Consider the following 56065-nt stretch of genomic DNA (forward strand, 5'->3'; position numbering starts at 1 on the left):
GCGGCAGAACGGCTGCGCATCTTCGTACGCGGATGGAAAGCTTACTTCCGGCTGGCGCAAACACCTCGGGTCTGGCAAAGGCTGGACGAATGGATGCGTCACCGTTTGAGGGCTATCCAGCTCAAGCAATGGAAGCACAGCAGGACTATCTTCCGGGAACTGACGGTTCGGGGGGCAAAACCCGATGTGGCCCTACAGGTGGCGGCAAACGCCCGCCGCTGGTGGCGCAACAGCGGCAAGCTCATCAACGCCGTTCTCACGATCAAATGGGCCGACCAACTCGGAATGCCCAGGCTCGCATAACCTCAATCCCTCGAACCGCCCGGTGCGGACCCGCACGCCGGGTGGTGTGGCAGGGGAGCGATCAAATAAGATCGCCCCCTATGCCGATTGCGGATTGGTCAAAGTCCGCAGGATTTGTCAAATCGCAGTATGGTTTTCTGCAGCCGATCGATTTGCATGAGGTTCAGACATGAATGGCGAAACGGCATGGGCCCTCTACGAGGACCGTCTGCGACGGGTATCGGCCTATATCCATGATCATCTCGACGAAGAGCTCGACATGGACAGGCTTGCCGAGATTGCCTGCATGTCGAGCTACCACTGGCACAGGATCTATCGCGCGGTTTACGGCGAAACACTCGCGGCGACCGTCAAGCGGCTGCGCTTGCATCGCGCCGCCGGCGACATCGTGCGCACGGGTCTTTCTGTCGGTGAAATCGCAAAGCGATCAGGCTATCCCAACCTCCAGTCCTTCAACCGTATCTTCAAATCGGTCTACGGCATGCCGCCAGCTCAATACCGGAAAGAGGGAAGCCATAAAGCCTTCGAACCCTCACCTAACGGAAAGACCGCAGCCATGTTTGGCGTCACCTTACGGAAGATTGAGCCAATTCAATTGCTTGGCGTGCCGCACATCGGCTCGTACATGCAGATCGGCAAGGCGTTCGAGACCTTGTTTGGCACGCTGTATGCGCGCCGGCTTGCCAAGCCTACGATGCGCATGGTCGGTGTCTATCTCGATGATCCCGATCTCGTGCCGGCCGAAAGGCTGCGGTCGATCGCATGCGTGACGATGGAAGACGAGATCGCCGCTGCACCGCCATTCGAACATCGTACCCTCGACGGTGGGGAATATGCCGTGCTGCGTCACAGGGGGCCTTATGCCGACATGCACAAGGCCTATCAGTGGCTCTATGCGGAATGGCTGCCCGCTTCAGGCCGGCAGCTTCGCGACAGCGTGATGTTCGAGGAGTATCTCAACAACCCACGCGATGTACCGCCTACCGAACTCTTGACCGACATCCACATGCCGCTTGCCTGAGCCTCCGGTCGCTACTTTGCGGCCTTCATGGCCTCGTCATCGATGGAGACGGCCCGCTTGTAGGCCGGGCGATCGGTGACGCGGCCGAGATAGTCGACAAAGGCCTGGCGCTTCTCGATGGTGCCGAATCCCAGGCCCCAGCCAATATGTGAACCGACGTAGACGTCGGCTGCCGTGAAGCGATCTCCGGCAACGTAAGGTGTGGCACTGACGGCGCTCTCCAGCGTGTTCATCACATCGGCGAAGCTGCCATATCCCGCCATCCGGGCCTTGTCGGGCGGGGTTTCAAAGCCCAATGCCTTGTTGGTCGCTGCGGCTTCGAGCGGTCCGGCGGTAAAGAACATCCAGCGATAGTAGCTGCCGCGTTCATCCGACTTTGGAGCGAGGCCTGTTTCGGGGAAGGTGTCAGCGAGATAGGCGCAGATCGCTGCGCATTCCGTCACGACCGTCTTGCCGTGCCGGACCGCGGGAACCTTGCCCATCGGGTTGACGGCAAGGTACTGCGGCGACTTCATGGTTTCGCCAAAGGTCAGGATCTCTGTTTTGTAGGGTACGCCCGTCTCCTCCAGCATCCAGCGGGCGATGCGACCACGCGACATAGGGTTCGTATAAAATACCAGTTCGTCTGCCATGCACTCCTCCTCATTTTCTTTTTACGCTCCGGGATCTGAACGCAGTGTATTAAGGCCGGCCATCAGGAAGATAGGACAGAGAGGTCCAGCGCAAAGTCCGTAACTATTTAAAGTACCTTGCGATATTGGATGAAGCCGGATCGCTCGGCGATCCTGTCGTAGAGTTTTCGCGCCGTGGTGTTGGTTTCGTGCGTCATCCAGTAGAGCCGGCCGGCTCCGTTCTCACGGGCGAGATTGGCGACGGCATCGATGAGAGCCGCGCCCGTGCCGAGACCGCGCTGTGTGTCGTCCACATAGAGGTCCTGCAGGTAGCAGGTCCACTTCGGCAGCCAGGTCGAGCGATGGAAGATGGCGTGGACGATGCCGACGAGGCGGTCGCCTTCGTCGAAGGCGCCGAGCGCGTGCATGTCTTCGGCCGGATCCTGGAAACGACCCCAGGTCAGATCCGTCGTCTCCGGCGGAATGACGACCTCGTAGAAGCGCTGATAGCTGGCCCACAGCGGTTCCCAGGCGGCCCGGTCGGAAGGCTGCAGCGGACGGATTGTCGTGGTCATGCTTGTTGTTCCCCTACTTGTCGCTGAAACGAAAACGGCGGGGAAATCCCCGCCGCCCATTCCGCTATTGTTTCTGGCTTATGCCATCGCCTTCTGCAGGTTCTGATCGATCTTGTCGAGGAAGGCGGTGGTGGAGAGCCAGGGCTGATCGGGACCGATGAGCAGTGCCAGATCCTTGGTCATGAATCCGGCTTCGACCGTATCGACGCAAACTTTCTCCAGCGTTGCGGCGAACTTTGCGAGTTCGGCATTGTCATCGAGCTTGGCGCGGTGCGCGAGGCCGCGTGTCCAGGCGAAGATCGAGGCGATCGAGTTCGTCGAGGTTTCCTGGCCCTTCTGGTGCTGGCGGTAGTGGCGGGTAACCGTGCCGTGCGCGGCTTCGGCTTCGACCGTCTTGCCATCCGGCGTCAGCAGAACCGAGGTCATGAGGCCGAGCGAACCGAAGCCCTGGGCAACCGTGTCGGACTGGACGTCGCCATCGTAGTTCTTGCACGCCCAGACGTAACCGCCCGACCACTTCAGCGCCGAAGCGACCATGTCGTCGATCAGGCGGTGTTCGTAGGTGATGCCCAACTCCTTGAACTGATCCTTGAATTCGGTCTGATAGACTTCTTCGAAGATGTCCTTGAAGCGGCCGTCGTATGCTTTGAGGATGGTGTTCTTGGTCGACAGGTAGACCGGCCATTTGCGCATCAGGCCGTACATCATCGAGGCGCGGGCGAACTCGCGGATCGACTCGTCGAGGTTGTACATAGCCATGGCAACGCCAGCGCCGGGGGCGTCGAACACGTCCTTTTCGATGACCTGGCCGTCTTCGCCGACGAACTTGATCGTCAGCTTGCCCTTGCCGGGGAATTTGAAATCGGTGGCGCGGTATTGGTCGCCGAAGGCATGACGGCCGACGACGATCGGCTTCGTCCAGCCCGGAACCAGGCGCGGAACGTTCTGGCAGATGATCGGTTCGCGGAAGATAACGCCGCCGAGGATGTTGCGGATCGTGCCGTTCGGGCTCTTCCACATCTGCTTCAGGTTGAATTCCTTGACGCGATCTTCATCAGGCGTGATCGTCGCGCACTTGATGCCGACGCCGTGCTTCTTGATGGCGTTGGCTGCATCGATCGTCACCTGGTCATTGGTGGCGTCGCGGTTTTCAACGGAAAGGTCGAAATAATCGATCTCAAGGTCGAGATACGGATGGATCAGCTTATCCTTGATGAGCTGCCAAATGATGCGAGTCATTTCATCGCCGTCGAGATCGGCGACGGGATTGGCGACCTTGATCTTCTTCATGTATCTGCCTCGTTAAGCTAAGAAGGGACCGGTGTCCCGGGTGGGTGATGTGAAATCCCTGGCGCTATAGCATTGTGCGCCGGGAGTGCAAAGCCGGAAGCAGGAGAGGGCGGTGTTTTTGCGGCCATTGCCAAGCGTCGGAAAATGGCTAGTCTCCGCCGCGAAACCATTGCCCGGATATTCGTCATGAAGAAGATTTCCCTTGTCCTAGCGGTCCTTCTCGGTTCGACCTCGCCAATGCTTGCTGGCGACGTTACGGCGCCGGTCAAGGAGATCATGGACGCGACGATCAAAAACTGGTCGGGCGCGGATAGCGACTGGATCGACATCTTCGATCCGAGCAAGCTTTCGCGGCTATACAGCAAGGACTTCGTGACCAAATACCAGGCAGCCATCCAGAACCCGGCTGCCGACGAGGACGGCATTTCGCCTTTCGACTACGACGTGATCGTCAACGGCGAGGATGCATGTCCTCTCGCGGATCTGACTTACACGCCAAAGCAGGCCACCGACGGAGCGACGGAAGTGATTGTCACTTTCAAGAAGGCGACATGCATGGACGACGGGTCGGACAAGCAAGCCGTGACCACCGTGCGGTTCGAGATGCTCGACGAGGCCGGCAAGGCTGTGATCGACGACATCGTCACTGAGGGTGATCCTGGGCAGCCACCGAACTCGCTCAAGAACACCATGGTGCAGATCGCCAAGGGTCAGTGATGGCGGTGACGCTCGGCCGGGCACCCTTCCCGGAAACGGCCTTCGCGCCAGCTTTGGACATTGTGCGCCGACGAGCCCGAGGGATGTCCTAACGTCGCCGGGACGCTTGACCCTTGCCGTTTCAGCCTGGCTTGGCTATTGCGCCCGTAGCAAAAGGATCCAGCGTCATGGCAGGCACGAACAGCGAGCGGCGACTTCTCACAGAAGGCCCGGTTATTATTCTCGTCGAACCGCAGATGGGAGAAAACATCGGAATGGTGGCGCGCGCCATGGCGAATTTCGGCCTGGCGGATCTCAGGCTTGTCAATCCGCGCGATGGCTGGCCGAATGACAAAGCTCAGGCTGCCGCGTCGAAGGCGGATCATGTGATCGAAGGCACCAAAGTATTCGAGACGCTGGAGCAGGCGATTGCTGACTTGAACTTCGTCTACGCGACGACGGCGCGCGAGCGGGACGGCTTCAAACCAGTTCGCTCGCCTGTTGTCGCAGCGGAGACGCTACGAGCAAAATTTCGCGCGGGCGAGGGCACCGGCATCCTGTTCGGACGTGAACGTTGGGGGCTCAATAACGAGGAGGTGGCGCTTGCCGACGAGATCGTGACTTTTCCGGTCAACCCCGCTTTCGCGTCGCTCAACATCGCTCAAGCCGTGCTGTTGATGTCCTACGAGTGGATGAAGTCGGGCATGGAGGATGTCGCGGCCGTTCCCTTCCAGGCAATGTCGCAGACGCAATCCACGAAGGAACAACTATTCGGGCTCTACGACCAGTTGGAAGAGGCACTGGAGGCGCGCAATTATTTCCATCCGCCCGCGAAAAAGCCGAAAATGGTGGACAACCTGCGCGCAGTCCTGTCCCGCCGCGCCTTCACAGAGCAGGAAATCAGCGTGTTGCGCGGTGTAATCTCCTCCCTCGACCGCTTCTCGCGGAAATATCCGCGCGGGAGCCGGCCACCCGTAGACGTCAAGGAACAATCGGAAGATGACAGCAGCGCCGAATGAGCTGAAACCGGTTCTGGTCTTCGATTCCGGCATCGGAGGGCTGACCGTGCTGCGCGAAGCGCGCGTGCTCATGCCGGAGCGCGGTTTTATCTACATCGCCGATGATGCTGGCTTTCCCTATGGCGGCTGGGAAGAGCAGGCGCTGAAGGAGCGGATCATCGGCCTGTTCGCGAGGCTGCTTGCGGATTATGCCCCTGAGGTCTGCATCATCGCCTGCAACACGGCCTTTACGCTGGTTGGCGCCGATCTTCGCGCGGCTTTTCCGCAGATGACCTTCATCGGCACGGTACCGGCGATCAAGCCGGCGGCAGAGCGGACACGCTCGGGGCTCGTCTCCGTCCTGGCGACCCCTGGTACGGTGAGGCGTGCCTATACGCGCGACCTTATCCAATCCTTCGCGCAGCAGTGTCACGTGCGCCTGGTCGGGTCCGAAAATCTGGCGCGAATGGCGGAGGCCTATATCCGCGGCGATGCGGTATCCGACGAGGCCGTGCTGTCCGAGATCGACCAATGCTTCGTGGAGAAGGACGGTCGCAAGACCGACATCGTGGTGCTTGCCTGCACGCACTATCCCTTCATGGCCAACGTCTACCGGCGGCTCGCACCCTGGCCTGTCGATTGGCTCGATCCAGCGGAGGCAATTGCGCGGCGCGCCCGCAACCTCGTGCCGCAGGTCGCCGATGGCGTGCACCCCGACAGTTTCGACTTCGCGGTCTTCACGTCAGGCAATCCCGATTTCGCGACGCGCCGGCTGATGCAGGGATTTGGCCTCAAAGCTTGACATCAGGCACACGCGCGACGCCGGTCTTGTCTTGATGCAATAGGGGCTATCGCAAAGCCAAGCGACTGCGCAGACTGTGAGATGTGATTCGTCCCGCCAGGCTCCGCATGTCCTTCCAAAAGCTCGTTATGGCTATCTTTTTCCTGCAGCCGATCGCATTCGGCAGCTGGTTGCCGCGCATCCCCGAAATCCAGGCTCGTCTGGAGCTCGGTCCGGCCGATCTTGCGCTGGCTCTGCTCGGCATGCCGGTAGGCATTCTGTCGACGTTGCCTTTTGCGGGAAGAGTGGTCTCTCGCATTGGGGGAAAGACCGCGGTCATTGCGGGTTTTTTCGTCTTCTCGGTAATTGTCTGCCTTCCGGCCTTCTCGCGCGCGCCGGTTGAATTGTTCATCGCTCTGGCCTTGCTTGGCGTTGCGATGTCGATGCTGGAGCTCGGGTTGAATGTCGAGGCAGATCGTGCCGAAAAGGATACCGGCTCGATCATCATGAACCGCTGCCATGGCTTCTGGAGCCTTGGCATCATGGCGGGCAGCCTGCTTGGTTCCGCGATGGTAGCGGTTGCCGCGCCGGCCGGATGGGCAATCCTGGCGGCGGCTTTTATCGTGCTGCCGTTTGCTGTTGCGGCAAGTCTCCGCCTGCCGCCGGATCGCGAAGCCGGTTCGGCTCCGCCGCACGCGCCGTTCAAACCGCCGAGTGTGACACTGCTCGGGATCTGTGCCTTCGTCTTCGGCATTACCACGACCGAAGGGGCGATTGCCGACTGGTCGGCGGTCTATCTCAAGGATGTCTTCCAGACCGATGGCATGATGACCGGTATCGGCTATACGATCTTTGCCCTTATGGTGGCGGCCGGGCGCTTCAGCGGCGACCATCTGAAGCAGCGCTTTGGCGCGATTTCACTAGCCCGAGGCTGCGGCGCGGCTGCTCTTGCGGGCATGCTGATTGTCGTCTTTGCTTGGCATAGCCTGGTGACGCTGGCGGGCTTTGCGCTGGTCGGTATCGGTGTGTCGGTCGGCTTTCCGCTGGCGGTTACCGCCGCGGCGAGCCTCCGGGATCGGCCGGCGGCAGCCAATGTCGCGATGCTGTCTTTCATGGCGCTCACCGGCTTTCTGATCGGACCGCCTCTGATCGGATTCATCGCGGAGGCGTCGGGGTTGCGCGTCGGGTTGGCGGTGTTGCTGGTGCCGCTCGCGATCAGCCTGGCGTTCACGCGGATGCTGAAGGCTAGGTTCTGACGTTTTTCTCCTGTGGGTTTGTGCGGGCGTGTTGCCAAAGACACGGCCAAACCTGCTAGGACGCCGTGTTCGAATTGAAAGAGGAATGTGACATTGCAGGTTGGTATCGATATGGGAACGGCGTCGGGAGGCAATCCGGCCAAGCTCGATATCGAGGAGCTTCTGGCTACCCGTCTTCTGGTGCAGGGCAATTCCGGCTCCGGCAAGTCGCATCTGCTTCGCCGCCTTCTGGAGCAATCTGCACAGTGGGTGCAGCAGGTCATCATCGATCCTGAAGGCGATTTCATCACTCTGTCTGACAAGTTCGGCCACGTCGTGGTCGACGGCGAGCGGACGGAGGCCGAATTGGCCGGCATTGCCAATCGTATCCGCCAGCATCGCGTCTCCTGCGTTCTGACGCTTGAGGGGCTGGATATCGAGCAGCAGATGCGGGCGGCAGCCGCTTTCCTCAATGGCATGTTCGATGCCGACCGCGAATACTGGTATCCGGTTCTTGTCGTGGTCGACGAGGCGCAGATGTTTGCGCCTTCGGTCGGCGGCGATGTTTCCGAAGATGCCCGCAAGATGTCGCTCGGCGCCATGACGAACCTGATGTGTCGCGGCCGCAAGCGCGGTCTTGCCGGAGTGATCGCAACGCAGCGTCTGGCAAAGCTTGCGAAGAACGTTGCCGCGGAAGCCTCGAACTTCCTGATGGGCCGCACCTTTCTCGATATCGACATGGCGCGTGCGGCCGATCTCCTCGGCATGGACCGTCGTCAGGCGGAAATGTTCCGCGATCTGAAGCGTGGTAATTTCGTTGCGCTCGGGCCTGCCTTGTCGCGTCGCCCGTTGCCGATCGAGATCGGCAACGTCGAGACTTCGGCACGCTCGTCGAGCCCGAAGCTCATGCCGCTGCCGGATGCGCCTCAGGACGTCGAGGATCTGATCTTCACGCCGGATCCGGAAGAGTTTCAGAGGCCAATCGTTCGTCGCGCTCCGGCAGCGCCACGGCCAACTACAGATATTCTCGCCGAATTGTCGCGTTCGGCTCCTGCCGCCTCGGCTCCTCCCTCAGAGACTCGCGCAGCTCAGCCCGAGCTATCGACGGAGGAGCGCGAGGAGCGGCTGACGGCTGTGCTCCACGAGATCCTGGACGACCCGGGGTCCGGCTTTCGAACGGATTCGGTGTTGTATCAGGACTTCCTCGTGCGGCTTCGTATGCGCCGGGTTCCGGGTTCTCCGATGTCTCTTCCTGAGTTCCGGCGCCGCGTCGCGATTTCGCGCTCCGGGGTGGACGCTGCAACAGCCGAAACGGAAGCCTGGGCGACAGCGCTGTCGCTTTCGGCCAGTGTCACCGACGATCTGCAGGGCGTCTTTCTGATGATGGCAAAGGCTGCCGTCTGCGGTGAGCCATGCCCGTCGGACGCCCGGATTGCGCGAGCCTACGGCACCCATTCGGCACGGCGGGCAAGGCGCCTGCTCGGGTACTTCGAGGAGCAGGGCACCATTGTGGTGCACGCGGATTTCTCGGGCAAGCGGATTGTCGCCTTTCCCGACATGAACTGCCAAACGGCGCCTGGCGATGCAAATGCGACCGACGCCGATGACGTCCGCCCCGCGGCGGAATAGCAACGCTGCTCGAGATGAGACGTTCCGCCTGCCAGAAAGCAAGCTGCCGGGTATGGATTGTGATTGACATTCCAGCGACTTCGCCCTAAACACCGCGCCAGCACCGGGCAGAGATGTCCGGTGTTTCATTTGACATGTCCCGTGGATTTGTCCCGTTCGCGTAATGGGATGATCCTGTCGGATCCTCGAAAGAAGATCAAAGGAGGGCGTGTTTCCTTCACGCGGTTTGGTAACAGACCGTCCTAACTTTCTGAAAGGAAATACGATGAGCAAGCGCGAATCGTCTAAGTACAAGATTGACCGCCGTATGGGCGAAAACATCTGGGGCCGTCCGAAGTCCCCGGTGAACCGCCGCGAATACGGCCCGGGCCAGCATGGTCAGCGCCGCAAGGGCAAGCTTTCGGACTTCGGTGTGCAGCTGCGCGCCAAGCAGAAGCTCAAGGGCTACTACGGTGACCTGCGCGAAAAGCAGTTCCGTGCAATCTTCGCTGAAGCCGCCCGCCGCAAGGGTGACACCTCGGAAAACCTGATCGGTCTTCTGGAGTCCCGTCTGGACGCGATCGTTTATCGCGCCAAGTTCGTTCCGACCGTTTTCGCTGCCCGCCAGTTCGTGAACCACGGCCACGTGACCGTGAACGGCGTCCGCGTCAACATCGGTTCCTACCGTTGCAAGGCTGGCGACGTCATCGAAGTTCGTCAGAAGTCGAAGCAGCTCGTTTCCGTTCTGGAATCGGTTGCTCTGGCTGAACGCGACGTTCCGGACTACATCGAAGCCGACCATAACAAGATGGTTGCTACCTTCGCCCGCGTTCCCTCGCTCTCCGACGTCCCGTATCCGGTCGTCATGGAGCCGCATCTGGTGGTCGAATTCTATTCGCGTTAACGCATAACCCCGACAATCGAGTTTCGATTGTCGGAAAGGCTTATGCGTCTCTTTAAGGGCTACTGCGTTCTTTGCGCGTCTTCAACACGTGGTGCAGTAGGATGCGAGGCGTTTTCGCATACGGAAAAGCCGCCTCTTGGGGCGGCTTTTTTGTTATCTGGGGAGATACGATGACGGACTTGCAGGCAGTTCTCGACAGCATCCACATGGAGCTGGCACCCCGTATCGGCGAGGGCAAGGTTGCGGACTACATTCCGGAACTCGCCAAGGTCGACGCGAATCAGTTTGGCTTGAGCGTGGTGACCATAGACGGCAAGGTCTACAGCGTCGGCCATGCGGATGTCCCGTTCTCCATCCAGAGCATCTCAAAGGTCTTCATGCTGACGCTTGCGCTTGGCAAGGTCGGCGAGGGACTGTGGAAGCGCGTCGGCCGCGAACCTTCGGGCTCGGCGTTCAACTCGATCGTCCAGCTCGAGCACGAGCAGGGTATTCCGCGCAATCCCTTCATCAACGCGGGCGCAATCGCCGTGACCGATGTCGTCATGGCCGGCCATGCGCCGCGCGAGGCGATCGGTGAGTTGCTGCGCTTCGTTCGCTATCTCGCGGATGATGAGTCGGTGACGATTGACGACCGTGTCGCAAAGTCCGAGACGCAGACGGGATACCGCAATTTTGCGCTCGCCAACTTCATGCGGGCCTATCGCAATCTCGACCATCCAGTCGATCACGTACTCGGCGTCTATTTCCATCAATGCGCCCTGTCGATGACCTGCGAACAACTGGCGAAGGCGGGGCTGTTCCTCGCTGCACGTGGCAGCAATCCGATGACCGGCCACTCGGTCGTGTCACCGAAGCGGGCCCGGCGCATCAATGCGCTGATGCTGACGTGCGGTCATTATGACGGCTCCGGCGACTTCGCCTACCATGTCGGCCTTCCCGGCAAGAGCGGTGTTGGCGGAGGCATCTTTGCGGTGGCGCCCGGCATTGCCTCGATTGCGGTCTGGTCTCCGGGTCTCAACGAGGTCGGCAACTCGCAGCTCGGCGCTGTCGCGCTCGAAATGCTGGCTGCCCGGACTGGATGGTCGGTTTTCGGCGATTGATGCTGGGTTGTCGTGGCGCTTTCTGCTAAGGCGGAGGCAGACTCTGATTGGACGAGAGAATGAACATCGCAGCCAACATCGCCGATGAGTTGGAAACGCCGACCGCGGACGACGCCGTCGCACACGCGCTCTTTGCCGATGCGCCGAACTCGGTGTCGTTCAACAAGCTGCGCAAGCGGCTGCTGCGCAACGTCAGGCAGGCATTCGACGATTTTGCGATGCTGAAGGGCCAGAAGCGTTGGCTGATCGGCCTCTCTGGCGGCAAGGACTCTTATGGGCTGCTGGCTCTTCTGCTCGACCTGCAGTGGCGCGGCCTGCTTCCGGTGGAACTGGTCGCCTGCAATCTCGACCAGGGGCAGCCGAACTTTCCCAAGCATATCCTGCCTGACTATCTCACGAAGATCGGTGTCAAACACCGCATCGAGTATCGCGATACCTATTCGATCGTGAAGGAAAAGGTTCCGGAGGGCGCGACCTATTGTTCGCTCTGTTCGCGTCTGCGGCGGGGCAATCTCTACCGGATCGCCAAGGAGGAGGGCTGTGACGCATTGGTGCTCGGCCACCACCGCGAGGATATTCTCGAGACCTTCTTCATGAACTTCTTCCATGGCGGGCGGCTCGCGTCGATGCCGGCCAAGCTGCTAAATGACGAGGGCAACCTCATGGTTTTGCGCCCGCTCGCCTACTGCGCCGAAGACGACATGGCAAAGTTTGCGGCGGCCATGCAGTTCCCGATCATTCCTTGTGATCTCTGCGGCTCCCAGGACGGGCTGCAGCGCAATGCGATGAAGGAGATGCTCGCCGATTTCGAGCGGCGCATGCCGGGCCGCAAGGATACGATGCTGCGGGCGCTTGCGCATGTGAACCCGTCGCATCTGCTTGATCCCAAGCTTTTCGATTTCGCCGGCCTGATGGCCGGAGAGACCGCGCCGAAGAGCGAATAGTCGGCGCTCACGCCAAAGAAGGAAAGTCCATGAGTTCCACGATAGATGTAGCGACGCTTGCCGATCTTCTGAGGCGGGCGGCGAAGGCAGAGATATTGCCGCGTTTCCGTCGACTTGGGAGCGATGACGTGCGCGCCAAGAGCGAGGCGACCGATCTGGTGACGGAGGCCGACCTGCAGGCCGAGCGGATGATCAAGGCGGAAGCAGCCACGCTCTGGCCAGATGCCCTGTTCATCGGCGAGGAGTCGGTCGCCGCAGATCCGGCGCTGCTCGGCAAGCTCGAGGGTGCGGATCTTGCTATCGTCGTGGATCCCGTTGATGGGACGTTCAATTTCGCATCGGGCATTCCAGCCTTCGGCGTCATGGCGTCCGTGGTGTCCAAGGGCGAAACGGTTGCCGGCATCATCTACGACCCGATGGGCGACGATTGGGTGATCGGAGAGAAGGGCAGTGGCGCATGGCTTCGGCGTCCTGACGGGGAGGCGGAACGGCTTTCGGTCGCAGCACCTGTCGCGCTGGAGGAGATGGTCGGTATGGCATCGACCGGATTCCTGCCGAAACCGAAGCGTGGCGAGATCCTTGCCAACCTCGCCAAGGTTCGGTTTCTTGCCAACTATCGCTGCGCGGCCCACGAATACCGCGCCTTTGCGAGCGGTCATGTGCACTATCTCATGTATAACAAGCTGATGCCCTGGGATCATCTTGCAGGCACGCTTCTCAGCATCGAGGCCGGTGCTTATGCAGCGCGTTTTGACGGCTCGCCCTACCTGCCGCATCACACCAGCGGTGGTTTGCTGATTGCGCCTGACAAGGAGAGCTGGGATATCCTCCGGCGCGAGGTTTTCACGGTCTAGCGCCAAGCGAGCGAACCTCGCGACTCCCTTGGAGAAGACGTGAAATACGTCTTGTGCAGAAGTGGCAGCTAGTCTGCGCGTTTGGACCGACGGTGCGCCGCATCATATCGGCTGCCGTCGCTCCATTCGGTTTCCTTATGAGAAGCTGACCCGCTAGTGGCAAGGGCCATTCGATGGTGCTTGCACACAAACATACAAGACAAGAGTGTGCGCCAGGCCTAGAGGTTCTTTCGTCTTTCGAGAACCACGTGGAGAGGGGCGATGGATACCGCTCAGGCGCTGGCCTTCCTGCTGTTTGCATTCATCGCGGCGGTCACGCCGGGGCCAAGCAACACCATGATCCTGTCCACCGGTGCGACCGTCGGCACTTTGAGAGGCATTGGCTGTCCGCTCGGTGCGTCACTGGGCATGGGAGTGATGATCGTTCTAAGTGCCTTCGGTGTCGGAGAAATTGTCGCCGCTGTACCAGCTATCGTAACGGCGATGAAAGTGGCCGGTTCTCTGTTCCTGCTGTGGCTTGCCTGGAAGATCGTCAATGCCGGCACTTTTGAGGCGGATAGCCCGGCACAGGCGGCGGGATTTCTGCAGGCTTTTCTGTTCCAGTGGTTGAACCCAAAAGGGTGGCTGGTCGCCCTGAGCGCGGGCAGCACCTATCTTGTGTCCCCGCAGCATGCCCAAACCAGCGGCGCCCTATGGATGGGGACGCTGTTTGCTGCTGTGGCTTTTCCGGCCGGGCTGCTATGGCTTGTCTTGGGCGCACTCATGGCCCAACTTCTCCGGGCACAACGTTCGGCCAAGCTTTTCAATATCGCCATGGCATCGGCACTGGCTGTATCGGTTGTTCTAGTGTGGCGCTAACTCCCTGAGGCAGTGGCGCCCGCAACGGCATGTTGCGGGCGATACGCTATGCGTTCAAACGGGAGAGACAGACCGGTCGGCTTCTAGAAGTGGCCGGCGCCGGAATCGAGCTGCGGGCTGTCGCCAGGATGCGTGAAGAGCTTGCCGCCTTCCGCCCAGAGCGTTGCCGCGATGCTGATCGCACCGAACACTGCGAAGCCGCCGAAGAGCGGCTGGACCGTGCCGTTGAACAGCTGGCCGACGGTGCCACCGAGGATCGCGCCGATGGTCGTCGACACGAAGCCGGTGATGGCGGTTGCCGTGCCGGCCAGGTTGCCCATCGGTTCCAGGCTGATTGCCGTGAAGTTGGTGGCTATGACCGCAAACATCATCAGCAGGATCGTGAAGAGCGCATAGGCGAAGGCGAAATCGGGGCGACCGCCGAGTGCTTTGACATAGCCGATCGCTGAAACGATCGTGAACAGGATCATGGCGACGTGCGAGATGCGGCGCATGCCGAACTTGCGGACGAAGAAGCCGTTGGCGAAGTTTGCTACCGCGATACCTCCCGCCGTCGCCGCAAAGGCGATCGGCAACCAGTCGCCGAGACCATAGACCTCGCCGAAGACCTGCTGGACCGAGATCACATAGGCGCTGATGACGCCGGTGAACATGGTCAGGCCGATCATGTAGCCGCAGGTGATCTTGTTGGTCAGGACGGTCTTGAAGCCGTCGACGACGGAGCCGACCGACAGGGGGATACGTTCTTCCTTCGGGAGAGATTCCTTGAGACGCAGCAGTGCCCATAGAAACAGGATGGCGCCAACGAGGCCGAGCAGGATGAATATCCAGTGCCAGTTGGCATAGGTGATAATCAACTGACCGACCGAAGGTGCCACGATCGGAACGATCATGAAGACGATCATGACGTAGGACATCACGCGCGCCATTTCGCGGCCACCGAAGCAGTCACGGACGATCGCCATCGTGGTGATGCGGACGGCTGCGCCGCCGAGGCCCTGAACGAAACGCATGATCAACAGCATTTCGAAGCTGCCTGTGGCAGCAGCGGCGAACATGGCGAGCACGTAGACCGCCAAGCCTCCAAGCAGGATGTTCCGGCGGCCGAACGTATCCGACAAGCTGCCGAAGATGATCTGCGAAACGCCGAAGCCGAGGAAGAAGACGCCGATCACGAGCTGCGCGTCGTTGGCGTTGATAACGCCGAATGAATGGCCGATCGCGGGCAGGGACGGCAACATGCTATCGATCGCCATGGCGACGCTGGCGGTCATGATGGCGATGGTGATGACAAATTCGACGAAGCCCATGCCTATTCGGCCGGAGCCCTGATTTTCAACATGTGGTTTATGCAGTGGCGTCATAATGGAAATCCTGAAATACGAGGCGGGTGACCCGATCAGACCGCGGGATTATGCGGCTGGAAGAGACGCCCCTTTTCTGCGATCAAAACGAAGATCAGGCCGATGATCGAGACGGTGAAATAGCCCGCGACCATCGGCAGAGCGGTACCGTTGAAAGCTTGGCCGATGCCGGCGCCGATCAGCGCGCCCCCGACGGTGCTCATGAAGCCGAGGACGGACGAAGCCGTTCCCGCAACATGGCCGAGCGGTTCCATGGCAAGCGAATTGAAGTTGGAGCCAATCCAGCCGAACTGGAACATCGCCAGGCCGAAGAAGCCGATGAAGAGCGGGAAGGGCATCGGGTGCGGACCCAGCAGAAGGGCCAGAAGCCAGATGGTATTGATCGTGATAAAGCCGGCCAATGCACCATGGGAAAGCCGCCGCATGCCGAACTTCCCGACAAGCCGCGAGTTCAGGAATGACGAGAGCGACATGAAGACGGCGACGCCGGCAAAAGCGAAGGGGAAGTAGACGCCTAGCCCGTAGATGCCGACGTAAATCTGCTGCGCGGAATTGATGAAGCCGAACAGTGAGCCGAAGATGAAGGTGCTGGCGATCGTGTAGCAGAGCGCGATCCGGTTCGTCAGCACGAGCTTGAAACCACCGATCACTGAACGGGCGGTGAAGGGGCGAACGTTCAAGGGATGCAGGGTCTCGGGAAGGCGAAGATAGGCCCAGCCCGAAATCAGTGCAGCCATGACGGCGATGAATACGAAGATCAGATGCCAGCTGCCGAAGAACATGATGATCTGGCCGCTGCCCGGCGCGATGACGGGGACGATCATGAAGACCATCATGATCAGCGACATGACCTCCGCCATCTGCCGGCCGCCGTAGATATCACGAACGATGGATATCGTGATGACGCGGGTGGCCGCCGAACCAATGCCCTGAACGAAACGAAGCGCAAGCAACCCCGCAAAGGACGGTACCAGCGCGATCCCGAGCGCGGAACAGATATAGATGACGAGGCCGATCAGGAGCGGCAGGCGACGGCCGAAGCGGTCTGAGAGGGGGCCATAGAAGAGTTGCGCCGAGCCGAAACCAAGCAGATAGGCGGAAACGACGAATTGACGGTGATTTTCGCTTTCGACGCCGAGGCTTGCGCCGATCTGCTGAAGCGCCGGAAGCATGATGTCGATCGCAAGCGAATTGACCGCCATCAGGAAGGCGGCGAGCGCAATGAACTCCCCTTTGCCCATGGGCAATTGGCCCGCGTGCACGGCTTGTGATGAATCTGTCACAATGGAATTCCCATAAACGGGCCAAGGCGCTGTTCAGCACAGCGCCTCGGACTCAAAATACAAGATTTGGAAACCGGGCGGACGCCCGGTGACCGGACAGGTCAGGCGGCGCCGCGAACGGTGACGCCGTGTTCCTGCAGGTGCTGCTGCAATTCACCGGCCTGGAACATTTCCCGGACGATGTCGCAGCCGCCGATGAACTCGCCCTTTACGTAGAGCTGCGGGATCGTCGGCCAGTTTGAATAATCCTTGATGCCCTGGCGGATTTCGGAGTCAGCGAGCACGTTGATGCCCTTGTAGTCGACGCCGATGTAATCGAGAATCTGCACGACCTGGCCGGAGAATCCACACTGCGGAAACTGCGGCGTTCCCTTCATGAAGAGGACGACGTCGTTGCTCTTGATTTCGTTGTCGATGAATTCGTTGATACCGCTCATAGGGACCTAATCCTTTCCACAGGCGAGTTAAAGGCCCGCCGTTTCAATCGTTAAGCTTAGATAGCATGTGATCGCCGGAATTCCAGCAGGCGCCGGCAAAAAAAGAGCACCCTATCGGTTTGCAGACGGCGGATTGTTGCGCTTGCGTTACGCCCTCCACTGAAGCGATACGACGAGGTACGAGTGGCGCGCGTTTCGCACGGGAAATTACCCGGATTTCGCCACAATTCTCGCCGATTGCGGCGCAGCAATTATCTGCCGTGCCCGCGGCAAAGAAAGAAAATAATGACAGTGATTTCGAAAAGGGTCGTTCTCCATTTTCCGGGGTTCGAGCCACTTGACGGGCGTGCTCACATCGCTCGCTACCAACGCTCAGCAAAGCAAAGTGCGGCTGTTTGGGATTTCTCAGTGCTGACAGGTGAACCGGAATACGGACCGGATTCAACGAGCTTCAAGGTGAGGGCGAGCGCGGATGGCTGGGAAACCAACAGCCATATCCATGTCTTCGACCACGACGCTCTCGTGGAAAAGCTTAGAGCTGGCAGCCGGGCGACACAGATCCTCTCAGGTTTTCGGAGCGCTTTGCAGGTCATCGCCTTTGGTGGGATGGCGGGTTATTTCAGGCATGCCTGGCGATTCGGATTGTTCTTCATCTTTCCGTTTCTGATGATGATTCTGGGCTTTGCGCTCAGTGCGACGATCGCTGTTATACCGATCGGTACGGAGTTGCCCGCCCTTCATCTTCTGTGGAGCGTGGCACTAGCGTTATGTTTCTTCATCTTTGCGTTTCTGCCTTTTGCCGAACGTTTCTACACATTGCATCTTTTCGCGGACTGGCGCATGGCGGTGGCTCTTGCTCGGATGAGCGATCCAGAATTCAATCAATGGCTCGATCACTGCGCCACTGCCGCCCGGGCAGCCTTGTCGGAGACTGCGGACGAATACGTCATCTCATCTCACAGCATGGGCTCCAGCGTTGCTGCGCATGTGATCGGCACACTTCTCGAGCGATATCCGGATATTTTCGCCGGCAAGAGGGTGATCTTTGCGACGCTCGGGTCAGCAATCCTTCAGTGTGCTTTGTTGCGTCCCGCGCAATTGCTGCGGTCACGGGTGGGCCTGATTGCGCGATGCGACAACGTTTACTGGCTCGATGTCCAGTGCCTGACCGACGCAATCCATTTCTATAAAGTGCCGGTGGTGGCGGTTTGCGGGCATGGCTATCTACGGCCTGCCAGGATGGTGTTCATCCGCGTCAAGCAGATGCTAACCGTTGAACACTACAGGAAGATCAAGAAGGACTTTCTGCGCGTGCATCGGCAGTACGTCCTGGGGCCGGACTTGCGGGCTCCCTTCGACTTCACGCTGCTGACCGCCGGTCCACGGTCGGGCTCGGTCTTTGCAGAAGGTGGCTACAGCAAAATGCCCGGCTTGTGACCGGGCATTTTGCATTCGATATCAATCAGGTGCCGATGTCTGCAGCGCCAGGGCATGCAATATGCCGCCCATGTTACCCTTGAGAGCCTCGTAGACCATCTGGTGCTGCTGCACGCGGCTCTTGCCGCGAAAGGCTTCCGCGACCACCTCAGCCGCATAATGGTCGCCGTCGCCGGCGAGATCGCGGATGGTTACCTTGGCGCCGGGGATGCCGGCCTTGATCATGTCTTCGATATCACCGGGTTTCATAGGCATGATCGTTACTCCTTGCGCATTATTCCGTGGCAGCGAGCGTGCCATGGCCTTCCATGTAATCAGGGAACCATGATTCATGGGCGTCGCGCAATTGCTGAATTGGCAGCGATAGCAGATCGTCGACGACAAGGCTGTCACCCTCGACCGTGCCGAGACGGCGGAAGGGTATGCCCGCACCTTCGGCATTGGCGCAGACGAAGTTTGCCACATCCGCTGGCAGCGTCAGAACATAGCGGGCCTGATCTTCGCCGAACAGCAGCGCATGCGGCGCGCCCCTGCATTCACCGAGGCTGATCTTGAGGCCCTTGCTGGACGCCATCGCCATTTCGGCGAGAGCGAGTACGAGGCCGCCCGAAGAGATATCGTGGCAGGCCGTTGCCAGGCCGTTGCGGATCACCGAGCGCACGAAGTCGCCGTTGCGGCGCTCTGCCAAGAGGTCGACTTCCGGAGCGGGGCCTTCAGTGCTGCCAATAACATCACGCAGGTAGACCGAGGAACCGAGATGGCTGCCGTCCGTACCAATCATGATCACCTTGTCGCCATTCGAAGCGCTGCCGATACGAGCCATCTTCTTCCAGTCGGGCAGGAGGCCAACGCCGGCGATCGTCGGTGTCGGCAGGATCGCAACACCATTGGTTTCATTGTAGAGCGAGACATTGCCCGATACGATGGGGAAATCGAGAACCCGGCAGGCTTCTCCGATGCCCTTCACGGCCTGGACGAACTGGCCCATGATCTCGGGCTTCTCGGGATTGCCGAAGTTCAGGTTATCGGTGGCTGCCAGCGGCTCTGCGCCGGTTGCCGTGATATTGCGCCAGCATTCCGCGACCGCCTGCTTGCCGCCTTCGAACGGGTCTGCCTCGACATAGCGTGGCGTGACGTCAGAGGAAAAAGCGAGAGCCTTGGTCGCATGGTTTTCGACACGAACGACGCCAGCATCACCGCCCGGAAGCTGGAGCGAGTTGCCCTGGATCAGCGTATCGTACTGCTCGTAAACCCAGCGGCGGCTTGATTGATTGGGAGAGCCAACGAGTTGCAGCAGCGCCCGACCGTAGTCAGCCGGTGCGGCAACGAGGTTGGCAGGCAATGGCGCGCGCTTGTCGGACTCGCGCCACGGACGGTCATATTCGGGCGCTTGGTCACCGAGATCCTTGATAGGCAGGTTGGCGACTTCTTCGCCCTGGTGGACGACGCGGAAGCGCAGGTCGTCGGTGGTCTTGCCGACGATCGCGAAATCGAGGCCCCACTTAACGAAGATCGCCTTTGCGACGGCTTCCTTTTCCGGCTCCAGGACCATGAGCATGCGCTCCTGGCTCTCGGACAGCATCATCTCATAGGCCGTCATCTGCTCTTCACGCACTGGCACGGTGTCGAGATCGAGCAGGATGCCGAGATCGCCCTTGGCGCCCATCTCGACGGCCGAGCAGGTGAGGCCGGCAGCCCCCATGTCCTGAATGGCGATGACGGCCCCGGTTTGCATCAGCTCAAGGCAGGCTTCCAGCAGGCACTTTTCGGTAAAGGGGTCGCCGACCTGTACGGTCGGGCGCTTTTCCTCGATGGATTCGTCGAATTCAGCCGACGCCATGGTCGCACCGCCAACGCCATCACGGCCGGTCTTGGCGCCGAGATAGACGACCGGGAGACCGACGCCCTTGGCTTCTGACAGGAAGATCGCGTTGGACTTGGCGAGACCCGCGGCAAAGGCGTTGACCAGAATGTTGCCGTTGTAGCGGGCGTCGAATTCGACTTCGCCGCCGACGGTCGGTACGCCGAAGGAGTTGCCATAGCCGCCAACGCCGGACACAACGCCGGAGACGAGGTGGCGGGTCTTCGGATGGTCCGGCTCGCCGAAACGCAGCGCATTCATCGCTGCGATCGGGCGGGCGCCCATGGTGAAGACGTCGCGCAGAATGCCGCCGACACCCGTCGCCGCGCCCTGATACGGCTCGATGTAGGAGGGGTGGTTGTGGCTCTCCATCTTGAAGACGACGCAGTCACCGTCGTCGATGTCGACGACACCGGCGTTTTCGCCGGGTCCCTGGATGACGCGCGGGCCTTTGGTCGGCAACGTGCGCAACCACTTCTTGGAGGATTTGTACGAGCAGTGCTCGTTCCACATGGCCGAGAAGATGCCGAGCTCCGTGAAGGTCGGTTCGCGGCCGATCAGGTCCAATATCCGCTGATATTCGTCTGGCTTCAGGCCATGGGCGGCGATCAGTTCGGGGGTGATCGGGCGGGTATTGGAAATGGTCATGAGCTCTCGGAAGTCCCTGCCGTTGCGCGATTGCGGTGTCTTTAGCCTAACTGAATGAAACGCGCGACAGGAAAATGGCAGCTGCTAACAGACGGCGGGTATACAGGGAGCCAACTGCGCCGCTTAAAACTTGTAACCGACCTGATGCAGGCGCGCGTCATGCCGTTGCTCGGACCGTCGCAGAGATTGGTATGGGACGAATGGGCGTACCATCGATGATCGTTGGGTAAAGCGACTTTTGCCGACCGGCGCTGTTTTGTCGCCGGTCAGCGGCCCCGTCGCCGCAATCTCAAATCTCGCCGTCGTAGCCAGCGCCGCCGCTTTCCAGCAGGCGTCGCAGCGTCATCAATCCCGCAACCATATCTTCCCGGTTGCGCGGCGAGGAGAAGCCTATCCGTACGCGATGATAGACTTTCTCTGCTCGAGCTGCCTTGAACTCATCCTCGTCGTCGATCAGGACACCATCCCTGTAGGCGGCGTTCTTGAAGGTTCCAGAGAGCCAAGGATCGGGCAGCTTCAGCCAGAGGAATGGCACATGCGGATGCGATACGAAGTCGTATCCCTGCAACTGTTCCCGCGCGAGCCGTTCACGTAACGTCAGTTCCGCCGCACTGGCCTTGCGGATTTCGTGTGCCTGGCCGCTCATTACGAGACGGGCGCAAGCCTCGGCCAGAATGAAAGGCAGCCCGCCGGTGATCATCTTGTGCGTCACCTTGATCCGCTGCGCAAAATGCGGCGGGCAGGCGACCCAGCCGCCGCGCACTCCGGCAGCCACCGACTTCGAAAGGCCGCTGATCAGGAACGTGCGATCGGGCGCGAGCGATGCGAGCAGGGGATTTTCGTCTCCGGTCATTCCGCCGTAGAGATCGTCCTCAATCAGCCAGACGCCATGCCGACGCGCAATTTCCGCGATGCTTGCCCGGCGGTCGCGGGGCATCGTGGCCAGCGTGGGATTGTGTGCGGTGGGCATCAGGAACGCAAGTTTCGGATGCTGCTGAAGGCAGAGGCGCTCGAAGTCATCGGGGATCACACCATTCTCGTCGGACTCGACAGTAATGGTGCGGCGACCGAGAATGCGCGCGCTGCGACTGACCTGCGTGTAGCTCAGGTCTTCGAATACGATCTTGTCACCAGGCGATGACACGGCCGAGATGACCGCAACAGCCGCCGCATGCGCCCCAAGGGTAGGGACGATGTTTTCTGTTTCAGGCGTCCAATCGTTTCTGGCGAGCCAACGCCGGCCAGCCTCGTACCAATTTTGCGGGAAGACACGGGAATAGGACGAGATTTCGGAAAGCTTTTCCTCGCCAATGGCGGCGAGCACGCTGCCGATGATCTTACCCTGACCGAGATCCGGAGCCGCCGTGGTGTCAAAGCGTATCTTGCCGGCCGGCGCATCGATAGCGCGCGTGCCGCCGAGCGCGATGGTTAACGGATCCGGCTGATTGCCGGGTGCGGTCTCGGCGCGATCCAGCACGTAGGTTCCGCGGCCGACTTCACCGGCGACGAGGCCGCGCTCGTGCACCAGCGCGTATGCGCGGCCGATTGTCCCGATTGTTACGCCAATGTCGTAGGCGAGGTTTCGTTGCGGCGGCAATTTGCTGCCTGCAGGCAATGTGCCGCTGGCGATGGCTGATTCAATGCTGTCCGCAATCCGGAGGTAGACCGGGCCGGAACCACGCGAAACGTCTGGGAGCCAAGTTGTCATGATGACAATTCTCTATATTGTCACCCTTTATTCGTCAAGATTATCTGAATGACAGATACAATTCCGTTTGGAGAAAGATATGTCTGCCGTTCCAGAGAACGAGTCCCCGATTGCACCTTTGTCTTCTCAGGTGCAATCGATGCAATACCGTGTTCGGCAAGACTCAGGCGGCGTATCGCGCGCTCAAGCCTTACTGCAGTCCGTATGGCATCGGCTATCGTCGTGGCATCAGAAGCGCGAGAGCCGCAGGGTGTTGCGCGATTTGACAGACGCCGAGCTAATAGACATCGGCGTTACGCGTGCGGATGCACGCAGGGAAGCCAGTAAGTCATTCTTCTGGGATTGATCAGCTGCAAGCTTTGCCGCCGGATGCCCAACGGGTGACGTCCTTGACGATCCGCGGTCCCGTGGCGCTTTGCATCATCGGACCAAAGGCATCGAGCTTGGAGGGGGTGCCTTCAGCCTGAACGACGAGCAATGGACGGCTCTCAGGGCTTCCCTTGTGCACGACGAGAATGCGTGGACGGCCGGAGAAGGAATTCAGTTCCGGCGCCAGCCTGTAGGCTGCGAAGGCGGCATCGCCCGATTTGAACCAACAGGCATTTGCGCCAAGAGCAACGCGCTCCATGGTGGAAAGCGCGCTGCGATCAGGCGCCTTCGCCGGCGTGTTTGATTGGCAGGAGGCGATCAGCGCCGCCGTTGCGGCAATCGCGAGAACACGTGTCGTCGTAAGGCGAGGGCGCATCAATCTTGCTCCAATGGACCGGATGAATGGCCTCTTACGTGCCGAAGGTTAAGCAGCGATTACCTCGAGGGCAGAAGCGAACAGACCGCGGCCGTCGGAACCGCCGTGTGCTGCTTCGATGAGGTTTTCGGGGTGCGGCATCATGCCGAGGACGTTGCCCTTGTCGTTCAGGACGCCAGCAATATCGTTGACCGAGCCGTTCGGATTGGTGCCCTCCGCGTAACGGAAGACCACCTGACCATTGCCCTCGATCTTCGCCAGGGTTTCGGCGTCGGCGAAATAGTTGCCATCGTGATGCGCAACGGGGGAGCGGATCACCTGGCCCTTGGAGTAGGCACGGGTGAAATCGGTGTCGGCATTGACGATTTCGAGCTTGATCTCGCGGCAGACGAACTTGAGCGAGGCATTGCGCATCAGTGCGCCGGGCAGCAGACCTGCCTCGAGGAGGATCTGGAAGCCGTTGCATACGCCCAGAACCTTGACGCCCTTGTTCGCCTTTTCGATGATTGCCTGCATCACAGGCATGCGCGCGGCGATGGCACCACAACGAAGGTAGTCGCCATAGGAAAAGCCACCAGGGATGACGATGAGGTCGACGTCCGGAATGTCCGTTTCCGTTTGCCAGATCGTCACCGGTGCGCGACCGGAGATTTTCGTCAGTGCAGCGATCATGTCGCGATCGCGATTGAGGCCCGGAAGTTGAACGACGGCTGATTTCATGAGTGCGACTAAAACCTTGTTTGTGCTTCTGCAAGTTCTCTAAGTACGAGACGCTTTTCAATGCGTTCCAGCCGGCCTTCGTGCCGGCCAAGGACACCGTAAATACTATGTATTTCCTGCTGCATCGAGCTCATTGTGTCGCGCATGCAATGCATTTCGCTCCGGATGTCGTCAAGCGACGCATCCAGTGTGTCGATGTGCTCGTGCATTTTCGTCAACAACTCAAGCATGAGCTCTTGCGTCAATTCAGCCATCGAGTGCGCTCCACGACCAGATTAGTCGACGGAAATATTATAGTTCTCGATCACCGTATTTGCGAGGAGTTTCTCGCACATTGCCTTAAGGTCGCTCTCCGCTTTAGCCTTGTCGGCGCCTTCGAGTTCGACGTCGAAAACCTTGCCCTGACGGACATGGCCGACACCATCGAATCCGAGCGCGCCGAGGGCGCCCTCGATGGCCTTGCCCTGCGGATCGAGAACGCCGTTCTTCAGCGTGACGGTTACACGAGCCTTGATCACTTTATCTTCCCTGTCTTGCTGGCCTGAAAGTCTTACTTCACGAGCACCGGACCGGTGCCGCGCACGGGTTCGTTCTCGTTGATGATACCGAGGCGGCGCGCAACTTCCGAATAGGCTTCGAGAAGTCCACCCATGTCACGGCGGAAGCGGTCCTTATCCATCTTCTCGCGGGTATCGATATCCCACAGACGGCAGGAGTCCGGCGAAATCTCATCGGCGAGGATGATGCGCATCATGTCGCCTTCATACAGGCGCCCGCATTCGATCTTGAAATCGACGAGCTGGATGCCGACGCCGAGGAAAAGGCCGGTCATGAAGTCGTTGACGCGAATGGCGAGCGCCATGATGTCATCGAGCTCGGCGGGATTTGCCCAGCCGAATGCGGTGATGTGCTCTTCCGAGACCATCGGATCATCGAGCGCGTCGGACTTGTAATAGAACTCGATGATCGAGCGCGGCAGCACAACGCCTTCCTCGATGCCCAGGCGCTTGGACAGAGAGCCGGCGGCAACGTTGCGTACAACGATCTCGAGCGGGATCATTTCCACTTCGCGGATCAACTGCTCGCGCATGTTGAGGCGGCGAATAAAATGTGTCGGAATGCCGATCTTGTTCAGATGGCTGAAGATATATTCCGAAATGCGGTTGTTCAGAACGCCCTTGCCATCGATGACTTCGTGCTTTTTCTTGTTGAAGGCGGTGGCATCGTCTTTGAAGAACTGGATCAGCGTGCCCGGTTCCGGGCCCTCATACAGAATCTTTGCCTTGCCCTCGTAAATACGGCGGCGACGGTTCATTGCAATTGTTCTCTATCGTTGGCGCTCTTGGGATAGCGCGAGTGGATCGATCTCGTGGCGTCCCCTTAAAGGAAAAGCGAGGGTTTCACAATCCGCCTGTCACTCCTTCCCCGGAATCCGGGATTGCCGGAGTGCCGCTAAGAGAATCGAAGACTTTCTGCAAAGCAGTCTACAGGTTTTTTGCGATCAACGGAATGTGAGGCGTCCCTGTCGGGGCCGTCATGCAGGCCTTTATCTCTGGCCGGAGCCGTTGACCGACTTACGCAGATCCTGCTGGAGACCGCGGGCAGGGCCTTCCACGCCCCGCCAAGACGCGGTGCGTACAAAAGGCGCTATCTGCAGCGCGGGCATCGGACGGGCCAGCGCGTAGCCCTGAAGCATATCGCAACCGAGGTCACAAAGAATACGGACGTGGTCCATCGTCTCGACCCCCTCCGCCGTGACCAGAATGTTCAGCGAACGGCCGATATCGATGATCGAGCGGACCAGTTTCCGCTGCTCTGCCGAATGGGGCAGCAAGCGGATTAGTTCGCGGTCGATCTTCAAGGTTTTCGGACTCAGCTTCAAAAGGCTGACAATGGACGCATGGCCCGTGCCGAAGTCATCGATTTCTATGTCGATGCCAAGGCGGCGTAGGTGCCGGAGATTGGCGATCACGGCGTCATCGCAATCGTCCAGCGAGATCGATTCAAGCAACTCGAACGAAATCGTGCGTGGTTCGATCTTCAAGCCGCGAAGCTTCTTCGCCAGGTTTGGATCTCCGAGGCGACGCGACGATACGTTGACCGCAATTTTCGGGATGAGGAGCCCCTCATCCTCCCATCGCTTCCGGTCAGCCAGCGCTTGCTCGAGGATGAGGCCGTCGATCGTGGAGACGACATCCAGATCCTCGGCGATCGCCAGGAAACGATCGGGCGCCAGTAAACCGTGCTCCCGGTGCTGCCAGCGAGCCAGCGTCTCGACTCCGGCAACATCGAGCGTTCGGGCATGGAACTGCAACTGGTAGAACGGAACAAACTCCCCCCGTTCCAGCCCCAGTAGGATTTCGTCCGCCAAATGCTTGCTGGCGATGATGCGGCGTCGCTCATCGGTCGAGAAGAATTCGTGCCGGTTGCGTCCGCCGCTTTTTGCGCGGTAGAGCGCTATATCCGCATTGAGCAGAAGTTGCTTGGCATCGAGCGCCGGACTGCTTTCTGTGGCAATGCCGATGCTGGCCCCGAAACGGCAATCATGGCCCTCGTAGCGAATGGGCCTGCAGAGCTTGCGGATGATGCGCTCCGCCAGATTGGAGATCTTCTTCGGCGTGACATCGAGTGTACAGAGGACCACGAATTCGTCGCCACCAATACGGGCGACAAAATCGGTCGAACGGACACTTTCCTTCAGCACTTGCGCTGCATGCTTCAGCATCGCGTCACCGGCGCGGTGGCCGAGAGTGTCATTGATTTGCTTGAAGCGATCGAGATCGATGTGGAGGATCGCGAGCGCCAGGCCGTTCCGGCGACATTGCGCGGAACATTCGTCCAGCATACGGTCCAGGTATCGGCGATTGGGCAAGCCAGTGAGATAATCGTGCAACGCCAGGTGCTCGATGTTCTCCTTGGCGCTTTCGAGCTCCCTGTTTCGGGCTTCCGCGAGATCCTTGGCGCGCTGCAGTTCGTTGTTGAGCCTAACTTCGGCCGTAACATCCCAATTCGCGCCAATCAGCTTGCGACGCCCGTCGCTGTCAAGAAAGAAGGCCGCTTTTGCGCGAATGACGCGCTCGATGCCGTCCTGCCTGATGATGCGGAATTCGTGCTGGAAATCGGTGTTATTGGTGACGCACTCATCGATCGTTGCCAGTACGCGGTCCCTGTCGTCGGGATGCAGCGAGGCCTCCCAGGCGTTGCCGGTGTTGGCCGGCGACGTGTCGGTAATGCCGTAGATCGCCAGAAGGCGGTCGTCCCAATCGACCGTTCCATTCTCGATGTCAGCCTCGAAGACCCCAATATCGGAGATATCAAGGGCAAGATCGAGGCGCCGCGACACGTGCGCAAGCCGCTCCTCCGCCCCCTTACGCGCGGTGATGTCGGTATCGGTGCCGACGAGCCGGGCAGGGATACCGTTTTCGTCCCATTGAACACAGGCGCCCCGGCACTCAATCCAGATCCAGTGGCCATCCCTGTGGCGCTCGCGATACTCGAAGATCTGATAGTCGGGATCGCCGGCATTTTGCCGATCGACGGCCTTTACGACAAAGTCCCGGTCGTCGGGGTGGATGAGTTCGATCCACGTGTCGTAGTCGCCGTCTGCATCCTCGTCGGGCGCCATGCCGCGCATGATCTTCCAGGTATCGGAATAATAGCGTTTGCCAAGACGAAGATTGTGATCCCAGACGCCGAGACCCGATCCGACAAGCGCGTAATTCCAGCGGCTCTCGCGTTCCAGGAGTTCAGCACCGTTCAGTGGCGCCGTGTCGCCGTCAAACGCTGCGGCTTCGACCTTGGTCTTCGATTTAACCCGTTTATCGGGAGTCGCTTGCTTCAATCTGCATACTCGCTCTTTTAGCGTGTATATATTTTGCATTCATTGAATTAAATAGCCCTTAATGTCATAAAAATAATATTCTATTAAAAACAAACACGTAGGATCTATCGGCTTTTGTGTGCCGCTCTATATGCGTGTAACTTTTCCGTAACGTGCATACACTTGGCTGACTGCGCCCTATATCGCGTTGATGGGGGAGGGACCAACATGTCTCCAGAATGGCCAATGTTTATACTGCAATGCATAGTTCTTGTGGGCTTAGCGGGCGTTCTCTTTATTCGCGGCGAGGGCGACTGACGGATAGTCGCAAACAGTCAGCGGATCTCCAGGGAGTGGCGGTCGAACCGGCATCCTGATCAGCGGCGATGCTGCGAGGTTGCTGGTGGCGAGGGTCGAGCGCCTCTAGGACGGCTTTAGGCGGCTCAGGAACTGGGCAAACACCATTGTTCCTTCCGGCCATGGTCCGTGGCCGGACTCGCTGTTGATGTGCCCGGCCTCACCGGCGTCGATGAGGAGCGATCCCCAGCTGGCAGCGATGTCGTCGGCATGCTCATAGCTGCCGAAAGGATCATTGCGACTCGCGATCGTGATCGTCGGGAATGGCAATGGATCTCGTGGATACGGGCCGAATGTCATCAGGTGCTTTGGCCGTATCGCGGGATTGGCGACATCGGGCGGTGCAACGAAGAATGCCCCTGCCACCTTGTTGCGGAAATGGGGAATGGCGTGGATGGCGGACGGAATGCCAAGCGAATGCGCGACCAGTATGACTGGTCGCGTCGCAGCGTTCACCTCTTCGGAGATGCGCTTTACCCAATCGTCGCGGACCGGCTTCGACCATTCGGCCTGTTCGACACGGCGAGCGGTGCTGAGCTTGGCCTCCCAGCGGCTTTGCCAATGGTTGGGACCGGAATTCGTATAACCGGGGATGATGAGGATTTCGGCGTCTGAAGCTTTCATGATGGCGCGGATGTGAGAAAGCCTGGCGGCGATGTCAAGGGAGGGGTGGGACAAGGCCGCGAAATTTGTTATGTTTTTCCGCAGTGCCGGTTGCGTCTCGTATCGGCGTCGTCGCCGATCCTTTCGTTGCCGGCTATCTTGGCTGAGGAGGAGAAAGCCATGACGGCATTCCATGTTATGTCGGGTGCAAGCGATGTCTATACACGCCCGGTCGTCAACAAGATCAGCGTTGCGGATGTCCTCGATGCGCTACGGCGCGGGCTCGACGATTTTCGAGAAAAACCATCCCACTATGTATTTCTATGCTTGATGTATCCGATTGCCGGCATTTTTCTTGCAGTCGCAACATCAAGTGCCAACCTCCTGCCGATGATTTTCCCGCTGATATCAGGTTTCGCGCTGATCGGCCCCATCGCAGCGATCGGGCTCTATGAAATCAGCCGCAGGCGTGAAGCCGGTATGGACACCTCGTGGAGACACGCTCTTGAGGTAACGAGATCGCCGGCGTTCCCGTCGATCATTGCCGGCGGATTGCTGCTGTTCGGCTTCTTCGTCGTCTGGCTCGTCGCTGCGCAGACGCTTTATTCCAACGTCTTTGGGGATGTTTTCCCGCGGTCGATCTCAGTGTTCCTCTCGGAGATCTTCGGCACGCCTGAGGGGATACAGCTGATCATATGGGGGCATCTGCTTGGCCTAGGCTTTGCCATCATCGTTCTGGCCACGACCGTCGTGACCTTTCCCTTGCTGCTGGATCGGGACGTTGGGCTCGTCTGCGCGATGGAGACATCGGTCAGGGCGACTGTCGCCAACCCGGTGCCGGTCTTCTGCTGGGGGCTGATCATCGCCGTTTCTCTCATGGTTGGCACGATCCCACTGTTCGTCGGGCTTGCCCTGGTCATGCCGGTGCTCGGTCATGCCAGCTGGCACCTCTATAGGAAGCTCGTGGCACCACCGGTTGTCTGACGGCTGCGGACTGGAACTGCACCACCTCCCTTGGAGTTTCGCTGAGGGGATACCCCAGGGAGGTCACATATGGCTGCGCCGCAACATCTGTTTACCCGCTTTGCCAGCAAGACGTCTGAATGGGCAGGGAAGCCAGCGACTTTTGTCCTCGCTGTCGCGCTCGTCGCCATATGGGCAGCGACGGGGCCACTTTTCGATTTCTCAGAGACTTGGCAGTTGGTCATCAATACCGGAACGACCATTATTACGTTCCTGATGGTGTTCGTGTTGCAGAATGCGCAGACGAGGGATGCTCGCGCTGTCCAGGCCAAGCTCGACGAGATTATTCTGACGAGCCACGCCGAGAACAAGTTCATCGGGATCGAGCACCTCGATGACGAAGACCTGAAGCACTTGGACCGCCTTGTCGCCAAGGCCGCAAAGGGAGTGCGCGAGGGGCGGACAAAAGGAACGCCGAAAGCGACAAATTCCACTGATGAGACGAACGAAAAGAGGACATCGGCGAAGCCCCGGAAGCCGAAACGGAAAACGGCGCCCTCGAAGGCGCCGTCCCGGTAGTCCAACTTAGGCAGCGCCGAAAACGCGCCGGAAGATCGTATCTACGTGTTTGGTATGGTATCCGAGATCGAACTTCTCGCGGATTTCTTCTTCGGATAACGCGGCACGGACCTCTGCGTCGGCGAGCAATTCCTCGAGGAAGTCCTTGCCCTGTTCCCAAACCTTCATCGCGTTACGCTGAACGAGCCGATAGGCATCCTCACGCGAAACACCAGCCTGCGTCAGCGCCAGAAGTACACGCTGCGAATGCACGAGGCCACGGAATTTATCGAGATTCTTCATCATGTTGTCGGGATAGACCACAAGCTTCTCAATGACGCCGGCCAAACGGTTGAGGGCGAAGTCGAGCGTGATCGTCGTGTCGGGACCGATGGCGCGCTCGACGCTGGAATGGCTGATGTCGCGCTCGTGCCACAGGGCGACGTTCTCCATGGCCGGAACGACCGACATGCGCACCAGGCGCGCTAGGCCGGTGAGGTTCTCGGTCAGAACCGGATTGCGCTTGTGCGGCATGGCAGAAGAACCCTTCTGGCCAGGCGAGAAGTATTCCTCGGCTTCCAGCACTTCAGTCCGCTGCATGTGGCGGATCTCGATCGCGACGTTTTCGATGGAGGAGCCGATGACGCCGAGGATCGCGAAGAACATCGCATGGCGGTCGCGCGGAATGACCTGGGTCGAAACGGGCTCCGGGATCAAGCCGAGCTTGGCGCAGACGTGTTCCTCGACGCGTGGGTCGATATTGGCAAAGGTGCCGACGGCGCCCGAAACCGCACCGGTGGCGATTTCGGCACGCGCAGCCACGAGACGCGCACGGTTGCGGCTCATCTCGGCATAGAAGCGCGCCAGCGTTAGTCCCATCGTCGTCGGCTCGGCGTGAATGCCGTGGCTACGGCCGATGCGGATGGTGTCCTTGTGTTCGAACGCGCGTGCCTTGAGTGCCGCAAGCAGGCGGTCCATATCGGCAAGCAGAATGTCGGCTGCACGGACGAGCTGGATGTTCAGCGTGGTGTCGAGAACGTCCGAAGAGGTCATCCCCTGGTGGACGAATCGGGCATCCGGGCCGACGATTTCTGAAAGATGTGTCAGGAAGGCGATGACATCGTGCTTGGTGACGGCCTCGATTTCATCGATCCGCGCAACGTCGAACGTCGCAGCGCCGCCTCGCTCCCAAATTGTCTTTGCAGCGGATTTCGGGATGACGCCCAGTTCGGCGAGCGCATCGCAGGCGTGAGCCTCGATTTCGAACCAGATGCGGAATTTGGTTTCGGGCGACCAGATGGCGACCATCTCTGGTCGGGAGTAGCGCGGGATCATGGCTTCCTGCTTTCGTTCATAAAAAGAATGCTGGCGCCCCTGTAGCAAAGACAGGCGGCAATCTCAACGCATGCGTTTGGCAAGCGCAATACTCGTGCCGAAAAGGCAGAGAAGGCCGAGCGGAAGAAACAGGCGAATTCCCAGCACGGCAAACTGATAGACCGCGCTGGCTCCGGTAAAGACGAATTGGAACACCCATGTGCGGGATCCAAAAGAGGCGTGCCACGCGGAGTAGAAGACCCGGTAGTCCATGGCGAAGAGAAAGGCCGTCATCAAGATGGTCCCGGCGGCAAGTGCAACGAAGAATGCTGCAAAGCGTGTTTTCAGGGATCGTCGATGCGCAAGGAAGCGGCCCAAGGGCAACATGAACAGCCAGGCCAGTAAACCGCCCGCAAAATAGAGCATTGCGAGATCGCGGACATGTGCCGTCTCCATCCCATTTCTGAGATAGAGCGCGGCCATTGCGGATGCCAGCATCTGGGTGCCCCAGAGAATGGCGCCCACGAAAAGATCGGGGAGGGGCGGGCGAGCCGCCCGAAGCCGCTCGGAAATCAAGGGCGGCCTGCTTTTATCACGACTTGGATTGACCTTCGGCGGCATTTCGTAGAGCGCTGATTGCTGTCTTGTAGGCCTCGAGCGAACCGCCTTTGAAAATCGCCGAACCGGCCACGAGAACATCGCCGCCAGCCTTGCCGATGATCGGCGCGGTTTCGACCGTCACTCCACCGTCAACTTCAAGGTCGATCGGTCTGTCACCGATCAGTGACCGCGCTGTGGCGATCTTGTCGGCCATCGCCGGGATAAATTTCTGCCCGCCGAAGCCGGGGTTCACCGACATGATGAGGATCAGGTCGATGTCGTCGAGCACGTTCTCGATCGCCGAAAGCGGCGTTGCTGGATTAATGGTAACGCCGACCTTCTTGCCCAGCCCGCGTACCGTCTGAAGCGAGCGGTGGAGATGCGGCCCGGCTTCAGCATGGACGGTAATGCGATCGCAGCCGGCTTTCGCGAAGGCCTCAAGGTACGGGTCGACCGGCGCAATCATCAGATGGCAATCGAACACTGCATCCGTATAGGAACGCAGCGACTTGATAACGTCAGGGCCGAAGGAAATGTTCGGCACGAAGTGACCGTCCATGACGTCGAGGTGAATCCAATCGGCTCCGGCGGCCGTTACGTCGCGCACTTCCTGGCCGAGTTTAGCAAAATCGGCAGCAAGGACGGATGGCGCGATGCGAATGGGCGTAGTCATTGAAGTCTCTCCGTAGAACGCATGCCGCAGCGTCAGATCTATTCGATCGGAGTGCTTGGCGGCACGAACGAACCGGCATGCCACTGCAGCATGCGGTAGGGATTGTCGGCCAGTTCATGGCCGGCGTTGAAAGCAATTTTTCCGATGACCGTCTCAAAGGAGGTGCCGCCGATGTGCTGCGCGATGGGCCTGTCGTCCGCGCCGGCATCCTGGGCTGCCTTCGTGGCGATTTCCACCGCCGCATAGGCAGGTAGCACATAGCCCTCCGGCTCGACGCCACTCGCGCGGAACGCGTCGACCACCGGCTTCGCCTCCGGGCGCGCGGCATAATCAGGCAGAACAACGGCGAGAACGCCATCCGCGAGTGCAAGCGGCTGGTCAGCAGCGCGCATGGCGTCGCCACCAAGAATATCGAGGTGAGCTTTTTCCGCTGCGGCATCGCGTGCGATGACGGCAGCGTCGCTACGATCTCCGCCGACAAAGACTTTTGTTGCCCCGGCTTTCTTCAGTCGTCGCACGAGAGCGACCTGCTGCTCCTGGCCCGGTCGATAGGTGTCGGTGAAGACGGGCTTGAGGCCTTTTTCCTCGAGTGCGTTACGGATTGCTTCCGTAAGCTCCCGACCATGGATGGTGCCATCCTCGATCAGTGCGATCGGCGAGGCTGCCCACTCGCTCACGATTGCCTCGATGATCTTTTCCGCTTCGGCGCCATCGGCTGGCGCCATCCGGTAGAACGGCCAGCCATTCTTCAGGGCATCTTCCATGAGAATGCGTGAACGCACGGAGACGGTGATCGCCGGGATATTTGCGTCCTTGAGCTTCGGCAGCGCGCCTTCGAGCGTTTCGCTGCAGAGAAAACCGACGGCCACCTGGACCTTGGCATTAATCAGTGCGTCGGCGATTGCCGCGCCGCTGTTTGCCTCGCAAGTCTCTCCGACCGTAACAATCGTGTTACCATCCTGCTGGACCTTGGCCGTCGCGCCGGCAATGACCTGCGCGCCGATTGGCGCGAGGTTGCCACTCTGTGGCGCTACGACACCGACTATCAGGCCCGCGGCATGGCATTCTGCGGCCGCAAGGAGCAGCATCGGCAGAAGTGCTAGGCCACGCAAAGTATTCATAAAAGCTGCAGGTCCCTGTCGTTTGTCCTGCTCTTTTATCCGTCCGACATCGATCGTCAAAGAAAAACGCACAATCGGGAAGCTTTTCGCCTGGCTTTTGTAGAAAAGGTAACCGATCACCTTCATATTACAGGAAACAGCAAGCCGGTGACGCCGGATGGAGAATGCCTTTGTTGAATAAACAACCGATCGATCCGCGCCTCTACCGAGATGCGATGAGCCGCTTTGGAGGCCATGTGCAGCTCGTGACGACGGCAATCGGCGAGGAGCGCCGCGGCGTGACGATCACTGCCGCTTGCTCAGTATCTGACGACCCTGCAACCGTTCTTGTGTGCCTGAACAATAGCAATCCGAAGAACGACATCTTCTTCCGGAGCGGCATCTTCGCCCTGAACACGTTGGGCGCGCACCATCAGGCGCTGGCCGATGCCTTTTCCGGCCGCACCCAGCTCAGCAACGACGAACGTTTCGCGACGGGTCGGTTCGACAAGCTCGTCACCGGTGCACCCATTCTTCACGACGCCCTTGCCTCCTTCGATTGCCGCGTGAGTGAAATCAAGGAAATGTCGACGCACCATATCATTTTCGGTGAGGTCGTGGCGGTCCGCTACAACGAGGCCAAGCCCGCGCTTCTCTATATGAACCGCGACTATCACACGTTATAACTTCCTGAAAAAGGGAGAAGACATGCCGGATCAAGCGCATCTGCCGCTGCCGTCGTCGATCGACGAGACGATCGCGATGCTGGGCGATCAGGACTATCTGGCTGGGCGGGCACTTGGCACGGTGCTTTTTCTCGCCCTGAAGATGAGGCGTCCTCTCTTCCTGGAGGGTGAGGCCGGTGTCGGGAAGACGGAGATCGCCAAGGTCCTATCAAAAGCCCTGGGGCGGCCGTTGATCCGCCTGCAATGCTACGAAGGCTTGGACATCGCCTCGGCCGTCTACGAATGGAATTACCCGGCGCAGATGCTGGAAATCCGCCTTGCCGAGGCGTCCGGGCTTACCGACCGGGACAGGATCGAGTCGGACATCTTCTCCGAACGCTACCTGATCCGCCGGCCGGTGCTTCAGGCTCTATCGAGCCCGGATGGCCGGTCACCAGTCTTCCTTATCGACGAGCTAGACCGTACCGACGAGGCATTCGAGGCCTTCCTTTTGGAGGTTCTTTCCGACTTTCAGGTAACGATTCCCGAGCTCGGCACGATCCGGGCCGCCGAGCCGCCGATCGTCATCATCACCACGAACCGGACGCGCGAGGTCCACGACGCGCTAAAGCGGCGCTGCCTCTACCACTGGGTCGATTATCCCGATGCCGCGCAGGAGCTGGAAATCATTCGACGCAAGGTGCCGGGCTGCAATGCAGCCCTGTCCACACAGATCGTCGCCTATGTGCAGAAGCTTCGTGCACTGGATCTTTTCAAGAACCCGGGCGTTGCCGAGACGATCGATTGGGCGACAGCGCTGACGGAACTCGACCGGCTGGCGCTCGATCCGGATACGATCTCCGACACGATCGGAACACTGCTGAAATACCAGGACGACATTGCACGCATTCAAAGCAGCGACGGCGCAAAGGTGCTGGAAGATGTCAAGAGCGAGCTGCAGGCGGCGGGATAGCGCATGGATCCGAGAAGCGGACAGGATGGGATCTCCGTTCCACCGCCTCCAGTCGGCGACGGTCGATTTGCAGACAATATCGTCTTCTTTGCCAGAGCATTGCGGAAGGCCGGCATGAAGATCGGGCCGGCGGCGATCGTCGACGCGATCGAGGCGGTCGAGGCAATCGGCATGGGGTCGCGGGAGGAATTTCACGCCGCACTCTCGTCCGTCTTCGTCAAGCGGCATGAAGACAAGGCGGTCTTCGACGAGGCGTTTCGGCTTTTCTGGCAGTCGCGAGATCTCGTCGCAAAAATGATCGCGATGATGTCACCACGCGCGCTGGACACGCGTGACAAGGAAAAGGCGAGGCCCGGTGAAAGCCGCGCCGCCGACGCCTTGCTCGGCGAACGAAGGGACAACAAGCCGCCGCGTGATGAGCCCGACATCGAGATAGACGCACGCTTCACCATGTCTGGCAGCGAGGTCTTCCGGCGGATGGACTTCGCCCAAATGTCAGCGATGGAGATTGCCGCCGCCAAGAAGGCGCTCACGAAACTGCAGTTGCCTCTGGACAAGGTGCGCACTCGGCGCTTCCGGCCGTCGCATGTTCATTCGCATGTCGACCCGCGCGGGACGATGCGGGCGGCATTGCGCAGCGGGGCCGATCTCATTCTTCCGCGATACCGTGAAATCCGGGAGGTCCAGCCGCCCTTGGTCGTTCTCGCCGATATTTCCGGCTCCATGAGCCAGTACACGCGCATCTTTCTGCATTTTCTGCATGTGCTGACGGAGAAGCGCCGGCGGGTGCATACCTTCCTCTTCGGGACGCGCCTTACGAACGTCACCCGCCAAATGCGACACAAGGACCCTGACGAGGCGATGGATGAATGCGCTGCGGCCGTAAAGGATTGGTCGGGAGGAACGCGGATCGGTGAAACGTTAAAGGAATTCAATCGCCTGTGGGCCCGGCGCGTGCTGGGCCAAGGCGCGGTCGTGCTGCTTATCACCGATGGCCTGGAACGCGAGGGAACGGAGCTGCTCGCAGCCGAGATGGACCGCCTGCACCGCTCCTGCCGGCGACTGATCTGGCTCAATCCGTTACTGCGCTTCGATGGCTTCGAGCCACGAGCACGTGGCGTGCGCGCAATGCTGCCGCATGTTGACGAATTCCGACCGGTTCACAATCTATCATCCTTGAGCGACCTCGTGGAAGCACTCGGCGCGACTAGGTCGACCACGTACGACCCGCGCCGGTACCTCGAAACATTGAAAGGCATCGCATGACAGGGACATCTTTTGACCTTGATCCGCTGATGACGGCAGAAGGCTGGCGGAAAGGCGGGCGAGACGTGGCTGTTGCCACGGTGATCGAGACGTGGGGATCGGCGCCACGACCGGCGGGGAGCCATCTGGTGATCGATCGAGACGGCAATTTCGAAGGGTCCGTGTCAGGAGGCTGCGTCGAAGGTGCCGTCATTGCCGAGGCCCTGGACGTAATCGCCGACGGCAAGGCGAAGATGCTCGAGTTTGGCGTCGCGGATGAAACCGCGTGGCGGGTCGGCCTTTCCTGCGGTGGCCGCATTCGCGTCTATGTCGAAAGGCTCGATTGATGGATGCCGCAAATCTTGCGCGTCTCAATGACGCCCGACGCGCTCGCCGGGCCGCGATACTGCTGACTGATCTTGAGAACGGCAACGATAGCGTCGTTCTCGAGGGAGATTCCGTGAAGCCTTGGTTGGTGCCTGCCGTTGAAGCTGCGTTCCGCTCGGGCAGATCGACGTCGATCGAGGTCGACGGGCACCGCTATTTTTTGAACGCGCATCTGCCCCCGGCCCATATCGTGATCATCGGCGCCGTCCACATCAGCCAAATTCTGGCACAGATGGCCTCTCTTGCCGGCTTCGATGTTCGGATCATAGATCCGCGCACGGCTTTCGCTACACCCGAACGATTCCTCGGCATCGATCTGACGGCGGATTGGCCAGTGGACGTACTCAAGGATCGTCCGCTGGATGCCTATACGGCGCTGGTCGCGGTTACGCATGACCCGAAGATCGACGATTTCCCGATTGCCGAGGCGTTGCGGATCGGTTGTTTCTACGTCGGTGCGCTCGGCAGCCGCAAAACGCATGCAACGCGCCTGGAGAGGTTGCGTACCGATGGTGTGGACGAATCCGCGCTTGCCAGGATCAATGCACCGATCGGGCTCAAGATCGGTGCGGCGAGCCCGGCAGAAATCGCGGTCGCCATTCTCGCGGAAATCGTACAGACGTTGCGAACCCGCGACATTTCACCGGCTGGTGACAGGAAATGAAATTTGGGTCTTTTTCTATCGATGATGCCGACGGCGTGGTCCTCGGGCATGCGGTGAAGCTTGCAGACGGCAGCTTGCCCAAAGGGCACAGGATCGATGCCGCTGACATCGACAGGCTCCGCAGCGAGGGTATAGAACATGTCATTGCGGCGCGCATCGAGCCGGGGGACGTCGGTGAGGATGACGCGGCGGGACGACTTGCGAGGGCTGTCACTCCCGACCACCTCCGCTTCTCAGAGGCGTCCACAGGGCGCGTGAACGTGTACTCGACGGTCGACGGGCTGTTCGTCGCAACCCGAAGTGCCGTCGATCGCCTGAACAGGATCGATCCCGGCATAACGCTCGCCTGCCTCAACGACCATGTGCCTGTCCGGAACGGCGACATGGTCGCAACATTCAAGATCATTCCGCTCGCCGTCTCAGGCGCGAAACTCGACGCCGCATGCGAAGTGCTGCGGGCGACGTCGGCATTCGAGGTGAAACCCTTTGCCGGCAGATCTGTCTCATTGATTGCGACGGAGCTGCCTTCGCTGAAGCCGGCGGTGATGGACAAGACGGCGCGTGTGCTTTCCCGCCGGCTCATCGCATCCGGCAGTCATCTCGTTAGAGAGGCGCGGGTTGCTCATCGTGTAGAGCCGGTTGCAGAGGCACTCCGAGACGCATCAGGTTCGCCCGACAAAGCACCGAAGCTGATCATTCTTTTCGGCGCGTCTGCCGTGATCGATGACGAGGACGTGATTCCCGAGGCGATTCGACAGGCCGGAGGCGAGGTGGTGCAGGTCGGCATGCCTGTCGACCCGGGTAACCTGCTCGTTCTCGGCCGCATCGGCGATATCCCTGTGATCGGGGCACCGGGATGCGCGCGCAGCCCCAAGGAGAATGGCTTCGACTGGGTGCTCGATCGGATCCTGGCGGGTGAAGAGCCAAGTGCACTCGACATCAGCGGCATGGGTGTCGGAGGTCTTCTGATGGAAATCCAGGCGCGGCCAAGCCTTCGTGAACAGGAGGCGCAATTGGTCCCCGCGGATAACGTCGTGGCCATCGTTCTTGCCGCCGGCAAGGCCAGCCGAATGGGCGAGGGCGGGCCGCACAAGCTGCTGGCGGAGTTTGACGGCGTGCCGCTTGTCAGGCGATCGGTGAGGACGGCGATCGGCAGTCGGGCGTCGTCAGTCATTGTCGTGACGGGACATCGCAAAAACGACATCGAAGCGGTGCTGTCCGGGCTGAATGCGATGATAGTTCACAATCCGGACTACGCCTCGGGCATGGCCTCGTCGCTCGCGACAGGATTTTCCGTCGAGCAAGCGCGGGACGCGGATGGAGCTTTAGTCATCTTGGCCGACATGCCGGGCGTTTCTAGCAGCGATCTCGATAAGCTGATCTTGGCGTTCCGACGATCGCATGGCCATTCGATCATCCGTGCCGTGTCGCACGGTAAGCGCGGCAATCCTGTGATTATACCGAAATCCCTGTACGATGAGGTCTTGCGGCTGGAGGGTGACGTCGGTGCGCGGCACATCCTTGAGACATCGGGCGTGCCTGTGGCCGACATCGAAATCGGCGACGCTGCGCATCTGGATGTGGATACGCCGGAGGCCGTCATCGCGGCAGGCGGAGTTTTGAAGGGCTAGGGGATGGATGCGGCGGCGATTGAAGAAATGTTTCAGGGGCTTGGCCCCGTCACGATCAAACGGATGTTCGGTGGCAAGGGCATCTACCATATGGGGCGGATTGTTGCGGTCGAGGTGCGCGGCGAGATGCTGCTGAAAGCCGACGAGCAGAGCGCGCCCGAATTCGCTGCAGCCGGGGCGACGCAATGGGCATACGAAGGCAAGAAGGGAAGTCCGGTGAAGATGCCATACTGGTCGATCCCCGACGATGCCTATGACGACCCCGACCTTATGGCGCGATGGGTGCGGCTTGCCTATGAGGCAGCGCTCCGGGCGGAGTGAAACCCTAGAGGAGTTCGTCGGCTTTCAGCCTGTCCATGGCGGCGGACGCGAATGCGGAGAGCGGTTGCGGGAGGTCGGAACGGCTGAACCAGCCGAAGTCCGAGAGCTTTTCCGGCTCAGTGAGCTTCGGTTCGCCGTCGAACTCGGACGCAATATAGAGCAGGGAGACCCAGTGCTGTTCGTCCGCCTTGCTGATAACTTCTGCGGGGCCGAGGAGACTGACGCGGCCAATCGATAGACCGGTTTCTTCTTCGGCTTCACGGCGCGCCGCCTGCTCTGCCGGCTCCATATGATCGACTTTGCCGCCCACAATGCTCCAGTGGCCGGCCTCCGGCGCGCGGAGACGCTTGTAAAGGAGGATCTTGCGGTCACGCAAAATCACCAGACCAACGCCAACGCCCGGAAAATCGATGCCCGGCGTGCCCATGATTCGTTAGATCTTGGCGTTGGCCGTGATCAGCATGAAGGCTGGAATCTCATCGCCGAAACCGACAGGCGTCGGGCCGTCGTCGTGGTCCCGGTAGCGGCGGCGGTCACGATTGTCATCGTTTGCCGGATAAGGACGAGTGGCGCGCGTGCTGTGCTGCGGCTTGTGTTGTTCTGCTTTGCGCTCTTGCTTCACGCTTTCCACCTTTGCTGGTGCTGCTGTTTCCATCGTCTCGACGTCATTATCTGCGACGGCGATATCAGATTTATGACCTCCACGGCCCTTGCTGCGACTGCGGTCCTTGTCTCGACCCTTGCGGCGGGAACGATCGTCCTCGCGGCCGGGCTCAGGAGGGGGCAAGGCGGAAAGGTCGCCGTTCAACCACTCGACTTTCTCGCCGATCAGCTTTTCGATCGCGTCGGCGTGTTTTTGGTCGTGGCGGGTGACGATAGTGAATGCAGCGCCGGAACGGCCTGCGCGGCCGGTGCGGCCGATGCGATGAACATAATCCTCGGAATGGATCGGAACATCAAAGTTGAAGACGTGGCTGACGTCAGGAATGTCGAGACCGCGAGCGGCGACATCGGAAGCCACGAGAAGCTGGAGGTTGCCGTCCTTGAAGTTCTGCAGCATGGCCATGCGCGAGCGCTGGTCCATGTCGCCGTGCAGAGCGCCGGCGGAAAAGCCGTGGCGGTCCAGGGACCGAAAGAGCTCGGAAACGTCCTTCTTACGGTTACAAAAGATAATTGCGTTCTTGAGATCGGTCTGCGCCTTGATAAGGTCGCGCAGAACGGCGCGCTTCTCGTAGTCCTTGCCGTGCGAGGCGACGAAACGCTGCGTTACGGTTTTTGCCGTCGACGCCGGCTTGGCGACTTCGACGCGTTCCGGATTCTGCAGGAAGCGATCCGCAAGCTTCTGGATCTCAGGCGGCATGGTCGCCGAGAAGAACAGCGTCTGACGGGTAAACGGAATGAGCTTTGCGATACGCTCGATATCGGGGATGAAGCCCATGTCGAGCATGCGGTCGGCCTCGTCGATAACGAAGATTTCGACAGCGCTCATCAAAAGCTTCCCGCGCTCGAAGTGATCGAGCAGGCGGCCGGGCGTACAGATCAGAACATCGGCGCCGCGCTCAAGCTTGCGATCCTGATCTTCGAAGGACACGCCGCCGATCAGCAGCGCGACATTCAACCGGTGATTCTTGCCGTACTTTTCGAAGTTCTCCGCAACCTGCGCCGCGAGTTCGCGGGTCGGCTCGAGGATCAGCGTGCGCGGCATGCGAGCGCGGGCACGGCCCTTTTCCAGCAGCGACAGCATCGGCAGAACGAAGGATGCAGTCTTGCCTGTTCCCGTTTGCGCAATCCCGCAAATATCGCGTCGCTCGAGCGCAAAAGGGATCGCACCAGCCTGGATGGGAGTTGGCGTCGTGTAGCCCGCGTCGGTCACAGCGGAAAGCACTTTTTGGCTCAAGCCAAGATCAGCAAATGTCGTCAAAGGGAAAACTGTTTCCGTTCCGGTTCGGCCGTACTCTGATTGAGTCGGCATGATTGCGTGCCGCAATGCAGCGCGACATAAGCCGAAACTGCCCTTAAGTCAAGGAATACAGGCCTTGCGGCTAGTGCACAGGTAAAGACGTGGTTAGTGCACGTAGTTACTTCATGTAACTGGCAAGCTTCAAGCCCGCATTCATGAAATAAATGGGGTCGACTGCCCGGCCGTCCTGGCGGACCTCATAGTGCAGATGCGTACCGGTGGACCGGCCGGTGCTGCCTGCAAGGCCGATCACGTCATTGCGGTCGACCTTGTCGCCGACCTTCACCAGGATTTCCGACATGTGACCATAACGGGTGGAAATGCCGTTGCCGTGGTCAACCTCAACCATGTTGCCGTAGCCGCCGGTCCAGCCGGCCGCAATCACCTTGCCAGGCGCTGTCGGGCGAACCTTCTCACCGGGCGCAAAACGAAAGTCAATGCCGGAGTGCAGTGCCAACCGCCCGAGGAACGGATCACGCCTGTTGCCGAACGAGCTGGTGATCTCCTTGCCAATGGCCGGGTTCTGGAATGGCAGCGATTCCGCTGTGCTCCGTACGGTCTCAAGGCGGGTGAGGGCATCGTCAAGCTGTGATAGCGAGCTATCGAAATCATCCGCGCCTTCAGGCTCGACATACGGTCCGCCGACTGCGCTGTCATCCTGCTTCGTGCGCTCGGCCGGTACCGAAATGCGGAAACGCGTCAGGACCTTCGATATGGCATTGGCAGCACCACCCGCGTCACTCGTCAATTGCGCGATGCGATTGCGCTGCTTCTGCTCGATGTCTTTCAACGACAGCGTCACCTTGGAGAAAACGCGGTCGGCGCGGTCGCCAACGGTTTCCTGTGCCGGGACGTCGGCGAGCGTAGCGTTGTCGGTCGTCACGTCGGCCGGTTTGTCAGCTCCGGCAAGCTGATTTTCGATTGCCTGAACTGCACCGGAAAGCGAGGCGTGCTTGTCTTTTGCTTCGGGAGCGTAAGACTGGAGCGTCGTCGTCTCCTTGCCGCCCAGCCCTGAATTCTCCGCGCGATCAAGAAGCGAGCCGAGCTTGCCGTGGCGCGAGGTAAGCGCCAGCTGCTGCTCCATGAGCTTGTCGACCTTGTCTTCGACAACTTGCTGATCAAGCAATTGACGTGACGTAACCCGGTCGACCTGGGCGCGCAGAGCGGCGATGCGGTCTTCATAGTCATGCTGCATGCGCGCCTGCCTTGCCATCGTCGCACCAATCAGGTCGTCGCGCAGGACGAGATAAGAGGTCGCCAGGAGATAGCCGATCGCAAAGACGCCGACGAAGCAGAAGGCAAGTGCCGCCATCCACGGCCTGACCGTCAGATGACGGACCCGGTCACCGCTTGCCAGGATCAGTATATGCTCTTGTCTTTTCTGACCGAATACGCGGCTGTGCTGTGCATGCGTCACGGAGAATCTCCCAATTGACGGCCGATGCCTCAATTGCCGCAATTACGCATGATTATGGTTAATATTTACTTAGGTCAGCATGGCTGTCGCTATAAGATCAGGCGTTGCTCGTCGATGTCAGTGACCGATAGAAGGACGGCGTCAGGCCGGCTTCGGCCCGCGCGATGTCGTTGAAGGGAGGCTTTAACGGACCGCGGAAATTGGCGCGTACCAGTTCGTGGAATGTTCGTGCCGGATCCCGCCTTTCGCGCGCGCAGAGAAAACGGAACCATTTGGCGCCAATCGCGACGTGCCCCTTCTCATCGTTGTAAATGACATCGAGTACGGCTGCGCTCTCCAGATCGCCGGTTTCGCGCAACTTGGCCTGTAGCGACGGCGTGACGTCCAGCCCGCGAGCCTCGAGGATGAGCGGCACAACGGCGAGGCGCGCCGTTAGGTCATTCCTTGTCGAGTGCGCCGCCTGCCACAGGCCGTCGTGGGCGGGCAGGTCACCATAGTCTGCATCGAGGTCTCTCAGGCGGGCACGCACCATGCGGAAATGTTTTGCTTCCTCGGAGGCAACCTGCATCCAACCGTCGAAGAAAGAGTTAGGCACCGGTTGAGTGGCGAATCGCGCAACGATATCAAGCGCCAGATCGACAGCGTTGAGTTCGATATGGGCAATAGCATGCAGCAGCGCGATGCGGCCCTTGACCGTATGCAAGGAACGCTTTTCGACCTGCGTCGGCGGTATCAGATCTGGCTTGTGCGGACGGCCCGGTCTGTCCGGCAACGGCGCGTCGAGGGGCGAACGCAGAGACAGCTTGCGATCGAACCAACGCGTGGCAGTCTCCTGAGCAAGCGTCGTCTTCTCATTGAGATCGGTCGCACCGATAGCGTCGATCGCGCCGCCGCGCAGGGATGTGATGGAGCTAGGCGTCATCGCGACAGGTTCTGGACGGCTGCAAGCACGATTTCTGCGTGGCCGGGCACCTTCACCTTCTGCCAGATCGTGCCGATCGTCCCATCCTCGCGGACTAGAAAGGTCGTTCGCTCCACGCCCATGAAATTGCGCCCATACATGGTCTTCTGTTTCCACACGCCATAGGCCTCAAGCGTCGTCTTCTCTTCATCAGACGCCAAGACAACCGCAAGGTTGTGCTTCTTGATGAATCGGTCGTGGCATTTCACGGAATCGGGAGACATGCCGATGACGCCAGCGCCAGCCTTTTCGAACTCATCCGCAAGTGCTGTGAAGGCGAGCGATTCCGCCGTGCATCCCGTCGTGTCGTCCTTGGGATAGAAGAAAAGCACCAGCGGTTTTCCGCGGAAATCACGAAGCGAAATGCGCCCTCCGCCATCTCGCGGGAGATCAAAGTCAGGCGCCGTCGTACCGATGCTGATATCCGCCATGGAGAGACCTTTCTTTTGCCGGGTTTATGGATAACAGGTGATTTGCCAGATATATATTGGACGAACAATCGTCCAGCCAGTCTGGTCCAAACCACAAGTTAGGGAGTTAGGCGAGACGCATGTCGGCGATCCGCGGCGAGAAAATTACATTCCGCAAGAAAGATATCGTCGCACTGCATGAGCTTCCCTCGGCGCAGGCCGAAGATCCCATCATCGTCAGTTGCCCGCCGACACGTTCGCGCATGCGCAGGACGGCCGGTGTCATGGGTGGCTGCGTTGCCGTTATTCTGTTCGTGCTCGCGGCAATTATCTTCACGGTGGAAAGCGGCATGTTCGACGCGCCGCTGTCGCGGCAGGCGCAGGCTGCGCTCAACTCGGCCATCGGACCGCGCTATCGCGCCGAGGTCGGCTCTACGGTCATCCGCTTCACATCGAACCTGCGGCTTGCGCTTGAGGCGCGCGACGTTAACATGATCGACGAAGAGAGTGGCCAGCACCTGTCGACGACGCATGCATTGCGCATGGCGCTCGACCCGCTGCAACTCTTTCGTGGTCGCATAGCGATCGCGCAGATCGAGGCAGAGGATATCGCGCTCGACACGGCGTTGCTGCCGTCCGGAAAACCGCTCAAGCTCGATGATGTCAGGATCGACGAAATCCCGGCCGCGATGGAAGCTGCATTTGCTCAGCTCGACATGATCGACAGTTTCGTGGAGCGCGGCGGAACGCGGTCAGTCAAGCTCTCGGGCATTGACATCAAGCTCGCCGATACCGCAAACGGTCCACTCTCGATCGTGGTTGACAACCTCGCCTTCTCGAGGACACGCCAGGGCGCGCTGGCGCTGGATGGCGAGGTCGCGATCAACGGCAGGCCGGCAACGCTCAGCGTCGTCACACAACGGGCCAGCGGACGCACCTCGAAGTTGACAGGGCAGGTCGCGGGCGTCGATCTGGGACCGTTCACGCTCAAGCGGAACGTCGAGGGCCGAATCCGGCAAGGCATCAATGGCTCTGGTGACTTGACGATCTCGGCCTTTCGCGCCGGCGATCAAGACCCGCCGGCGCTTGGCGCCTCGATCGAACTGAAGCCGGGGCAGTTCTATATGGATGGCGACCAGCAGGAACTGAGCGGCGGCCGCATCAACCTCGCTTATGACTTCTCGAAGCAGACGCTGGAGATTGCCAAGTCGCGTGTTCAGTTCGGTGCAACATCCGTGCCGCTCAGCGGTGCCCTCATAGACCTGGACAAGATCGATGCTTCCGCAGGAAAGGGCTTCGGCATCGATCTGCTCGTCAGCGGCGGCACCGCGGCGCCAGTTGGATCCGGAGAGCAACCACTTGCCTTTGACATAAATGCGACTGGTCGTTACCTCGTTGCCAGCCGCGAACTGCAATTTGCGAACATGCAGGTTTCGAGCCCAGCCGGAGGCCTCTTCGGCTCGCTGCACGTCCGTTTCGGCGATGCGTCACCGGAGATCAGCTTTGCCGGTCAGTCGCAACATTTGCAGACAACGGCGGTCAAGCAATTGTGGCCATTCTGGATGGCGTCGAAGGGCCGCGAGTGGGTTGAACGCAACCTCTTCGGGGGAACCGTCAGTGACGCGTCGATTTCCGTTTTCATTCCATTTGGACGCTTGGACGAGGCTGTCGGCAAGGGGCTGAAACTCGATGAGCACCAGATCCGGATCGCCTTCGACATCGCTGGCACGCGAATGAATGTGGCCGGCGACATCCCGCCGATCCGTGATACGAATGCGCATTTTGACTTGAGTGGTCCGCGTGCGACGATCTCCATCAAGAGCGGGACGGCGTTCTTCCCCTCGGGACGATCGGTAAACGTCGGCGAGGGAACGTTTGTCCTGCCGTCGACCTATGACAAGCCGCTCATGGCCGAACTCAATCTTCCCATTTCCGGCGCGGCGGACGCGGTCGGCGAATTGCTGACCTATAAGCCAGTACAGATACTGCAGCGTGCAGGCTTCGTGCCTGAGGACCTCAAGGGCAAGGTGTCGGCGAACGTGCAGGCGCGCCTCGGGCTGATCTCGTCGCAGAATCCTCCGCCGGCTGAATGGAAGGCTGTGCTGCAGCTGCAGGATCTCGATATCGCCAAACCGATTTCGGGCCGCAAGATCACGGATCTTGACGGGGTGCTTAACGCCGATCCGAAGCAGGTAAGCGTTGACGGAAAGGGGCTGATCGACGGCATTCCCGCTGGCATCAAGCTTGTCGAGCCGACAGACAAATCTTCGGACGTTCAGCCACAACAGACCATTACCGCCACGCTCAACAACGATCAGCGAGAAAAGGTGCTGCCCGGCCTCAACGACATCATCGATGGCAGCATAGACATCGAGCTCAATCGCATCGATCAGGACCGACAGCAGGTCTCGGTCGATCTTGGAAGGGCGCGGTTGTCCCTCCCATGGATCGGTTGGTCGAAGGGAAGCGGTATCGGCGCGACTGCTGCGTTCGAGGCATCCGGGCCCGTCGACAACACGGAGTTGAAGAACTTCGTCCTCAAGGGCGACGGCTTCGGAGCAAATGGCTCGCTTGTCATCGGCAAGGGCAATCTCATGAAGGCGGATTTCGACAGTGTCAAACTGTCGTCGCTGGATGATTTTGCCGTTTCGGTGAAGCGCAGCAAGGGCGGGCTTGATGTCTCCGTATCAGGCAACAGCGCCGACGCTCGCCCGATCATCGCCAGATTGAAGTCCGGCGGTGGCGGCGGCGAGACCGACCGCAGCGGTAACGTATCGGTTCGGGCCAAGCTCGGTCGCATCATCGGCTTCAATGACGAGAAGATGCGGAATGCTGACATGCTGTACGTTTCCGCAGATGGCAGGTTACAGGCACTGAATTTTACCGGTGTCACCGACAGCGGCGAGGCGTTCGTTGCCCAGACCAAGGGCAATGGCGTTATCAATGTCACCAGCGGGGATGCGGGCTCTGTTTCGCGCTTCGCCGACCTCTATCAGCATATGATGGGTGGCTTGCTCAATCTGCAGATCCGCCTCGGCGCAGGCGACCGCTGGGACGGCTCGATCGACATCAGGCGCTTTTCTCTGGTCAACGAGCAGCGCCTGCATTCAATCGTCTCGACGCCGGTCGGTCAGGAGCAACGGAGCCTGAATTCGGCGGTCAAGCGGAGCATCGACACCTCGGCACAGCGCTTCCAACGCGGCTTTGCCCGCATTGTTTCGCAAAACGGCGTGATCGGCATTGAGAACGGCGTGGTGCGCGGCGATCAGGTCGGCGCCGTGTTCCAGGGTATAGTACGTGACCCGCGCGGTAGGATGGACATGACGGGCACCTTCATGCCTGCCTATGGCCTCAACAGGCTGTTTGCCGAATTACCCCTGATCGGTATCATCCTAGGCAACGGCACCGATCGCGGCCTGATCGGCATCACGTTCAAGCTGACGGGGAAATTGGAAGCGCCCGATCTGATCGTCAATCCGCTGTCGATCATCGCCCCCGGCGTCTTCCGCAACATCTTCGAATTCCAATAGGCACGAAAAAACCGGCGCGAGGCCGGCTTTCCTTTTCCGATGTTGCTAGAACTTATGCCGCGCGGCGGATCAAGATGTGCTTCTTCTTGCCGAGCGAGAGCTTGATGACGCCATCGGCGGTGATCTCGCCGCTTCCGACAACCTTGCGCTCGTCGCTGACAGCCTGATCGTTAATGCGCACCGCACCGCCCTGAACGTGACGACGGGCCTCGCCATTCGAGGCGGCAAGGCCGGCGCGGACGATCAGCGACAGCAGACCGATGCCACCGTCGAGCTCGGCAGCCGGCACCTCGACCGACGGAAGGTTTTCGGCAAGGCCACCTTCCTCGAAGGTCTTGCGGGCGGTTTCGGCGGCCTGTTCGGCCGCCGCGCGGCCGTGTAGGATCGCGGTGACCTCAGTCGCCAAGATCTTCTTGACCTCGTTGATCTCGGAGCCGGCGAGCGCCGACAGGCGCGCGACCTCGTCCATCGGCAACGTCGTGTAGAGCTTCAGGAAGCGCGAGACGTCGGCGTCTTCGGTGTTGCGCCAGTACTGCCAGAAATCATAGGCCGAGAGCATGTCGGCGTTGAGCCAGACGGCGCCGGTCGCGGACTTGCCCATCTTGGCACCCGAAGACGTCGTCAGCAGCGGCGAGGTGAGGGCGTAGAGCTGTTGCGTCCCCATGCGGTGACCGAGGTCGATGCCGTTGACGATGTTGCCCCACTGGTCCGAACCGCCCATCTGCAGACGGCAGTCGTAGCGCTTGGCGAGTTCGACGAAGTCGTAGGCCTGCAGGATCATGTAGTTGAATTCGAGGAACGACAGCGACTGCTCGCGATCAAGCCGCATCTTGACGCTGTCGAAGGACAGCATGCGGTTGACCGAGAAATGCCGGCCGACATCTCGCAGAAACTCCAGGTAGTTGATGGAACGCAGCCACTCGGCGTTGTTGATCATCAGTGCATCTTTGGGGCCTTCGCCGTAGGTCAAGTAGTTTGAGAAGACCCGCTTGATCGAAGCAATGTTGCTCTCGATGGTGTCGATCGTCATCAGCTGGCGGGCTTCGTCCTTGAAAGAGGGGTCACCGACCATGCCTGTGCCACCGCCCATCAGTGAAATAGCGCGGTGGCCAGTTGCCTGCAGCCAGTGCAGCATCATGATCTGGATGAGCGAACCCGCATGCAGGCTGGGCGCAGTCGGGTCGAAGCCGATATAGGCCGTTACCGTTTCCTTGGCGAAGAGTTCGTCGAGGCCCGATTCATCGGAGATCTGATGAATGAAGCCGCGCTCTTTCAGCGTGTGGAGGAAATCGGATTTGAACTCGGACATGACCTTTTGCTCTCGGGTGCGGATTTTCGGATTGGCTATTGTTGAAGTGACGCGGCGCGTTTAGCACTGTTTTGCCGAACAGTCACCATTTGGCAGGAATCTTCCAGCGAGGGGTCATGGAGAAGATCAGGACCGCGATCGGCTTGATGAGCGGAACATCGATGGACGGTATCGACGTGGCGCTGCTGCGTACCGATGGCCGGGCCGTCGTCGAGCGCGGACCGTTTCTCGGCGTTCCCTATGAGCCAGCCTTCCGTGATCGGTTGAAGCTGGCACTGGAGCAAGCGAAGACCATTACCCAACGTGAGCAAAGGCCGGGTGATCTCGCCGCGATCGAGAGTGAACTGACGTTACGTCATGCAGTTGCCGTTAGGGAATTTCTGGCTGCGAATACGCTCGATACGGCTTCGATCGATGTCGTCGGCTTTCACGGGCAGACGGTGCTGCACCGTCCGGACGAGGCGCTGACGGTGCAGATCGGCGATGGGGCACTGTTGGCGCGCGAGACGGGCATTCCGGTGGCCTACGACCTCCGTGCCAACGACATGGTGCATGGTGGCCAGGGTGCGCCACTGGTTCCGGTCTATCATGCAGCACTTGCCGCCAACGTCACGAACGCGGCTTTGCCGGTCTGCTTTGTCAATATCGGCGGGATTTCCAACCTCACCTATGTCGGCGAGGACGGCGTCATCGTCGGCTACGACAGCGGGCCGGGCAATACGCTGATCGATCAGTGGGTCGAGACCCATGCGGGCGTGCCGTTCGATCAGGGCGGCATGATTGCCTCGGAAGGTCGGATTGTCGCGGAACTGGCGGATCGATATTTGAACAGCCCGTTCTTTACCGCGGAGAAGCGACGCTCGCTCGACCGCAACGACTTTCCTCCGCCATCGGGCGAAGATGCAGAACTTGGCGACGGTGCGCGCACTCTTGCGTATGTCGCGGCCGCCTCGATCATCAAGTCCGCCAGTCACCTTCCGGTGAAGCCGACGCTTTATGTCGTTTGCGGTGGCGGTCGCCTCAATCGCGTGCTGATGCAGGATTTGAAAGACATTGCTCATGGCGCGAAGGTGATAACGGCGGAGGAGGCGGGCTTCAACGGCGACTCCATGGAGGCCGAAGCCTGGGCTTATCTGGCGGTGAGGTCGTTGGATGGCCTGCCGTTGACGTTTCCGGGGACAACGGGTGTGCATGCGCCTGTCAGCGGCGGTGTCGTGGTGAAACCGTGATGCAACAGGTCATTCTGGAGACACCGCGCCTGGTCGCTATCTGTGGGACCCCGACGATGCGGGCCTGATCCAGGAGCTCCATTCGACGATCGAGGCGACGCGATATCTTTCGGGTGCTGCCCCCCGTGGTCGCGTGAAAAGGCTGCGGTTGCGCAGCTGGTTCGGCGAGCAGGCGCGGGACGCAACCAAGAAATACAAAATCCTCAGTCGCGATGACGGCCGCTTCATTGGCCCGCGGGGTTCTCGCTATTTGGCGGCGAGCGGCAGGATTTCGAACTCGGCTATTCGCTTCGGCAGCAGAAATGGGGCAAGGGCTATGCGACGGAGATTGCCGGCGGGCTTGCCGATTGGTTCTTTGGACGGAACTTTGCGCAACAGTTCATCGCGTTCACCCATCCGGACAATGCCGCATCCCAGCATGTCCTAACGAAAATCGGCATGCGAAGCCGCATGCCGATGATCATCGACGGATTGTCTTGCCCGACGTTCGAATTGACCGCCGGGATGCGGTCAGCCTAGCGGATGCGCTTGGCGGCCGGCTCCGGCACCAGTTCGCCATTCAGGCGGCGATCGAGGTAGTCCTCGCACTCGCTCATCAGGGTCTCGACCTGGCCGTTGAAGAAGTGGTTGGCACCGGGCACCGTGCGGTGCGTGATCAAGATACCCTTCTGCGTCTTCAGCTTCTCGACGAGGCCGTTTACATCCTTCTCGGGCGCGACCTTGTCAGCTTCGCCGTTGATGATGAGGCCGGAAGACGGGCAGGGCGCAAGGAACGAGAAGTCATAGGTGTTCGGCTGCGGCGCGATCGACATGAAGCCTTCGATTTCGGGACGACGCATCAGGAGCTGCATGCCGATCCACGATCCGAAGGAATAGCCGGCAACCCAGCACGTCTTCGAATCGGGATGCAGGCTCTGCACCCAGTCGAGCGCGGACGCGGCATCCGAAAGCTCGCCGGCGCCGTGGTCGAACTCACCCTGGCTGCGGCCGATTCCCCGGAAGTTGAAGCGCAATGTCGTGAACCCGCGCTTCTGGAACATGTAGAAGAGCTGGTAGACGATCTGGTTGTTCATCGTGCCACCGAACTGGGGATGCGGGTGCAGAATGAGGGCAATCGGCGCGCTTTTTTCCTTGGAGGGCTGGTAGCGGCCTTCAAGGCGGCCTGCGGGGCCGTTGAAAATGACTTCGGGCATCGGTACTCCGGCGTTTATTTCTTCGCGTTCACGCTGCGCAGACTTGACGAACGTTGTCAGCTTTTCTAAAACGCAGTTTAGAACAATTCGAAACTTGCATGGCGATCCACGCATTGTGGGATGTGTCATAAGGCAAGCCCGGCCGAAATTTCAAGGAAAATGAGCCGAGGCGTCGTGCAAGCTTAAAGCGCAGGACAAAGATCATGGCGCCGCCACGCCTTTATCTCGATTGGAACGCGACTTCGCCGCTGCATCCGCATGCGCGCGACGCGGTTCTGCGTGCAATGGATCTGTTCGGCAATCCGAATTCGGTGCATGGCGAGGGCCGGGCCGTCCGCGCAGCCATTGAAAGTGCGCGGCGCCAAGTGGCAACGCTTGCGGGCGCCGATCCTGCGCATGTGATCTTCACGAGCGGCGCCACCGAGGCGGCCAATATGGTGCTGACGCCGGAATTTAGGATGGGGCGGACGCCGCTGGCAATCGGTCAGCTCTATTATTCCGCGGTTGAGCATCCTGCAGTTCGCGAAGGTGGGCGCTTCCCGAAGGAACGGACGACGGAAATTCCGGTGACAGAGGCGGGCGTCGTCGATCTCGATGCGCTTGGCGCCTTGCTTACGGCGCATAACAAGGCGACCGGGCTGCCGATGGTCGCCGTCATGCTGGTCAACAACGAGACCGGTATCGTTCAGCCGATTGCCGACGTTGCGAAAATCGTACAGGCGCATGGTGGCCTGCTTGTCGTCGATGCGGTGCAGGCGGCCAGTCGTTTGAGGCTCGACACCAACGCACTTGGCGTCGACTTCATGATCGTCTCATCGCATAAGATCGGCGGTCCGAAAGGCGCCGGTGCGCTGATCACCCGTGGCGAAGTCCTGATGCCGCGGCCGCTGATCCATGGCGGCGGCCAGGAGAAGGGTCACCGCTCGGGGACAGAGAATTCGCTTTCGGTGATCGGCTTCGGCGCTGCTGCCGACGCAGCTGTTGCGGAATTGGATGCGCGCAATGAAGTCGCGTCGGCTCTACGTGATCGACTGGAAACCGGAATGCGAGGCGCTGCGCCTGACGTCGTCATCTACGGCGCCGAAGGCCAACGTGTTTCGAATACGACTTTTTTCACGCTTCCAGGGCTGAAGGCCGAGACTGGCCAGATCGCCTTCGATCTCGAAGGTGTGGCGCTCTCTGCCGGGTCCGCCTGCTCATCCGGCAAGGTCGGCGAAAGCCATGTTCTGGTTGCCATGGGGCGTGACCCCAAACTCGGTGCTTTGCGCATTTCGTTGGGCTTTGCAACGACCGAGGACGAGATCGACAAGGCGATTTCGGTCTTTGCGAAAATAGCCGCTCGGCGCAAGCTGGCCGGGGAGGCGGCGTGACCGCTTTATAAATTTGCGGAAACGCAATTTTCCGCTTGCCATTCGGGCTGAAAAGTCCCTTTTGGCCACCTACATACGGGGCAAACGATACTGCCCGAACGACAAGCTGCCGGACCTTTTCTCCGGCGAGATTGGAGAATGACATGCCCGCCGTCCAGGAAACGGTTGATCGCGTCCGCGAGATTGACGTCGATCAGTATAAATACGGTTTCGAGACCATCATCGAAATGGACAAGGCACCCAAGGGCCTGTCCGAAGACATCATCCGGTTCATTTCCGCCAAGAAGCAGGAGCCGGAATGGATGCTCGAATGGCGTCTCGAGGCCTATAAGCGCTGGCTGACGCTGGAAGAACCGACCTGGGCGCGCGTCGATTATCCGAAGATCGATTTCAACGACATCTACTACTACGCCGCGCCGAAAAGCACGCCTGGCCCGACGTCGCTTGACGAAGTCGATCCTGAAATTCTCAAGGTCTACGAAAAGCTCGGTATTCCGCTCAAGGAGCAGGAAATCCTGGCCGGTGTCGAGAAGCCGAAGATCGCCGTCGATGCCGTCTTCGATTCTGTTTCCGTTGTCACGACCTTCAAGGAAGAGCTGAAGAAGGCCGGCGTGATCTTCATGTCGATCTCGGAGGCAATCCGCGAGCATCCGGAACTGGTGCAGAAATATCTCGGCTCCGTCGTTCCGACCACCGACAACTATTATGCGACGCTGAACTCGGCCGTCTTTACCGATGGTTCGTTCGTGTTCGTTCCGAAGGGCGTTCGCTGCCCAATGGAGCTGTCCACCTACTTCCGCATTAACGAGAAGAACACCGGCCAGTTCGAGCGCACGCTGATCATCGCCGAGGAAGGTGCATACGTTTCCTACCTTGAAGGCTGCACCGCGCCGCAGCGCGACGAAAACCAGCTGCATGCCGCCGTCGTCGAGCTCGTTGCTCTCGATGATGCCGAGATCAAATATTCGACCGTTCAGAACTGGTATCCAGGCGATGCCCAGGGCAAGGGCGGCATCTACAACTTCGTCACCAAGCGTGGCGATTGCCGTGGCGACCGGTCGAAGATCTCCTGGACGCAGGTCGAGACTGGTTCCGCGATCACCTGGAAGTATCCGTCCTGCATCTTGCGCGGTGATGACAGCCGCGGCGAGTTCTACTCGATCGCCGTCTCGAACGGCCACCAGCAGGTCGACAGCGGCACGAAGATGATCCACCTCGGCAAGAATACGTCGAGCCGCATCATCTCCAAGGGTATTGCGGCCGGCGTATCGCAGAACACCTACCGCGGCCAGGTATCGGCGCACCGCAAGGCATCCAACGCTCGCAACTTCACGCAGTGCGATTCGCTGCTGATCGGCGGCAAGTGCGGCGCCCATACGGTTCCGTATATCGAGGCGAAGAACTCCACGGCGCAGTTCGAGCACGAGGCAACCACCTCGAAGATCTCGGAAGACCAGCTTTTCTACTGCCTGCAGCGCGGCATCCCAGAGGAAGCGGCGATCGCGCTGATCGTCAATGGCTTCGTCAAGGAAGTCCTGCAGGAGCTGCCGATGGAATTCGCCGTAGAGGCGCAGAAGCTTATCAGCATCTCGCTCGAAGGCAGCGTCGGCTGACGCAATACGACATGAATGCGCGAGGGCGCGTGGATCGCGCCTTTCTCCGATTGCTTTTTATGGGACAAAACCATGCTTGAAATTAAGAACCTGCACGCCCGCATCGCTGAAGACGGCACCGAGATCATTCGCGGACTGAACCTCACGGTGAAGGCCGGTGAAGTTGCTGCCATCATGGGCCCGAACGGCTCCGGCAAGTCGACACTTTCATACGTCCTGTCGGGGCGCGAAGACTACGAAGTCACCGAAGGCGACATCCTTTACAACGGCGAGAGCATCCTGGAACTAGACGCTGCCGAGCGTGCGGCCAAGGGCATCTTCCTGGCCTTCCAATATCCGGTCGAAATTCCGGGCGTGGCCACTATGCAGTTCCTCAAGGTTGCGATGAACGAACAGCGCAAGGCGCGCGGCGAAGAAGAGCTGAAGACCCCCGACTTCATGCGCCTCGTCAAGGACGCTGCCGGCAAGCTGCAGATCAACACCGAAATGTTGAAGCGCCCGCTGAACGTTGGCTTCTCGGGTGGTGAGAAGAAGCGCGCCGAAATCCTGCAGATGGCGCTGCTGCAGCCGCAGCTTTGCGTACTTGACGAGACGGACTCCGGTCTCGACATCGACGCACTGAAGATCGTTGCCGATGGCGTCAACGCGCTGCGTTCGCCGGATCGTGCCGTCGTCGTCATCACCCACTACCAGCGTCTGCTCGACTACATCGTTCCGGATACCGTTCACGTTCTCTACAAGGGGCAGGTGATCAAGTCGGGCGACAAGGCGCTGGCGCATGAGCTGGAAGCCAACGGCTACGCCGACATCATCGGTGCGGCAGCCTGATTTAGGCGGAAAGGACGGGTCTCATGAACATGCAGACGACGAGCCGCCAGACCGCCGCTGAAGCGGCGCTCATCGAGGCTTTCAACAACCAGGTCGGCGAGCTACCGGGAGACGGTTCGGTCATCGCCATCCGGGACAGGCTGCTTGACGACCTGAAGAAGGCCGGCCTGCCGACGCGCCGCATCGAGGCCTGGCACTATACCGATCTCAAGACGCTGTTGCGCGCCATTCCGGAACAGGCCGGCGACGCTGGTTCGGAAGCCCGCGACCCGCTGGTTGAAGAATCCTCGGTCCTTTCGGTTATTCAGGGTGTGCCCGATCTCAAGGCTTCGGTCGATGGCCTCGATATTTCGAGCTATGCGGCTCAGCTTTCAAACGGCACGGCTGCCA

56 protein-coding genes and 2 pseudogenes (1 of these 58 cut by a window edge) are annotated in these 56065 nt (G+C 59.9%); 30 read left to right on the forward strand and 28 right to left on the reverse strand.

Going from position 1 to position 56065, the window contains the following annotated elements; genetic code table 11:
• Both PMI09_RS04955 and PMI09_RS04960 read left to right on the forward strand, forming a co-directional pair.
• Positions 1–303, forward strand: a 303-nt coding sequence (locus PMI09_RS04955; protein ID WP_007789512.1) for a group II intron maturase-specific domain-containing protein, incomplete at its 5' end; no start/stop codon positions are given.
• A gap of 169 nt (positions 304–472) precedes the next feature.
• Positions 473–1324, forward strand: a complete 852-nt coding sequence (locus tag PMI09_RS04960) for an AraC family transcriptional regulator (RefSeq protein WP_007789514.1) — start codon at positions 473–475, stop codon at positions 1322–1324.
• An 11-nt stretch (positions 1325–1335) separates the two neighbouring features.
• On the opposite strand, the gene PMI09_RS04965 is transcribed toward PMI09_RS04960, so the two are convergent.
• The 3 genes from PMI09_RS04965 to PMI09_RS04975 form a co-directional block, all read right to left on the reverse strand.
• Positions 1336–1956 (reverse strand): glutathione S-transferase family protein, encoded by a 621-nt coding sequence (locus PMI09_RS04965; protein ID WP_007789516.1) that lies wholly within the window; start codon positions 1954–1956, stop codon positions 1336–1338.
• A gap of 107 nt (positions 1957–2063) precedes the next feature.
• Entirely contained in the window at positions 2064–2510 is a 447-nt protein-coding gene (locus tag PMI09_RS04970) for a GNAT family N-acetyltransferase (protein WP_007789518.1), read from the reverse strand.
• A gap of 78 nt (positions 2511–2588) precedes the next feature.
• Positions 2589–3800 (reverse strand): NADP-dependent isocitrate dehydrogenase, encoded by a 1212-nt coding sequence (locus PMI09_RS04975; RefSeq protein ID WP_007789520.1) that lies wholly within the window; start codon positions 3798–3800, stop codon positions 2589–2591.
• 186 nt (positions 3801–3986) lie between these two features.
• Here PMI09_RS04975 and PMI09_RS04980 point away from each other — a divergent pair, with 186 nt between their 5' ends.
• The 10 genes from PMI09_RS04980 (at position 3987) to PMI09_RS05025 (ending at position 13778) form a co-directional block, all read left to right on the forward strand.
• Positions 3987–4517 carry a hypothetical protein gene (locus PMI09_RS04980; RefSeq protein WP_007789522.1) on the forward strand — a complete coding sequence of 177 codons (531 nt, stop codon included), beginning with the start codon at positions 3987–3989 and terminating at the stop codon, positions 4515–4517.
• Between the two features lie 167 nt (positions 4518–4684).
• Positions 4685–5515 (forward strand): RNA methyltransferase, encoded by an 831-nt coding sequence (locus PMI09_RS04985; RefSeq protein WP_007789524.1) that lies wholly within the window; start codon positions 4685–4687, stop codon positions 5513–5515.
• Positions 5496–6296 carry a glutamate racemase gene (murI, locus tag PMI09_RS04990; protein ID WP_007789526.1) on the forward strand — a complete coding sequence of 267 codons (801 nt, stop codon included), beginning with the start codon at positions 5496–5498 and terminating at the stop codon, positions 6294–6296. The genes PMI09_RS04985 and murI overlap by 20 nt, the downstream gene beginning before the upstream one ends.
• A 107-nt stretch (positions 6297–6403) precedes the next feature.
• The gene (locus PMI09_RS04995; RefSeq protein WP_007789527.1) at positions 6404–7531 is read left to right on the forward strand and encodes an MFS transporter; all 1128 of its coding nucleotides are present in this window, start codon (positions 6404–6406) and stop codon (positions 7529–7531) included.
• Positions 7532–7624: 93 nt separating this feature from the next.
• Positions 7625–9139 (forward strand): ATP-binding protein, encoded by a 1515-nt coding sequence (locus PMI09_RS05000; RefSeq protein ID WP_007789528.1) that lies wholly within the window; start codon positions 7625–7627, stop codon positions 9137–9139.
• A 265-nt stretch (positions 9140–9404) separates the two neighbouring features.
• Positions 9405–10022, forward strand: coding sequence for a 30S ribosomal protein S4 (gene rpsD / locus PMI09_RS05005; protein ID WP_007789529.1), 618 nt, complete (start codon positions 9405–9407; stop codon positions 10020–10022).
• A 170-nt stretch (positions 10023–10192) separates the two neighbouring features.
• Positions 10193–11122: a glutaminase gene (locus tag PMI09_RS05010; RefSeq protein ID WP_007789530.1), complete on the forward strand. Its 930-nt coding sequence runs from the start codon at positions 10193–10195 to the stop codon at positions 11120–11122.
• A 59-nt stretch (positions 11123–11181) separates the two neighbouring features.
• Positions 11182–12066: a tRNA 2-thiocytidine(32) synthetase TtcA gene (gene ttcA / locus PMI09_RS05015; RefSeq protein WP_007789532.1), complete on the forward strand. Its 885-nt coding sequence runs from the start codon at positions 11182–11184 to the stop codon at positions 12064–12066.
• Between the two features lie 29 nt (positions 12067–12095).
• Positions 12096–12920, forward strand: a complete 825-nt coding sequence (locus tag PMI09_RS05020) for an inositol monophosphatase family protein (RefSeq protein ID WP_007789533.1) — start codon at positions 12096–12098, stop codon at positions 12918–12920.
• Between the two features lie 261 nt (positions 12921–13181).
• Positions 13182–13778, forward strand: coding sequence for a LysE family translocator (locus PMI09_RS05025; protein WP_007789534.1), 597 nt, complete (start codon positions 13182–13184; stop codon positions 13776–13778).
• Positions 13779–13861: 83 nt separating this feature from the next.
• On the opposite strand, the gene PMI09_RS05030 is transcribed toward PMI09_RS05025, so the two are convergent.
• The 3 genes from PMI09_RS05030 to grxD all read right to left on the reverse strand — a co-directional run bounded on the left by PMI09_RS05030 (position 13862) and on the right by grxD (position 16862).
• Complete coding sequence (locus tag PMI09_RS05030) at positions 13862–15142, reverse strand: multidrug effflux MFS transporter (protein WP_007789535.1); 1281 nt, start codon at positions 15140–15142, stop codon at positions 13862–13864.
• A gap of 35 nt (positions 15143–15177) precedes the next feature.
• Complete coding sequence (locus tag PMI09_RS05035) at positions 15178–16383, reverse strand: multidrug effflux MFS transporter (RefSeq protein ID WP_007789536.1); 1206 nt, start codon at positions 16381–16383, stop codon at positions 15178–15180.
• Between the two features lie 143 nt (positions 16384–16526).
• Positions 16527–16862: a Grx4 family monothiol glutaredoxin gene (grxD, locus tag PMI09_RS05040; RefSeq protein WP_007532908.1), complete on the reverse strand. Its 336-nt coding sequence runs from the start codon at positions 16860–16862 to the stop codon at positions 16527–16529.
• A gap of 285 nt (positions 16863–17147) precedes the next feature.
• On the opposite strand from grxD, the gene PMI09_RS05045 reads away from it, so the two are divergent.
• On the forward strand, positions 17148–18299 hold the full coding sequence (locus PMI09_RS05045) for a hypothetical protein (RefSeq protein ID WP_037081962.1): 1152 nt from the start codon (positions 17148–17150) through the stop codon (positions 18297–18299).
• Positions 18300–18320: 21 nt separating this feature from the next.
• On the opposite strand, the gene PMI09_RS05050 is transcribed toward PMI09_RS05045, so the two are convergent.
• The 4 genes and pseudogenes from PMI09_RS05050 to PMI09_RS05060 all read right to left on the reverse strand — a co-directional run bounded on the left by PMI09_RS05050 (position 18321) and on the right by PMI09_RS05060 (position 22516).
• Positions 18321–18554, reverse strand: a complete 234-nt coding sequence (locus PMI09_RS05050) for a BolA/IbaG family iron-sulfur metabolism protein (protein ID WP_007789538.1) — start codon at positions 18552–18554, stop codon at positions 18321–18323.
• 19 nt (positions 18555–18573) lie between these two features.
• Positions 18574–20808: a phosphoribosylformylglycinamidine synthase subunit PurL gene (gene purL / locus PMI09_RS05055; protein ID WP_007789540.1), complete on the reverse strand. Its 2235-nt coding sequence runs from the start codon at positions 20806–20808 to the stop codon at positions 18574–18576.
• Positions 20809–20931: 123 nt separating this feature from the next.
• A pseudogene (locus tag PMI09_RS32790) lies at positions 20932–21014 on the reverse strand (acyloxyacyl hydrolase); the annotation flags it as partial.
• An 83-nt stretch (positions 21015–21097) separates the two neighbouring features.
• Positions 21098–22516: an aminotransferase-like domain-containing protein gene (locus tag PMI09_RS05060; RefSeq protein WP_007789542.1), complete on the reverse strand. Its 1419-nt coding sequence runs from the start codon at positions 22514–22516 to the stop codon at positions 21098–21100.
• A gap of 139 nt (positions 22517–22655) precedes the next feature.
• On the opposite strand from PMI09_RS05060, the gene PMI09_RS05065 reads away from it, so the two are divergent.
• The gene (locus tag PMI09_RS05065) at positions 22656–22862 is read left to right on the forward strand and encodes a DUF1127 domain-containing protein (protein WP_443216169.1); all 207 of its coding nucleotides are present in this window, start codon (positions 22656–22658) and stop codon (positions 22860–22862) included.
• On the opposite strand, the gene PMI09_RS05070 is transcribed toward PMI09_RS05065, so the two are convergent.
• The 7 genes from PMI09_RS05070 to PMI09_RS05100 all read right to left on the reverse strand — a co-directional run bounded on the left by PMI09_RS05070 (position 22863) and on the right by PMI09_RS05100 (position 28782).
• On the reverse strand, positions 22863–23261 hold the full coding sequence (locus tag PMI09_RS05070) for a hypothetical protein (protein ID WP_007789545.1): 399 nt from the start codon (positions 23259–23261) through the stop codon (positions 22863–22865).
• 48 nt (positions 23262–23309) lie between these two features.
• Positions 23310–23981: a phosphoribosylformylglycinamidine synthase subunit PurQ gene (purQ, locus tag PMI09_RS05075; protein ID WP_007789548.1), complete on the reverse strand. Its 672-nt coding sequence runs from the start codon at positions 23979–23981 to the stop codon at positions 23310–23312.
• Positions 23982–23989: 8 nt separating this feature from the next.
• Positions 23990–24235 (reverse strand): hypothetical protein, encoded by a 246-nt coding sequence (locus PMI09_RS05080; protein WP_007789550.1) that lies wholly within the window; start codon positions 24233–24235, stop codon positions 23990–23992.
• A 21-nt stretch (positions 24236–24256) separates the two neighbouring features.
• Positions 24257–24499 carry a phosphoribosylformylglycinamidine synthase subunit PurS gene (purS, locus tag PMI09_RS05085; RefSeq protein WP_007789552.1) on the reverse strand — a complete coding sequence of 81 codons (243 nt, stop codon included), beginning with the start codon at positions 24497–24499 and terminating at the stop codon, positions 24257–24259.
• Positions 24500–24531: 32 nt separating this feature from the next.
• Positions 24532–25296, reverse strand: a complete 765-nt coding sequence (purC, locus tag PMI09_RS05090) for a phosphoribosylaminoimidazolesuccinocarboxamide synthase (protein WP_007532892.1) — start codon at positions 25294–25296, stop codon at positions 24532–24534.
• Between the two features lie 231 nt (positions 25297–25527).
• Positions 25528–27741: a putative bifunctional diguanylate cyclase/phosphodiesterase gene (locus tag PMI09_RS05095; protein ID WP_443216170.1), complete on the reverse strand. Its 2214-nt coding sequence runs from the start codon at positions 27739–27741 to the stop codon at positions 25528–25530.
• A 483-nt stretch (positions 27742–28224) separates the two neighbouring features.
• Complete coding sequence (locus PMI09_RS05100; protein ID WP_037081977.1) at positions 28225–28782, reverse strand: RBBP9/YdeN family alpha/beta hydrolase; 558 nt, start codon at positions 28780–28782, stop codon at positions 28225–28227.
• Between the two features lie 159 nt (positions 28783–28941).
• On the opposite strand from PMI09_RS05100, the gene PMI09_RS05105 reads away from it, so the two are divergent.
• Together PMI09_RS05105 and PMI09_RS05110 are read left to right on the forward strand one after the other, a co-directional pair.
• Positions 28942–29745 carry a DUF2189 domain-containing protein gene (locus PMI09_RS05105; protein WP_007789558.1) on the forward strand — a complete coding sequence of 268 codons (804 nt, stop codon included), beginning with the start codon at positions 28942–28944 and terminating at the stop codon, positions 29743–29745.
• A gap of 69 nt (positions 29746–29814) precedes the next feature.
• Positions 29815–30303, forward strand: a complete 489-nt coding sequence (locus PMI09_RS05110; RefSeq protein WP_007789560.1) for a low affinity iron permease family protein — start codon at positions 29815–29817, stop codon at positions 30301–30303.
• Positions 30304–30309: 6 nt separating this feature from the next.
• Here the strand turns inward: PMI09_RS05110 and purB are convergent, their stop codons facing one another.
• The 4 genes from purB to PMI09_RS05130 all read right to left on the reverse strand — a co-directional run bounded on the left by purB (position 30310) and on the right by PMI09_RS05130 (position 33990).
• Positions 30310–31617 (reverse strand): adenylosuccinate lyase, encoded by a 1308-nt coding sequence (gene purB, locus PMI09_RS05115; RefSeq protein WP_007789562.1) that lies wholly within the window; start codon positions 31615–31617, stop codon positions 30310–30312.
• Positions 31618–31680: 63 nt separating this feature from the next.
• Positions 31681–32217 carry a hypothetical protein gene (locus tag PMI09_RS05120; protein WP_184450764.1) on the reverse strand — a complete coding sequence of 179 codons (537 nt, stop codon included), beginning with the start codon at positions 32215–32217 and terminating at the stop codon, positions 31681–31683.
• Positions 32189–32869 (reverse strand): ribulose-phosphate 3-epimerase, encoded by a 681-nt coding sequence (gene rpe, locus PMI09_RS05125; RefSeq protein WP_007789567.1) that lies wholly within the window; start codon positions 32867–32869, stop codon positions 32189–32191. Before rpe ends, PMI09_RS05120 begins: the two co-directional genes overlap by 29 nt.
• 38 nt (positions 32870–32907) lie before the next feature.
• The gene (locus PMI09_RS05130; protein ID WP_037081980.1) at positions 32908–33990 is read right to left on the reverse strand and encodes a branched-chain amino acid ABC transporter substrate-binding protein; all 1083 of its coding nucleotides are present in this window, start codon (positions 33988–33990) and stop codon (positions 32908–32910) included.
• A gap of 170 nt (positions 33991–34160) precedes the next feature.
• On the opposite strand from PMI09_RS05130, the gene PMI09_RS05135 reads away from it, so the two are divergent.
• The 7 genes from PMI09_RS05135 to PMI09_RS05165 are packed head-to-tail and all read left to right on the forward strand — an operon-like array spanning position 34161 to position 39855.
• A complete protein-coding gene (locus tag PMI09_RS05135) occupies positions 34161–34655 on the forward strand; it encodes a flavin reductase (RefSeq protein WP_037081966.1) in 495 nt (164 codons plus the stop codon).
• A 22-nt stretch (positions 34656–34677) separates the two neighbouring features.
• Positions 34678–35607, forward strand: coding sequence for an AAA family ATPase (locus tag PMI09_RS05140; RefSeq protein ID WP_007789576.1), 930 nt, complete (start codon positions 34678–34680; stop codon positions 35605–35607).
• A gap of 3 nt (positions 35608–35610) precedes the next feature.
• Positions 35611–36873, forward strand: coding sequence for a vWA domain-containing protein (locus PMI09_RS05145; protein ID WP_007789579.1), 1263 nt, complete (start codon positions 35611–35613; stop codon positions 36871–36873).
• The gene (locus PMI09_RS05150) at positions 36870–37199 is read left to right on the forward strand and encodes an XdhC family protein (RefSeq protein WP_007789581.1); all 330 of its coding nucleotides are present in this window, start codon (positions 36870–36872) and stop codon (positions 37197–37199) included. The genes PMI09_RS05145 and PMI09_RS05150 overlap by 4 nt, the downstream gene beginning before the upstream one ends.
• Entirely contained in the window at positions 37199–37903 is a 705-nt protein-coding gene (locus PMI09_RS05155) for an XdhC family protein (RefSeq protein ID WP_007789582.1), read from the forward strand. The genes PMI09_RS05150 and PMI09_RS05155 overlap by 1 nt, the downstream gene beginning before the upstream one ends.
• Positions 37900–39534: an NTP transferase domain-containing protein gene (locus PMI09_RS05160; RefSeq protein ID WP_007789584.1), complete on the forward strand. Its 1635-nt coding sequence runs from the start codon at positions 37900–37902 to the stop codon at positions 39532–39534. Before PMI09_RS05155 ends, PMI09_RS05160 begins: the two co-directional genes overlap by 4 nt.
• Positions 39535–39537: 3 nt before the next feature.
• Complete coding sequence (locus tag PMI09_RS05165) at positions 39538–39855, forward strand: TfoX/Sxy family protein (RefSeq protein ID WP_007789587.1); 318 nt, start codon at positions 39538–39540, stop codon at positions 39853–39855.
• Between the two features lie 4 nt (positions 39856–39859).
• Here PMI09_RS05165 and PMI09_RS05170 read toward each other — a convergent pair whose 3' ends face one another.
• The 5 genes from PMI09_RS05170 to PMI09_RS05190 form a co-directional block, all read right to left on the reverse strand.
• The gene (locus tag PMI09_RS05170) at positions 39860–40282 is read right to left on the reverse strand and encodes an NUDIX domain-containing protein (RefSeq protein WP_007789589.1); all 423 of its coding nucleotides are present in this window, start codon (positions 40280–40282) and stop codon (positions 39860–39862) included.
• A gap of 6 nt (positions 40283–40288) precedes the next feature.
• Positions 40289–41827 carry a DEAD/DEAH box helicase gene (locus tag PMI09_RS05175; protein ID WP_183722878.1) on the reverse strand — a complete coding sequence of 513 codons (1539 nt, stop codon included), beginning with the start codon at positions 41825–41827 and terminating at the stop codon, positions 40289–40291.
• Positions 41828–41933: 106 nt separating this feature from the next.
• On the reverse strand, positions 41934–43232 hold the full coding sequence (locus tag PMI09_RS05180) for a M23 family metallopeptidase (RefSeq protein ID WP_007789593.1): 1299 nt from the start codon (positions 43230–43232) through the stop codon (positions 41934–41936).
• Between the two features lie 97 nt (positions 43233–43329).
• Positions 43330–44154: a ferritin-like domain-containing protein gene (locus PMI09_RS05185; protein WP_007789595.1), complete on the reverse strand. Its 825-nt coding sequence runs from the start codon at positions 44152–44154 to the stop codon at positions 43330–43332.
• Positions 44151–44624 carry a peroxiredoxin gene (locus tag PMI09_RS05190; protein WP_007789596.1) on the reverse strand — a complete coding sequence of 158 codons (474 nt, stop codon included), beginning with the start codon at positions 44622–44624 and terminating at the stop codon, positions 44151–44153. Before PMI09_RS05190 ends, PMI09_RS05185 begins: the two co-directional genes overlap by 4 nt.
• 119 nt (positions 44625–44743) lie before the next feature.
• Here PMI09_RS05190 and PMI09_RS05195 point away from each other — a divergent pair, with 119 nt between their 5' ends.
• Complete coding sequence (locus tag PMI09_RS05195) at positions 44744–48133, forward strand: YhdP family protein (RefSeq protein WP_007789597.1); 3390 nt, start codon at positions 44744–44746, stop codon at positions 48131–48133.
• A gap of 52 nt (positions 48134–48185) precedes the next feature.
• Here the strand turns inward: PMI09_RS05195 and tyrS are convergent, their stop codons facing one another.
• Positions 48186–49442, reverse strand: coding sequence for a tyrosine--tRNA ligase (tyrS, locus tag PMI09_RS05200; RefSeq protein WP_007789598.1), 1257 nt, complete (start codon positions 49440–49442; stop codon positions 48186–48188).
• A gap of 116 nt (positions 49443–49558) precedes the next feature.
• On the opposite strand from tyrS, the gene PMI09_RS05205 reads away from it, so the two are divergent.
• The gene (locus PMI09_RS05205) at positions 49559–50671 is read left to right on the forward strand and encodes an anhydro-N-acetylmuramic acid kinase (protein WP_007789600.1); all 1113 of its coding nucleotides are present in this window, start codon (positions 49559–49561) and stop codon (positions 50669–50671) included.
• Positions 50671–51190: pseudogene (locus PMI09_RS05210) on the forward strand (GNAT family N-acetyltransferase). Before PMI09_RS05205 ends, PMI09_RS05210 begins: the two are co-directional and overlap by 1 nt.
• On the opposite strand, the gene PMI09_RS05215 reads toward PMI09_RS05210, so the two are convergent.
• Positions 51187–51864 (reverse strand): alpha/beta hydrolase, encoded by a 678-nt coding sequence (locus PMI09_RS05215; RefSeq protein WP_007789602.1) that lies wholly within the window; start codon positions 51862–51864, stop codon positions 51187–51189. The pseudogene PMI09_RS05210 and the gene PMI09_RS05215 overlap by 4 nt on opposite strands.
• A gap of 203 nt (positions 51865–52067) precedes the next feature.
• Between PMI09_RS05215 and PMI09_RS05220 the strand changes: the two genes are divergently transcribed.
• The 4 genes from PMI09_RS05220 to sufD all read left to right on the forward strand — a co-directional run.
• Positions 52068–53234 carry a cysteine desulfurase family protein gene (locus tag PMI09_RS05220; protein ID WP_007789604.1) on the forward strand — a complete coding sequence of 389 codons (1167 nt, stop codon included), beginning with the start codon at positions 52068–52070 and terminating at the stop codon, positions 53232–53234.
• A 143-nt stretch (positions 53235–53377) separates the two neighbouring features.
• Positions 53378–54847: a Fe-S cluster assembly protein SufB gene (gene sufB, locus PMI09_RS05225; protein ID WP_007789605.1), complete on the forward strand. Its 1470-nt coding sequence runs from the start codon at positions 53378–53380 to the stop codon at positions 54845–54847.
• 72 nt (positions 54848–54919) lie between these two features.
• On the forward strand, positions 54920–55675 hold the full coding sequence (gene sufC, locus PMI09_RS05230) for a Fe-S cluster assembly ATPase SufC (protein ID WP_007789606.1): 756 nt from the start codon (positions 54920–54922) through the stop codon (positions 55673–55675).
• Between the two features lie 23 nt (positions 55676–55698).
• Positions 55699–56065 carry the 5' end (the start) of a Fe-S cluster assembly protein SufD gene (gene sufD, locus PMI09_RS05235; RefSeq protein ID WP_007789607.1) on the forward strand. It continues 908 nt past the right edge of the window, so the window shows 367 of its 1275 coding nt (coding positions 1–367); it begins with the start codon at positions 55699–55701; the stop codon falls past the right edge of the window.

The organism is Rhizobium sp. CF122 (genome assembly GCF_000282035.1).
In the GTDB taxonomy this organism is placed as follows: domain Bacteria; phylum Pseudomonadota; class Alphaproteobacteria; order Rhizobiales; family Rhizobiaceae; genus Rhizobium.

Bases quoted from the DNA above. Each gene is read 5' to 3' on its own strand.
- PMI09_RS04970 (WP_007789518.1), bottom strand. From the start codon at position 2,510: ATGACCACGACAATCCGTCCGCTGCAGCCTTCCGACCGGGCCGCCTGG.
- PMI09_RS04960 (WP_007789514.1), top strand. From the start codon at position 473: ATGAATGGCGAAACGGCATGGGCCCTCTACGAGGACCGTCTGCGACGG.
- PMI09_RS05025 (WP_007789534.1), top strand. From the start codon at position 13,182: ATGGATACCGCTCAGGCGCTGGCCTTCCTGCTGTTTGCATTCATCGCG.
- PMI09_RS05050 (WP_007789538.1), bottom strand. From the start codon at position 18,554: ATGCCTATGAAACCCGGTGATATCGAAGACATGATCAAGGCCGGCATC.
- PMI09_RS05170 (WP_007789589.1), bottom strand. From the start codon at position 40,282: ATGGGCACGCCGGGCATCGATTTTCCGGGCGTTGGCGTTGGTCTGGTG.
- rpsD (WP_007789529.1), top strand. From the start codon at position 9,405: ATGAGCAAGCGCGAATCGTCTAAGTACAAGATTGACCGCCGTATGGGC.
- PMI09_RS05195 (WP_007789597.1), top strand. From the start codon at position 44,744: ATGTCGGCGATCCGCGGCGAGAAAATTACATTCCGCAAGAAAGATATC.
- sufB (WP_007789605.1), top strand. From the start codon at position 53,378: ATGCCCGCCGTCCAGGAAACGGTTGATCGCGTCCGCGAGATTGACGTC.
- rpe (WP_007789567.1), bottom strand. From the start codon at position 32,869: ATGACTACGCCCATTCGCATCGCGCCATCCGTCCTTGCTGCCGATTTT.
- PMI09_RS04965 (WP_007789516.1), bottom strand. From the start codon at position 1,956: ATGGCAGACGAACTGGTATTTTATACGAACCCTATGTCGCGTGGTCGC.
- PMI09_RS05220 (WP_007789604.1), top strand. From the start codon at position 52,068: ATGGCGCCGCCACGCCTTTATCTCGATTGGAACGCGACTTCGCCGCTG.
- PMI09_RS05100 (WP_037081977.1), bottom strand. From the start codon at position 28,782: ATGAAAGCTTCAGACGCCGAAATCCTCATCATCCCCGGTTATACGAAT.
- PMI09_RS05120 (WP_184450764.1), bottom strand. From the start codon at position 32,217: ATGCCGCCGAAGGTCAATCCAAGTCGTGATAAAAGCAGGCCGCCCTTG.
- purL (WP_007789540.1), bottom strand. From the start codon at position 20,808: ATGACCATTTCCAATACCCGCCCGATCACCCCCGAACTGATCGCCGCC.
- purQ (WP_007789548.1), bottom strand. From the start codon at position 23,981: ATGAAATCAGCCGTCGTTCAACTTCCGGGCCTCAATCGCGATCGCGAC.
- PMI09_RS05185 (WP_007789595.1), bottom strand. From the start codon at position 44,154: ATGACGCCTAGCTCCATCACATCCCTGCGCGGCGGCGCGATCGACGCT.
- PMI09_RS04985 (WP_007789524.1), top strand. From the start codon at position 4,685: ATGGCAGGCACGAACAGCGAGCGGCGACTTCTCACAGAAGGCCCGGTT.
- tyrS (WP_007789598.1), bottom strand. From the start codon at position 49,442: ATGTCCGAGTTCAAATCCGATTTCCTCCACACGCTGAAAGAGCGCGGC.
- PMI09_RS05105 (WP_007789558.1), top strand. From the start codon at position 28,942: ATGACGGCATTCCATGTTATGTCGGGTGCAAGCGATGTCTATACACGC.
- PMI09_RS05215 (WP_007789602.1), bottom strand. From the start codon at position 51,864: ATGCCCGAAGTCATTTTCAACGGCCCCGCAGGCCGCCTTGAAGGCCGC.
- PMI09_RS05130 (WP_037081980.1), bottom strand. From the start codon at position 33,990: ATGAATACTTTGCGTGGCCTAGCACTTCTGCCGATGCTGCTCCTTGCG.
- PMI09_RS05080 (WP_007789550.1), bottom strand. From the start codon at position 24,235: ATGGCTGAATTGACGCAAGAGCTCATGCTTGAGTTGTTGACGAAAATG.
- PMI09_RS05175 (WP_183722878.1), bottom strand. From the start codon at position 41,827: ATGCCGACTCAATCAGAGTACGGCCGAACCGGAACGGAAACAGTTTTC.
- ttcA (WP_007789532.1), top strand. From the start codon at position 11,182: ATGAACATCGCAGCCAACATCGCCGATGAGTTGGAAACGCCGACCGCG.
- PMI09_RS05155 (WP_007789582.1), top strand. From the start codon at position 37,199: ATGGATGCCGCAAATCTTGCGCGTCTCAATGACGCCCGACGCGCTCGC.
- PMI09_RS05140 (WP_007789576.1), top strand. From the start codon at position 34,678: ATGCCGGATCAAGCGCATCTGCCGCTGCCGTCGTCGATCGACGAGACG.
- PMI09_RS05070 (WP_007789545.1), bottom strand. From the start codon at position 23,261: ATGCGCCCTCGCCTTACGACGACACGTGTTCTCGCGATTGCCGCAACG.
- PMI09_RS05150 (WP_007789581.1), top strand. From the start codon at position 36,870: ATGACAGGGACATCTTTTGACCTTGATCCGCTGATGACGGCAGAAGGC.
- PMI09_RS04975 (WP_007789520.1), bottom strand. From the start codon at position 3,800: ATGAAGAAGATCAAGGTCGCCAATCCCGTCGCCGATCTCGACGGCGAT.
- grxD (WP_007532908.1), bottom strand. From the start codon at position 16,862: ATGAGCGGTATCAACGAATTCATCGACAACGAAATCAAGAGCAACGAC.
- PMI09_RS05035 (WP_007789536.1), bottom strand. From the start codon at position 16,383: ATGGGCAAAGGGGAGTTCATTGCGCTCGCCGCCTTCCTGATGGCGGTC.
- PMI09_RS04995 (WP_007789527.1), top strand. From the start codon at position 6,404: ATGTCCTTCCAAAAGCTCGTTATGGCTATCTTTTTCCTGCAGCCGATC.
- purB (WP_007789562.1), bottom strand. From the start codon at position 31,617: ATGATCCCGCGCTACTCCCGACCAGAGATGGTCGCCATCTGGTCGCCC.
- PMI09_RS05045 (WP_037081962.1), top strand. From the start codon at position 17,148: ATGACAGTGATTTCGAAAAGGGTCGTTCTCCATTTTCCGGGGTTCGAG.
- PMI09_RS05110 (WP_007789560.1), top strand. From the start codon at position 29,815: ATGGCTGCGCCGCAACATCTGTTTACCCGCTTTGCCAGCAAGACGTCT.
- sufC (WP_007789606.1), top strand. From the start codon at position 54,920: ATGCTTGAAATTAAGAACCTGCACGCCCGCATCGCTGAAGACGGCACC.
- PMI09_RS05030 (WP_007789535.1), bottom strand. From the start codon at position 15,142: ATGACGCCACTGCATAAACCACATGTTGAAAATCAGGGCTCCGGCCGA.
- PMI09_RS05205 (WP_007789600.1), top strand. From the start codon at position 49,559: ATGGAGAAGATCAGGACCGCGATCGGCTTGATGAGCGGAACATCGATG.
- murI (WP_007789526.1), top strand. From the start codon at position 5,496: ATGACAGCAGCGCCGAATGAGCTGAAACCGGTTCTGGTCTTCGATTCC.
- PMI09_RS05065 (WP_443216169.1), top strand. From the start codon at position 22,656: ATGCAATACCGTGTTCGGCAAGACTCAGGCGGCGTATCGCGCGCTCAA.
- purC (WP_007532892.1), bottom strand. From the start codon at position 25,296: ATGAACCGTCGCCGCCGTATTTACGAGGGCAAGGCAAAGATTCTGTAT.
- PMI09_RS05160 (WP_007789584.1), top strand. From the start codon at position 37,900: ATGAAATTTGGGTCTTTTTCTATCGATGATGCCGACGGCGTGGTCCTC.
- PMI09_RS05165 (WP_007789587.1), top strand. From the start codon at position 39,538: ATGGATGCGGCGGCGATTGAAGAAATGTTTCAGGGGCTTGGCCCCGTC.
- PMI09_RS05190 (WP_007789596.1), bottom strand. From the start codon at position 44,624: ATGGCGGATATCAGCATCGGTACGACGGCGCCTGACTTTGATCTCCCG.
- PMI09_RS04980 (WP_007789522.1), top strand. From the start codon at position 3,987: ATGAAGAAGATTTCCCTTGTCCTAGCGGTCCTTCTCGGTTCGACCTCG.
- PMI09_RS05020 (WP_007789533.1), top strand. From the start codon at position 12,096: ATGAGTTCCACGATAGATGTAGCGACGCTTGCCGATCTTCTGAGGCGG.
- PMI09_RS05010 (WP_007789530.1), top strand. From the start codon at position 10,193: ATGACGGACTTGCAGGCAGTTCTCGACAGCATCCACATGGAGCTGGCA.
- PMI09_RS05060 (WP_007789542.1), bottom strand. From the start codon at position 22,516: ATGACAACTTGGCTCCCAGACGTTTCGCGTGGTTCCGGCCCGGTCTAC.
- PMI09_RS05145 (WP_007789579.1), top strand. From the start codon at position 35,611: ATGGATCCGAGAAGCGGACAGGATGGGATCTCCGTTCCACCGCCTCCA.